The 57,671-nt window shown below is 37.8% G+C and carries 52 protein-coding genes and 3 pseudogenes (1 of these 55 running past the window's edge); 26 read left to right on the forward strand and 29 right to left on the reverse strand.

Annotated elements, in window-relative coordinates:
* Both IQ237_RS14870 and IQ237_RS14875 read left to right on the forward strand, forming a co-directional pair.
* Nucleotides 1-374, forward strand: a 374-nt coding sequence (locus IQ237_RS14870; RefSeq protein ID WP_194056452.1) for an RNA-guided endonuclease TnpB family protein, incomplete at its 5' end; no start/stop codon positions are given.
* A gap of 309 nt (nt 375-683) precedes the next feature.
* The gene (locus IQ237_RS14875) at nt 684-995 is read left to right on the forward strand and encodes a HigA family addiction module antitoxin (protein ID WP_194056454.1); all 312 of its coding nucleotides are present in this window, start codon (nt 684-686) and stop codon (nt 993-995) included.
* 24 nt (nt 996-1,019) lie between these two features.
* Here IQ237_RS14875 and rdgB read toward each other — a convergent pair whose 3' ends face one another.
* The 3 genes from rdgB to purN all read right to left on the reverse strand — a co-directional run bounded on the left by rdgB (nt 1,020) and on the right by purN (nt 4,092).
* Complete coding sequence (rdgB, locus tag IQ237_RS14880) at nt 1,020-1,598, reverse strand: RdgB/HAM1 family non-canonical purine NTP pyrophosphatase (RefSeq protein WP_194056456.1); 579 nt, start codon at nt 1,596-1,598, stop codon at nt 1,020-1,022.
* Nucleotides 1,599-1,715: 117 nt separating this feature from the next.
* Nucleotides 1,716-3,167, reverse strand: a complete 1,452-nt coding sequence (locus IQ237_RS14885) for a phosphoglucomutase/phosphomannomutase family protein (protein ID WP_194056458.1) — start codon at nt 3,165-3,167, stop codon at nt 1,716-1,718.
* Between the two features lie 277 nt (nt 3,168-3,444).
* Complete coding sequence (purN, locus tag IQ237_RS14890; protein ID WP_194056460.1) at nt 3,445-4,092, reverse strand: phosphoribosylglycinamide formyltransferase; 648 nt, start codon at nt 4,090-4,092, stop codon at nt 3,445-3,447.
* Between the two features lie 46 nt (nt 4,093-4,138).
* On the opposite strand from purN, the gene IQ237_RS14895 reads away from it, so the two are divergent.
* Nucleotides 4,139-5,026, forward strand: a complete 888-nt coding sequence (locus IQ237_RS14895) for a carbohydrate ABC transporter permease (RefSeq protein ID WP_194056462.1) — start codon at nt 4,139-4,141, stop codon at nt 5,024-5,026.
* A 62-nt stretch (nt 5,027-5,088) separates the two neighbouring features.
* Here IQ237_RS14895 and IQ237_RS14900 read toward each other — a convergent pair whose 3' ends face one another.
* The 3 genes from IQ237_RS14900 to fraC form a co-directional block, all read right to left on the reverse strand.
* Nucleotides 5,089-5,868, reverse strand: a complete 780-nt coding sequence (locus tag IQ237_RS14900) for an ABC transporter permease (protein WP_194056587.1) — start codon at nt 5,866-5,868, stop codon at nt 5,089-5,091.
* Between the two features lie 53 nt (nt 5,869-5,921).
* The gene (gene fraD / locus IQ237_RS14905) at nt 5,922-6,932 is read right to left on the reverse strand and encodes a septal junction protein FraD (RefSeq protein ID WP_194056463.1); all 1,011 of its coding nucleotides are present in this window, start codon (nt 6,930-6,932) and stop codon (nt 5,922-5,924) included.
* Between the two features lie 68 nt (nt 6,933-7,000).
* Nucleotides 7,001-7,549, reverse strand: coding sequence for a filament integrity protein FraC (gene fraC, locus IQ237_RS14910; protein ID WP_194056465.1), 549 nt, complete (start codon nt 7,547-7,549; stop codon nt 7,001-7,003).
* Between the two features lie 359 nt (nt 7,550-7,908).
* On the opposite strand from fraC, the gene IQ237_RS14915 reads away from it, so the two are divergent.
* From IQ237_RS14915 to IQ237_RS14940, 6 genes are all read left to right on the forward strand, one after another.
* The gene (locus IQ237_RS14915) at nt 7,909-9,045 is read left to right on the forward strand and encodes a cob(I)yrinic acid a,c-diamide adenosyltransferase (protein ID WP_194056467.1); all 1,137 of its coding nucleotides are present in this window, start codon (nt 7,909-7,911) and stop codon (nt 9,043-9,045) included.
* Nucleotides 9,046-9,323: 278 nt separating this feature from the next.
* On the forward strand, nt 9,324-10,073 hold the full coding sequence (locus IQ237_RS14920) for a thioesterase II family protein (protein WP_194056469.1): 750 nt from the start codon (nt 9,324-9,326) through the stop codon (nt 10,071-10,073).
* Nucleotides 10,074-10,598: 525 nt separating this feature from the next.
* Nucleotides 10,599-11,093 (forward strand): Hsp20/alpha crystallin family protein, encoded by a 495-nt coding sequence (locus tag IQ237_RS14925; RefSeq protein WP_194056471.1) that lies wholly within the window; start codon nt 10,599-10,601, stop codon nt 11,091-11,093.
* 280 nt (nt 11,094-11,373) lie between these two features.
* The gene (dnaK, locus tag IQ237_RS14930; RefSeq protein WP_194056473.1) at nt 11,374-13,278 is read left to right on the forward strand and encodes a molecular chaperone DnaK; all 1,905 of its coding nucleotides are present in this window, start codon (nt 11,374-11,376) and stop codon (nt 13,276-13,278) included.
* 428 nt (nt 13,279-13,706) lie between these two features.
* Complete coding sequence (locus IQ237_RS14935; RefSeq protein WP_194056475.1) at nt 13,707-13,952, forward strand: hypothetical protein; 246 nt, start codon at nt 13,707-13,709, stop codon at nt 13,950-13,952.
* 10 nt (nt 13,953-13,962) lie between these two features.
* Entirely contained in the window at nt 13,963-14,952 is a 990-nt protein-coding gene (locus IQ237_RS14940; protein ID WP_194056477.1) for a hypothetical protein, read from the forward strand.
* Nucleotides 14,953-15,054: 102 nt separating this feature from the next.
* On the opposite strand, the gene IQ237_RS14945 is transcribed toward IQ237_RS14940, so the two are convergent.
* The 3 genes from IQ237_RS14945 to IQ237_RS14955 all read right to left on the reverse strand — a co-directional run bounded on the left by IQ237_RS14945 (nt 15,055) and on the right by IQ237_RS14955 (nt 17,164).
* Nucleotides 15,055-16,563: a UbiD family decarboxylase gene (locus tag IQ237_RS14945; protein WP_194056479.1), complete on the reverse strand. Its 1,509-nt coding sequence runs from the start codon at nt 16,561-16,563 to the stop codon at nt 15,055-15,057.
* A gap of 149 nt (nt 16,564-16,712) precedes the next feature.
* Complete coding sequence (locus IQ237_RS14950; RefSeq protein WP_194056481.1) at nt 16,713-16,940, reverse strand: type II toxin-antitoxin system HicA family toxin; 228 nt, start codon at nt 16,938-16,940, stop codon at nt 16,713-16,715.
* Entirely contained in the window at nt 16,937-17,164 is a 228-nt protein-coding gene (locus tag IQ237_RS14955; RefSeq protein ID WP_228020305.1) for a type II toxin-antitoxin system HicB family antitoxin, read from the reverse strand. The genes IQ237_RS14950 and IQ237_RS14955 overlap by 4 nt, the downstream gene beginning before the upstream one ends.
* A gap of 368 nt (nt 17,165-17,532) precedes the next feature.
* Between IQ237_RS14955 and IQ237_RS14960 the strand changes: the two genes are divergently transcribed.
* The 3 genes from IQ237_RS14960 to IQ237_RS14970 all read left to right on the forward strand — a co-directional run bounded on the left by IQ237_RS14960 (nt 17,533) and on the right by IQ237_RS14970 (nt 21,269).
* Nucleotides 17,533-20,013, forward strand: a complete 2,481-nt coding sequence (locus tag IQ237_RS14960; RefSeq protein WP_194056485.1) for a vWA domain-containing protein — start codon at nt 17,533-17,535, stop codon at nt 20,011-20,013.
* Between the two features lie 337 nt (nt 20,014-20,350).
* Nucleotides 20,351-20,725 (forward strand): NINE protein, encoded by a 375-nt coding sequence (locus tag IQ237_RS14965; RefSeq protein ID WP_194056589.1) that lies wholly within the window; start codon nt 20,351-20,353, stop codon nt 20,723-20,725.
* 13 nt (nt 20,726-20,738) lie between these two features.
* Nucleotides 20,739-21,269 (forward strand): ComEA family DNA-binding protein, encoded by a 531-nt coding sequence (locus IQ237_RS14970; protein ID WP_194056487.1) that lies wholly within the window; start codon nt 20,739-20,741, stop codon nt 21,267-21,269.
* 110 nt (nt 21,270-21,379) lie between these two features.
* Here IQ237_RS14970 and lepB read toward each other — a convergent pair whose 3' ends face one another.
* The 3 genes from lepB to IQ237_RS14985 form a co-directional block, all read right to left on the reverse strand.
* On the reverse strand, nt 21,380-21,955 hold the full coding sequence (gene lepB, locus IQ237_RS14975) for a signal peptidase I (RefSeq protein ID WP_194056489.1): 576 nt from the start codon (nt 21,953-21,955) through the stop codon (nt 21,380-21,382).
* Between the two features lie 51 nt (nt 21,956-22,006).
* Nucleotides 22,007-22,318: a nucleotide exchange factor GrpE gene (locus IQ237_RS14980; protein WP_255512671.1), complete on the reverse strand. Its 312-nt coding sequence runs from the start codon at nt 22,316-22,318 to the stop codon at nt 22,007-22,009.
* 161 nt (nt 22,319-22,479) lie between these two features.
* A complete protein-coding gene (locus IQ237_RS14985; protein WP_194056491.1) occupies nt 22,480-23,076 on the reverse strand; it encodes a DUF3611 family protein in 597 nt (198 codons plus the stop codon).
* Nucleotides 23,077-23,335: 259 nt separating this feature from the next.
* Between IQ237_RS14985 and IQ237_RS14990 the strand changes: the two genes are divergently transcribed.
* Entirely contained in the window at nt 23,336-24,109 is a 774-nt protein-coding gene (locus tag IQ237_RS14990) for a DUF2993 domain-containing protein (RefSeq protein WP_194056493.1), read from the forward strand.
* 150 nt (nt 24,110-24,259) lie between these two features.
* On the forward strand, nt 24,260-25,963 hold the full coding sequence (gene crtO / locus IQ237_RS14995) for a beta-carotene ketolase CrtO (RefSeq protein ID WP_194056591.1): 1,704 nt from the start codon (nt 24,260-24,262) through the stop codon (nt 25,961-25,963).
* A 213-nt stretch (nt 25,964-26,176) separates the two neighbouring features.
* Here crtO and IQ237_RS15000 read toward each other — a convergent pair whose 3' ends face one another.
* Nucleotides 26,177-26,548: a DUF2237 family protein gene (locus IQ237_RS15000; protein WP_096571865.1), complete on the reverse strand. Its 372-nt coding sequence runs from the start codon at nt 26,546-26,548 to the stop codon at nt 26,177-26,179.
* A 132-nt stretch (nt 26,549-26,680) separates the two neighbouring features.
* Here IQ237_RS15000 and IQ237_RS15005 point away from each other — a divergent pair, with 132 nt between their 5' ends.
* The 4 genes from IQ237_RS15005 (at nt 26,681) to IQ237_RS15020 (ending at nt 29,889) form a co-directional block, all read left to right on the forward strand.
* Nucleotides 26,681-27,172 (forward strand): N-acetyltransferase, encoded by a 492-nt coding sequence (locus IQ237_RS15005; protein ID WP_194056495.1) that lies wholly within the window; start codon nt 26,681-26,683, stop codon nt 27,170-27,172.
* A gap of 68 nt (nt 27,173-27,240) precedes the next feature.
* Nucleotides 27,241-28,758: a GNAT family N-acetyltransferase gene (locus IQ237_RS15010; RefSeq protein WP_194056497.1), complete on the forward strand. Its 1,518-nt coding sequence runs from the start codon at nt 27,241-27,243 to the stop codon at nt 28,756-28,758.
* Nucleotides 28,748-29,242: a DUF3850 domain-containing protein gene (locus tag IQ237_RS15015; protein WP_194056499.1), complete on the forward strand. Its 495-nt coding sequence runs from the start codon at nt 28,748-28,750 to the stop codon at nt 29,240-29,242. The genes IQ237_RS15010 and IQ237_RS15015 overlap by 11 nt, the downstream gene beginning before the upstream one ends.
* A gap of 95 nt (nt 29,243-29,337) precedes the next feature.
* Nucleotides 29,338-29,889: an ATP-binding protein gene (locus IQ237_RS15020; RefSeq protein ID WP_194056501.1), complete on the forward strand. Its 552-nt coding sequence runs from the start codon at nt 29,338-29,340 to the stop codon at nt 29,887-29,889.
* A gap of 141 nt (nt 29,890-30,030) precedes the next feature.
* Here the strand turns inward: IQ237_RS15020 and hpnH are convergent.
* The 9 genes and pseudogenes from hpnH to IQ237_RS15065 all read right to left on the reverse strand — a co-directional run.
* Nucleotides 30,031-30,723: pseudogene (hpnH, locus tag IQ237_RS15025) on the reverse strand (adenosyl-hopene transferase HpnH); the annotation flags it as partial.
* Between the two features lie 559 nt (nt 30,724-31,282).
* On the reverse strand, nt 31,283-34,777 hold the full coding sequence (locus IQ237_RS15030) for a class I SAM-dependent DNA methyltransferase (protein WP_194056503.1): 3,495 nt from the start codon (nt 34,775-34,777) through the stop codon (nt 31,283-31,285).
* Between the two features lie 81 nt (nt 34,778-34,858).
* Nucleotides 34,859-35,023, reverse strand: a pseudogene (locus IQ237_RS15035) (efflux RND transporter permease subunit); the annotation flags it as partial.
* A gap of 219 nt (nt 35,024-35,242) precedes the next feature.
* Nucleotides 35,243-35,371: pseudogene (locus IQ237_RS15040) on the reverse strand (efflux RND transporter permease subunit); the annotation flags it as partial.
* An 88-nt stretch (nt 35,372-35,459) separates the two neighbouring features.
* Nucleotides 35,460-35,606, reverse strand: a complete 147-nt coding sequence (locus IQ237_RS15045; protein WP_194056505.1) for a hypothetical protein — start codon at nt 35,604-35,606, stop codon at nt 35,460-35,462.
* A 110-nt stretch (nt 35,607-35,716) separates the two neighbouring features.
* Nucleotides 35,717-36,316 carry a superoxide dismutase gene (locus tag IQ237_RS15050; RefSeq protein ID WP_194056507.1) on the reverse strand — a complete coding sequence of 200 codons (600 nt, stop codon included), beginning with the start codon at nt 36,314-36,316 and terminating at the stop codon, nt 35,717-35,719.
* Nucleotides 36,317-36,374: 58 nt separating this feature from the next.
* The gene (locus tag IQ237_RS15055) at nt 36,375-36,620 is read right to left on the reverse strand and encodes a hypothetical protein (RefSeq protein WP_194056604.1); all 246 of its coding nucleotides are present in this window, start codon (nt 36,618-36,620) and stop codon (nt 36,375-36,377) included.
* A 133-nt stretch (nt 36,621-36,753) separates the two neighbouring features.
* Nucleotides 36,754-38,373 (reverse strand): bifunctional pantoate--beta-alanine ligase/(d)CMP kinase, encoded by a 1,620-nt coding sequence (locus IQ237_RS15060; protein WP_194056509.1) that lies wholly within the window; start codon nt 38,371-38,373, stop codon nt 36,754-36,756.
* A gap of 129 nt (nt 38,374-38,502) precedes the next feature.
* Nucleotides 38,503-39,609: a septal ring lytic transglycosylase RlpA family protein gene (locus IQ237_RS15065; RefSeq protein WP_194056511.1), complete on the reverse strand. Its 1,107-nt coding sequence runs from the start codon at nt 39,607-39,609 to the stop codon at nt 38,503-38,505.
* An 827-nt stretch (nt 39,610-40,436) separates the two neighbouring features.
* Between IQ237_RS15065 and glsA the strand changes: the two genes are divergently transcribed.
* The 8 genes from glsA (at nt 40,437) to lysS (ending at nt 52,236) form a co-directional block, all read left to right on the forward strand.
* Nucleotides 40,437-41,405 carry a glutaminase A gene (gene glsA / locus IQ237_RS15070; RefSeq protein ID WP_375539907.1) on the forward strand — a complete coding sequence of 323 codons (969 nt, stop codon included), beginning with the start codon at nt 40,437-40,439 and terminating at the stop codon, nt 41,403-41,405.
* A gap of 149 nt (nt 41,406-41,554) precedes the next feature.
* Nucleotides 41,555-43,570, forward strand: coding sequence for a family 10 glycosylhydrolase (locus tag IQ237_RS15075; protein WP_194056515.1), 2,016 nt, complete (start codon nt 41,555-41,557; stop codon nt 43,568-43,570).
* A gap of 187 nt (nt 43,571-43,757) precedes the next feature.
* Entirely contained in the window at nt 43,758-44,543 is a 786-nt protein-coding gene (locus tag IQ237_RS15080) for an Rpn family recombination-promoting nuclease/putative transposase (protein WP_194056517.1), read from the forward strand.
* A 113-nt stretch (nt 44,544-44,656) separates the two neighbouring features.
* Nucleotides 44,657-44,884, forward strand: coding sequence for a hypothetical protein (locus IQ237_RS15085; RefSeq protein ID WP_194056519.1), 228 nt, complete (start codon nt 44,657-44,659; stop codon nt 44,882-44,884).
* Nucleotides 44,885-44,971: 87 nt separating this feature from the next.
* The gene (locus tag IQ237_RS15090; RefSeq protein ID WP_194056521.1) at nt 44,972-49,135 is read left to right on the forward strand and encodes a pentapeptide repeat-containing protein; all 4,164 of its coding nucleotides are present in this window, start codon (nt 44,972-44,974) and stop codon (nt 49,133-49,135) included.
* A 174-nt stretch (nt 49,136-49,309) separates the two neighbouring features.
* Nucleotides 49,310-50,134, forward strand: a complete 825-nt coding sequence (locus tag IQ237_RS15095; RefSeq protein WP_194056593.1) for a TlyA family RNA methyltransferase — start codon at nt 49,310-49,312, stop codon at nt 50,132-50,134.
* On the forward strand, nt 50,124-50,546 hold the full coding sequence (locus IQ237_RS15100) for a DUF29 domain-containing protein (protein ID WP_194056523.1): 423 nt from the start codon (nt 50,124-50,126) through the stop codon (nt 50,544-50,546). The genes IQ237_RS15095 and IQ237_RS15100 overlap by 11 nt, the downstream gene beginning before the upstream one ends.
* A gap of 112 nt (nt 50,547-50,658) precedes the next feature.
* The gene (gene lysS / locus IQ237_RS15105) at nt 50,659-52,236 is read left to right on the forward strand and encodes a lysine--tRNA ligase (RefSeq protein WP_194056525.1); all 1,578 of its coding nucleotides are present in this window, start codon (nt 50,659-50,661) and stop codon (nt 52,234-52,236) included.
* 34 nt (nt 52,237-52,270) lie between these two features.
* Here lysS and IQ237_RS15110 read toward each other — a convergent pair whose 3' ends face one another.
* From IQ237_RS15110 to IQ237_RS15140, 7 genes are all read right to left on the reverse strand, one after another.
* Complete coding sequence (locus IQ237_RS15110) at nt 52,271-52,720, reverse strand: DUF29 domain-containing protein (protein WP_194056527.1); 450 nt, start codon at nt 52,718-52,720, stop codon at nt 52,271-52,273.
* A 205-nt stretch (nt 52,721-52,925) separates the two neighbouring features.
* Complete coding sequence (locus tag IQ237_RS15115; protein ID WP_194056529.1) at nt 52,926-53,510, reverse strand: Uma2 family endonuclease; 585 nt, start codon at nt 53,508-53,510, stop codon at nt 52,926-52,928.
* A 93-nt stretch (nt 53,511-53,603) separates the two neighbouring features.
* Nucleotides 53,604-54,713, reverse strand: coding sequence for a glutamate 5-kinase (gene proB, locus IQ237_RS15120; RefSeq protein WP_194056531.1), 1,110 nt, complete (start codon nt 54,711-54,713; stop codon nt 53,604-53,606).
* A 235-nt stretch (nt 54,714-54,948) separates the two neighbouring features.
* The gene (locus tag IQ237_RS15125) at nt 54,949-55,491 is read right to left on the reverse strand and encodes a YqeG family HAD IIIA-type phosphatase (RefSeq protein ID WP_194056533.1); all 543 of its coding nucleotides are present in this window, start codon (nt 55,489-55,491) and stop codon (nt 54,949-54,951) included.
* Between the two features lie 368 nt (nt 55,492-55,859).
* The gene (locus IQ237_RS15130; protein ID WP_194056535.1) at nt 55,860-56,432 is read right to left on the reverse strand and encodes a DUF3727 domain-containing protein; all 573 of its coding nucleotides are present in this window, start codon (nt 56,430-56,432) and stop codon (nt 55,860-55,862) included.
* 131 nt (nt 56,433-56,563) lie between these two features.
* Nucleotides 56,564-57,040 (reverse strand): Holliday junction resolvase RuvX, encoded by a 477-nt coding sequence (gene ruvX / locus IQ237_RS15135; protein WP_194056537.1) that lies wholly within the window; start codon nt 57,038-57,040, stop codon nt 56,564-56,566.
* A gap of 1 nt (nt 57,041) precedes the next feature.
* Nucleotides 57,042-57,671, reverse strand: partial view of a GNAT family N-acetyltransferase gene (locus IQ237_RS15140; protein WP_194056539.1) — the 3' portion only. Its footprint extends 612 nt past the window's final position; only the last 630 of its 1,242 coding nucleotides appear in the window; its start codon lies beyond the right edge, outside the window; it ends in the stop codon at nt 57,042-57,044.

Here is a 57,671-nt window from a genome sequence, read left to right on the forward strand (position 1 = left end):
ATGCAAGAATAGCAAACCTGAGAAAAGATACTCTTCATAAACTTACTACTTACTTATGCAAAAACCACGCCAAGATAGTAGTAGAAGATTTAAACGTCTCAGGGATGCTATCAAACCATAAATTAGCTCAAGCAATAGCTGATTGTGGGTTTCATGAGTTTAAGCGTCAGCTAGAATATAAAGCTAAAAAGTTTGGTTGTGAAATTATAATTGCTGATAGATTTTATCCATCAAGCAAAACCTGTTCTCACTGTGGACATAGAAAAGATAGTCTTTCTTTATCTGAAAGAATTTATCACTGCGAGAACTGTGGTTTGCAAATAGATAGGGATCTAAATGCAGCAATCATGTTATCGCGTCTGGCTAAGGCGTGAAAGTCTACAGAGGGATAACCGCTCCCATGCTCCCGTTGAAGTAGAAAGTAAAGTCTAGCTTTGTCTAGGTTTTATATAGCAGTTATTTACAATATGTCTCCATTGATCCCACATTCCGCACTTCAAAATGTCATACGTTAATACTTCAATTATTTTTACAAAAAATGTTTACATAATTCAGTATTTAAACGTATGAACTACAGACCTTTGGCGATCGCCATTCAACAACCATTAACCCCAATTTTTGTAGTTTTTATATATTACAAAATGAAGTGCGTAATGTGGGATTGATCACTGAAGGATAATAATATGGCGCGTCCACCTATTCATCCTGGAGAAATTTTAGCTGATGAACTGCATGAATTAGGAATAAGTGCAAGTGAATTAGCTCGTTTACTTCATGTACCCAAAAATCGCATTACCGAAATAATTAATGGTAAAAGATCAATTACTGCTGATACCGCTTTACGCTTAGGACAATTTTTTGGGATGAGTGCTGAATTTTGGATGAATTTGCAGAAAAATTATGAACTCAGACTAGCTGAACAAAAAATTGGTCAGGAAATTAAAGCAACTATTTCTCTTTGGATTTTAACAGGAAATATGCAAGTTACGGCATAATTTTTTGCTAGTAAAACTTGATGATTAAATTTTAAACTTCACCAACTGCGGAACTAAATTTTTCAAAGCATTACCGCGATGACTAATTGACTTTTTCAATTCTGGTGACATTTCGGCAAAAGTCAACTGCTTTTCTGGGACATAAAAAATCGGATCATAACCAAAACCACCTTCTCCACGAATTTCATAGAGAATTTCACCTTTACAAATACCCTCAGATTGTAAAACTATTTCTCCTTGAGGATTCGCAACTGCTACGGCACAGATAAACTGAGCTTGACGATTTTTAGTATCTCCTAATTCCCGTAATAATCGCCCAATTCTGTCTGCGTCAGTGTTGCCATAACGGGCAGAATATACACCAGGTGCGCCATTGAGTGCATCTACAGCTAAACCGGAATCATCGGCGATCGCCCATTTTCCTGTAGCTTTGGCAATTTCTGAAGCTTTTAAACAAGCATTGGCTTCAAAAGTTTCTCCAGTTTCATCAACATCTAAATCTGCTGGTTTTAAGATTAATTCCCAACCAGAATCAGCTAAATAAGCTTGCATTTCCCGCAATTTACCGGGATTTCCTGTGGCTACTACGAGTGTTTTGGTCATTAGTTATTAGTCATTAGTTATTAGTTATTAGTTATTGGGCATGGGGCATTGGGCATGGGGCATTGGGTTATTAATTAATATTAAACTCTTGCCTTTTGCCTTTTGCCTTTTGCCTTTCTAATTTCCTTCTGCCCAAGTTTTAGCCCAATTTAGGGTTTGATGGACTTGTTCTAAAGTTGGTGCTTCGCAATAAAGGCGTAATACTGGTTCAGTGCCACTAAACCTAATCATTAACCAACTTTGATCAGCGAGACGGAATTTATAACCGTCAATTGTATTACAATCAATGACTTTTTTACCTGCTATTTCTGTTAAAGGTTGGGTTTGTAATTGTTGTAATAATTTTCCTCTCACTTCCATACTCGCTAAGGGTAAATCTATCCGATCATAGGCTGAGGAAAAATTGGTTTTTTGCTGCAATTTTTGATAATATTCCCCTAAATCTAAACCCGATTCTACTACTGCTTCTAATACATACAATGCTGATAATAAAGCATCTCTTTCAGGAATATGACTACCATAACCAATTCCTCCCGATTCTTCACCTCCTAATAATACTTCTGTATCTAACATTCTATCAGCGATGTATTTATAACCAACGGCGGTTTCAAATACAGGTAAATTCAATGATTCGGCAACACGAGGAATTAAATCAGAACCGCTGACAGTTTTAACGATTTCCCCTGTAAAGTTGCGTCTGGTTTTGAGGTGATCTATTAAGATGGGAATTAAGATTTGAGAACTGAGGAAATTAGCATTTTTGTCTACTGCGGCGATGCGATCGCAATCTCCATCAAATACTAACCCTACTGTTAAATATGAGTTATTATTGTTATTAATTTCCCCATGATTTTTGATTTCTGTAAATAATCGGGAAAGATATTTTGGTAAAGGTTCGGGCGCTCCTCCTTCAAATAAAGGATCACGGTTACTATTAATTTCTTTAACTTTTTCGCCTAATAATCTAACCAAACCACTAGCAGCAGCACCGTGCATAACATCAGCAAATAATGTTAATTTACCTGATGATATTGCTTGGCGAATTTCGTGAATATTTACTTTCTTTTCTAATGCTTGACAATAACTAGGCCAGGGATCAAATGTCTCTTCTTTTCCTGGAGTCGTTGCGGTTGGTACTGCTTCTGTTAATAGTGCTTCTATTTCTTTGGTAACTTCTGGAGGCACAGAACCACCAAAAGCACTCTTGACTTTTAAACCTAAATATGCACCAGGATTATGACTAGCGGTGATGACTAACGCGCCTAAAGCATTGAGGTCTTTTGCAGCCCAACTAAAAGCGGGAGTGGGTGCGTAGGTTTCGCTAAACAGGACATCAAAACCCACTGCTTTGACAGCATCAGCGACAGCACGGGCAAAATTTTCTGCCATAAACCGGCGATCGTAACCGACAATGATGGTACGGCTACCGACCGTAGAATAATAGGTATTATATAATACTTTAGCGGCGACTGGGGCAACTATAGCTAGGCGTTCAAAGGTAAATTCATCACCGATAACACCCCGCCAGCCATCAGTACCAAACTTTATGGGGTTAGTTAAAACTGACATGGAGATATCCTAAAATTTTCTAACTGAGGATTGTAGCATTTATACTGGTGATTGGTGATTGGTGATTGGTAATTGGTAATTGGTAATTGGTAATTGGTAATTGGTAAAATATAATTCCCCCTGTCACCTGTCAACTGTCAACTGTCACCTGTCACCTGTCACCTGTCACCTGTCACCTGTCACCTGTCACCTGTCACCTGTCACCTGTCACCTGTCAACTGTCAACTGTCAACTGTCAACTGTCAACTGTCACCTGTCACCTGTCACCAGTCAACTGTCAACTGTCAGCGAGGGAAGCAATGGCCAATGGTAAAATGCGGTGTTCCTGAATTTGGATTCTTGCGTGTAGGGTTTCTGCTGTGTCATCTGGTAATACTGGGACTGCGGCCTGCATGATAATTGGTCCGCTGTCCATTTCTAAACGTAACAGATGTACAGTACAACCAGTTATTTTCACTCCGGTTTCTAATGCTTGTTCTACAGCCCGCACACCTTTGAAACTCGGTAATAAGCTGGGATGAATATTAATAATTTTATCAGGAAAAGCGTCAATTAATTCCTGTGTTACCAAACGCATCCAGCCAGCCATAATCACTAATTCTACATCATGTTGATTAAAAGTTTTGACAATTTCTCTGTCTAAATATTCGCGCTTTTTATAGTCACGATGATTTAATAATACAGCCTTTACTCCGTGATTTGCTGCCCTTTCTGCGGCTTTTGCTGTGGGATTATTGTAAATTAAAACTTGAATTTGGGCGTTGAGTTTCCCTGCTTGGATAGCTTGGGCAACTACTTCAAAATTACTACCGTTTCCTGAAGCCATTACTCCCAGTTTCAAAACGTTGCTAGGTTGTGAATTTTCCAGAGAAATATCAGGAGAAACTAGACTAGGTGTGCCATCAATGGGGTAATATTGACTCATAAACTCTCATAAAATTATGAATATACTGTGAATGTCTAAGATTATCATGAAACCATCCCGTTTTTCTCCTTCGGAACTACTAGATAATGATACTGCTGCGGCTTGGGTTTTTCTCACACCAGCACTGATTTTGTTAGGTTTATTTATAATTTGGCCTATTGCCTATTTGTTTTATCTCAGTTTTACTGCTGGTAGTTTTACTTCATCGGGTATTTATTGGGTAGGTTTGAAAAATTATTGGCGTTTGTTGCTTAACTCTGATTTTTGGCAAGTTCTGTTTAACACTGTTTATTTTACTTTTGGTAGTCTTGTTCCCAGTTTGGTGATTCCTTTGGGACTAGCGGTATTATTAGATCGTTCTTTAGCTTTGCGGGGACTTTTGCGAAGTGCCTATTTTCTCCCTTCTATTATCTCACTGGTTGCGGCTGGTTTAGGTTTTCGTTGGTTGTTTCAAAATACTGGTCCTGTGAATGGATTTTTAGATTTTTTTGGTGTTGCACCCATATCTTGGTTAGGTGATACTTTTTGGGCAATGCCTGTGATAATTTTATTTAGTATTTGGAAACAAATAGGTTTTAATATGGTGGTTTTTTTGGCTGGGTTGCAAGCTATTCCTCTCAGTCTTTATGAAGCAGCAGAATTAGATGGTGCAAATAGTTGGCAGCAATTTTGGCATATTACTTTACCAGGATTAAGACCTACTTTAATTTTTGCGACTGTCACCACGGGAATTTTTACATTACGAAGTTTTGAACCTGTTTATGTGATTACAGGGGGTGGTCCTTTAAATTCTACTAATTTGTTAGTTTATTACACTTATCAAGAAGCTTTTGGTCAATTTGATTTTGGTTACGCCGCCGCAGTTGCTACTGTGTTATTAGTGGTGACTTTGGTGTTAGTTTATTTGCAGTTACAAACATGGGGAGAAAATTGATAATTGATAATTGATAATTGATGATTATCAATTACTACCCAATCACCAATCACCAATCACCTTTAAAACTCTTTTTTCAAGAAGATGAAAATAGCGATCGCTAACAACATGAAACTGTAAAGTAAGCCATAACCAGCATTACTTAATAGTGTCATGGTGTCAGGTATTGCTTGTAGTCCATAAACAGCATCATTTTTTAAATCTAAGCGAGATAAATCTGGAAGTATGAGATATAAACCTTGGGTGATTCTTTCTACCGCAGGGTTTTCACTGAGGCGACCTAATGCGACTAAATCTTTGGTAATATAGCCCATTAAATAGACGGCAAATGTTAAAGCTGTGGCTATTAAGGAACTGGTAAAAACTCCTAATGTGACAGCCACAGCAGTAATTAAAGTTAATTGTAAAAATAAGAAAAGTACGGCTAAAAGAATGCTGGGTAGGGGATATGACATTTTACCAAGTTGCAAAAACACCAAATAAATAAATGTCATGGATGCTATAAGTAAACCCAACACACCTGATAAACCTAAGTATTTACTGGTGATAAATTCACTACGGCTGATAGGTTTAGCAATTAACATGAAAATAGTCCGTTTTTCAATTTCTTTGTTGACAAGTCCTGTGCCAATAAAGACTGCAACAATTAAACCGATGACATTCATTACTGCTAAACCCACATCTAAAAAGATTTTGTCTTGGGTTGTAGCTGCAAATTCAAAAATTGCCCGGTTAGCAACAGCAAGGATAATTGCATAAAAACCGATAATGTAGAGGATGCGATCGCGTATCACTTCCTGAAATACGTTTTTTGCCATTACAAATGTTCTGACTGCGTTCATATTTTTTGGTAATGGGTAATTGGTAATGGTTAATTGGTAATTGGTAAATAAATCTACTGTTGTGGTGGTGGTGAACCAAGGAAAAATCTGCTGTTGCGTTCGCATTTAATTGCTGCTACCGCATTTTTATTTTCTGGAATTTTAACAGTTGATACTGGCTGAATTTGACAAGATTTTTGCAGATAAAATCCCCTACCATTAGCAGTTGGTCCTTGCCAAATACTGAGGATATCTAATCTATAACCAGATTTGATATTGACTACACGTGGTTCTATTTTCCATAGTCCTTTTTCTTCGTATTCGCTGAGGTTTTGGTTAATCATTCTTTTACCCAAATTTCCTACTTGTTGGTTAGCTTCTAGTAACCATCTTTCTACTTCTGACCAAGATCGGTTAGATATTTCATCTTGTATTAATGGTTGAATTTTATTTAAAATCATATTACCGTTTTCTGGTCTTTTCGCTTTTGGTTCTAGTTTAATTACAAAGGTGCTGCGTTGAAAATTATCTGCGGATAAACTGGGATATTCTTTTAACCATTTATCTATGACAAAGTAAAATTGAATCCAGCAACTTATCAACATCGACCAAGCAAGTAAAATAATGATTTTTTGGCGTGATTCTAATTTGGGAAGGGCAGCTTTTGTTGATGTACCTGTTCCTGAGAAAAATTCTGGGATTGCTGTAATTATAGCTGCAATTGTTGGCCAAAGAACTATGGTTCTAGGTGTAACTACATTTTCTTGATGTCCAAAAGCAAATACACTGACTAAAAACCCAGTTAATAATGCACCTACTGGCATAAAAGTTCCAGGAACTCTTGCAGGATCATCGGTGGTATACCAAGCTGTACCTGCAATTAAAAATCCCCAACCTGTTAAGGCAATGATATCTTTGATTGGTCCTGTGGCAAAATATGAATTTCCCCACGCGAAAAGGCTTAAATATATAAATGTATGCCAGGAAAAAGCTTTGGGAGGCATGATCAGTTTTTGAATGCCCAAAAATAAATCTTGAACAAATTTAAATAGCTGTATTACTTCTTTAAACAATGATGAATTCATATTTGCACCTATTTTTAGCTATTTTTATCTATTTTTATCTGGCTGATGTTTTCACTTGGGTTCTCAATTTAATTCCTAATAACAAAACCACGAATGACTAAAATTAATGAAATAGCGGTGTAACTCAAGGAATTGGCGATTAAAGTAGTAGTAATTAAGCTGGTATTTTGTAATTTAAGTCTTTCGTTAATGAGGATTTTTTGGCTCTGAGATGTGTCTGTGCTTTCTTGTTTTTTACCACCTTCATATAAGGTAATAATCAAGAGTTTTAACAATGCAAACTTGACCAAAAATGTACCAAAGAAAACCAGAAAGCCCATGAGAATTAGAGAATTCTGTATGCTGGCGCTTTTAAAGGTATTAAAAAATATATAACTAATCAATTCTGACTTGATACCTACAGCTAATATTGGTTCGACCATAAAAAATACATTCCAGCCAATGACACTGGAAAAAACGTTCATAGCTATGGCGTAAAAAATGCTGGTTTTTTTGTCAAATTTGAGTGATCTATTGAGAATATACCCTTCTAGGGGAATGGCAATTAATAAAAATAAAGTTTCAAACAAAATTGCCCCAAGGGGTAAAATTCTCGGTAATGTTAATTCGTCTGACATAAAGCATCAATAAATGATAAAGTTTGAGATTTGAGATTGAACCCAGGCAGGAAAGGATGGTAATTGAGGATTTTAGATACAGTGTATTGCAGGATGCAGGAGGTATAACATTGAATCAATTTCTTGATGTACCATGAAAGTATAACTGAGATTATACGGATGATGGGGTAAATTATCTCATTTTTCTGATCATTTTTTCTCTAATTGTTCCAGCGACTGGAAGTCGTGGCTATACAGACAAAAACCACCTACGTGGGTTTTAGGTTTTGACTACTGACTGCTGACTGTTGGTGAATTAGTCCAGAGGTTCGGTAAGATCAGAAACAGCCACGTTACAGCTTTTCTACAGTTTTCCAAAAATGACAAGAAATGGCATCGGTATTCGCACAGCGCAAGTACGTTCTGAACGCCTCACGGGTCAAATTCATGTTTATGATGGTGTGGGTAAAGGTAAGTCTCAAGCGGCTTTAGGGGTGGTTCTGCGCTCTATCGGACTGGGTATTAATGCTGAGAGTAATTTTCATCGTGTGTTACTGTTAAGGTTTTTGAAGGGTCCAGAACGTGATTATGATGAGGATGGAGCGATCGCCGCTTTGCAGCGTGGTTTTCCCCATTTAATTGATCAGGTTCGCACTGGTAGAGCGGAATATTTCGGACATGATAAAATTACCCCTTTTGATCGCGCAGAAGCAGCACGGGGTTGGGATGTGGCCAAGGGTGCGATCGCCTCTGGTTTATATTCTGTTGTGGTTTTAGATGAAATTAACCCGGTTTTAGATTTGGGTTTGCTTCCTGTGGATGAGGTGGTAAACACTTTAAAATCTAAACCCCAGGAATTAGAAATTATTACCACAGGTCGGGCAGCACCGCAACAATTATTAGATATTGCCGATCTGCATTCGGAAATGAAACCCCAACACCATCCCACAGCAAAAGCATTATTAATTGAAGGTATAGAAATTTATACTGGTGCGGGTAAAGGTAAATCTACGAGTGCCTTGGGTAAAGCTTTACAGGCAATAGGTAGAGGGATTAATCATCCTGGTTCTACTCGTGTATTAATTATGCAGTGGTTAAAAGGTGGCAGTGGATATACTGAAGATGCAGCGATCGCCGCTTTGCAGCAGTCTTATCCTGAAGTAGTGGATCATTTACGCTGTGGAAGGGATGCGATCGTGTGGCGTAATTCTCGCCAAGAATTAGATTATGTAGAAGCGGAAAGAGGCTGGGAAATTGCCAAAACAGCGATCGCTTCTGGTGTGTATAAAACTATCATCCTCGATGAACTTAATCCCACTGTTGATTTAGAATTACTCCCTGTTGAACCAATTGTACAGGCTTTGCTGCGTAAACCAAAAGACACAGAAGTAATTATTACTGGGCGTTGTCAAAATCAACCTGCATACTTTGATTTAGCCAGTATTCATTCTGAAGTTTATTGTCATAAACATTACGCTAATCAAGGTGTGGAATTGAAGCGGGGGGTTGATTTTTAAGAGGTTTTATTCATGTAGGGATAATTCATGAATTACCCCTGCATGAAATTATACAGCAGATTTCATTTATAAGAGTTACAAATCATAATAATGAAACTCTTGTGGTGCGGGCATACTTCAACATAGTTCGACTGCGCTCACTAACCGTTCAGTACGAGTCTTGCCCGCTAAATATGTACCTCATATTTTCGGAAACTAAAAACCTCTTGTCTCTTGCATGAGTGCCTCTTGCCTTGTCATAACGACAATTTTTAACGCCTACTTACTTAGACCCTATTATGAACACCAAAACCACCTTTAACGCCTGGCTAACTTGCCCCAAACCCAACCCCCAAGCAAAAATGCGCCTATTCTGCTTACCCTACGCAGGAGGTAGCGCAATGGTATTTCGCACCTGGCCTAGTCATTTACCCCCAAGCATTGAAGTCTGTCCTATAGAAATTCCTGGTAGGGGAAAACAAATGAAATTTCCTCCCTACACAAAAATGCAGCCTTTAGTTGAAGAAATAGCGAAAAATCTCATCCCATTTTTAGATAAACCCTTTGCTATTTTTGGTCATAGTATGGGTGGACTCGTTGGTTTTGAATTAGCTCGTTTACTGCGTTCAGATTATAATTTAACACCATTGCATTTATTTATATCTGCTCGCAATGCTCCCCAAGTTACACCCACAAAAAGAAAAATTTATAACTTACCAGATGATGAATTTTGGCAAGCAATTTGCAACTTTAATGGTACTCCTGATGGTGTCATAGAAAATGAAGAACTGATCCAAATTTTTCTGCCTATTCTCCGGGCTGATTTTACAGTTTTAGAAACTTATGTTTACACCCATCAACCACCTTTTGATTTTCCCATTAGTGTTTTTGGTGGGTTACAAGATACCACATTTACTGATTATGAATTAGAAGCATGGCAAGAACAGACGACAGCAGCTTTTTCTTTATATAAGTTTCCTGGTGATCACTTTTTTATTCGTGAACATGAAAAAGTTTTACTACAATATATATCTCATAAGTTAGAATGAATATATTTTTTTTACTTAATAACTCTACCTAAGAGGGATTTTTATTTTCTGTTTTTTTGATAAAAAATTGACTGCTGCATAGCCTTCAATCATGAACAATTGACAACGAACAATTGACAACTACCTCCCCCTTAAAAGAAGAAGATTGAAAAAGCGGCATTTTTAGCTTTTTCCCTGGAGATAGGAGGTTTTAAAGCTGGAATTAAACAATTAATTATCAATTATCAATTGTCCATTGATAACTGAGGGTAATATTGAGATATTTACAACTAACATAAGGTGTATTTTTTAGAGAGATTTTGTAACAAATTGTGAAACATAAGAGCAGGTACGGCTATTGCGATTTTTATAGCTATAAAACCGAACCTACTAAATTTAAATCTTGGTGTTATGGTTTATTTAGGAAGCAAAAGATCAAGCTTCACGCAATAAAAGATTTAAAAAATATACGAGTATAGTTTACCATCTGTGAAGCTGAAAATTAAGCCTCCGCAAGCCAAATACAGCATTGTATAGGAGATAGTTATGGCATTAGTTCGTTGGGACCCTATCCGCGATCTTGAACGTTTAGAACCTTTCCGCGAACTTGAACGTTGGGACCCTTTCCGCGAAATTGATACTTTACAAAGGCGGATGAATCGTTTGTTTGAAAGAATGATACCAGGTGATGGAGGTGAAAGAGGAGGGTTAACTTTTATCCCTGCTGCTGAACTCGAAGAAACTGATGATGCTTATAAATTGAAACTAGAACTACCTGGTTTAGAAGCTAAAGATGTGAATGTTGAAGTCACTCCTGAAGCTGTTTCTATTACTGGTGAAAGGAAGTCTGAAACAACAACTGAAAGAGAAGGTTACACTCGTTCCGAATTTCGTTATGGTAAATTCCAACGGGTAATTCCATTGCCTTCGACAGTAAAACATGAAGAAGTTAACGCAGAATATAAAGATGGTATTTTGCGGTTGAACTTGCCGAAAGCAGAACCAGAAAAACAAAAAGCTTTCAAAGTTAATCTCGGTTAATTTTTAAGCTATTAGCTATCAGCAGTCAGCTATAGCATTTCCATTTGAGATATGAACACCTGTGGCACAGGTTTCTAGCCTGTGACGGGCAAGATGCCCATCCCACATTCAGTTTACATTTCATTTTCTCGTTCCCATACTCTGTATGGGAATGAATTATTGAAGGTTCTGCCTTTAGTGATAGCAGAGTCAGAGACTCTGTAATAGCATTCCCAGTCTGAGACTGGGAACGAGAGAATAGCACTTCTGAAAAACTTCTACTCAAGTCCAGGGGGAAGATATGGCAAAGGTAGTAGGAATTGATTTAGGAACTACTAATTCTTGTGTTGCTGTGATGGAAGGTGGGCAACCTTTAGTAATAGCTAATTCTGAAGGACAACGCATCACTCCTTCTGTGGTAGCTTACACTAAAACTGGTGAACGTTTGGTAGGTCAAATTGCTAGACGACAAGCGGTAATGAACCCAGAAAATACTTTTTATTCTGTGAAAAGGTTCATTGGGCGCAAACATGAAGAAATTACCCATGAAGCAACGGAAGTTTCCTATAAAACTTTACGTGATAGTAATGGTAATGTAAAACTCAGTTGTCCCGCAGTTAATAAACAATTTGCACCAGAAGAAATTTCCGCCCAAGTTCTGAGAAAGTTAGTTGATGATGCTAGTAAATATTTAGGAGAAAAAGTTACTCAAGCAGTAATTACTGTTCCTGCTTATTTTAATGATTCCCAAAGACAAGCTACTAAAGATGCAGGTAAAATTGCTGGTTTAGAAGTTCTCCGCATTATCAATGAACCAACAGCAGCAGCATTAGCTTATGGTTTGGATAAAAAACAAAATGAAACTATTTTAGTATTTGACCTTGGTGGCGGTACTTTTGATGTTTCTATTTTGGAAGTTGGTGATGGTGTGTTTGAAGTTAAATCTACCAGTGGGGATACTCATTTAGGTGGTGATGACTTTGATAAAAAGATTGTTGATTGGTTAGCACATGAATTTCAAACTAATGAAGGTATTGATTTAAGGAAAGATAAACAGGCATTACAAAGATTAACGGAAGCGTCAGAAAAGGCAAAGATTGAACTTTCTAGCGCCACTCAAACTAATATCAATTTGCCCTTTATTACTGCTACCCAAGCAGGTCCAAAACATTTGGATATGACATTAACAAGGGCTAAGTTTGAGGAGATGACGGCGGATCTTTTAGATCGTTGTCGTAAACCAGTCCAACAAGCACTGCAAGACGCAAAACTGACAAATGCCCAACTTGATGAAATTGTTTTAGTTGGTGGTTCTACTCGTATTCCTGCTGTGCAAGAATTAGTGAGAAGAATGACAGGTAAAGATCCCTGTCAAGGTGTGAATCCTGATGAAGTTGTAGCGGTAGGTGCTGCTATTCAAGCGGGTGTTTTATCAGGTGAAGTTAAAGATATTTTACTGCTTGATGTCACTCCTTTATCTTTAGGTGTGGAAACTCTGGGCGGTGTGATGACTAAAATCATTGGCCGTAATACAACTATTCCTGTGAAGAAATCAGAGATTTTTTCTACTGCGGCTGATGGTCAAAGTAATGTAGAAATTCATGTTTTACAAGGTGAAAGAGAGTTAGCAAAAGATAATAAAAGTTTGGGTACTTTTCGTTTAGATGGTATTCCTCCAGCGCCCAGAGGTGTACCGCAAATTGAAGTGACTTTTGACATTGATGCTAATGGTATTCTTTCCGTGACTGCTAAGGATAAAGCCACTAATAAACAGCAGTCAATTTCTATTACTGGTGCTTCTACTCTTGATAAACGAGATGTAGAAAAAATGGTGCGGGATGCGGAAGCTCATGCACAGGAAGATAGAAAAAGACGGGAACAAATTGATACTAAGAATTTAGCTGATTCTTTAGTTTATCAAGCAGAAAAAGAACTCAGAGACTTGGGTGATAAAGTCAGTGCTGCTGATATAAGTCGAGTTGATGAGTTAGTCAAAGATTTGCGGGAAGCTATCAATCAAGATAATTTTGATCGGATTAAGTCTCTTAGCAGTGAATTACAGCAAACCTTGATGCAAATTGGTAGTGCGGTTTATGCCCAAGCGGGAAGACCGGATGTAAGTCCAGATGGAAGTAGTCGAGAACCTCAACCGCACACAAATCGGGGTGAAGATGTGATTGATGCTGATTTTGTGGAGTCCCAATAATAGGATATCAAGGAGTCAGGAGATCAAGGATATCCCTGACCACAAGTCAGGGATCTATTTCTCAAACAAAATAAATAATAAATCATAAATTACAACATATCAACAACTTGATCGGGCAATTTACTCCATAAGGAGGATGGTTTGACTATCAAATTTATGCAAAGTTATCCAGATGATCAGTAGATAGAGATGAACAAGTAGAAAGACTTAAATTAAATATCAAATGTCATCTTCAGGAAAGGGGAAATTAGCGGCAAAATCTCAGAAGTGGAGATGGCTTTGCTGTTTATTCTTAACCATACAAATGTTTATCCTATTTGACTTTATTTTAAGGATTTGAAGAAAACTTGCAGTAAAACACACACTGAAATTGTTTTGTTTGCTTGAATAGCTATATTAAGATTACAGAACTGGGCAATTCTTAAATTATGGCTACCAAGATCATTGATGTGAGAGAATATACTGTTAGAGCGCATAAAAGACAGATTCACACTCGTGTTTTTCATTTTGTTTGTAAAGAATGTAATCAAGCGACAAAACGGGAAACCTTTGGACCTAGACCTTTATATTGTGAAAGTTGCCGTCCTCCTCAACCTCCGAAAAAATCTGTTCATGATGCGAGAAAACTCAAGCCTCATGCGATGAATTACAAAAGTGACATTGAATTAGAATAATTGAAGTAATATGAACACCCAAGAACAATTACAACCTCCTTCAGAGGTATTTATTAGACCATTGTTGAAATTACGAGACTATTATGCTGGTCTTGCACAAGAGTACCAACGGCTATTTATTGAAGCGCGATCGCAATTGGATCATGTGGAAGCTTTGTTGTCTCCTTGGTCCTATACTGATGAACATGAAGTTTCAGAATTAGAATCTGGTGATCAACAAGGTTCTCGTTTGTTTTTGGCATCAGATCATCAGTCTGATTTAGACTTGTTGGAGTCTGTAGAGTCAGAACCTTCTCACTCTCAAGAATGGAAAACAAATGGTGCAAGTGCTGCGGCTACAAAAACAGCAGTTTCTCATCCGAGAAATACTTCTTTGGATAGTTATGAACATTTTACGAAGGGGGCGGAAATTCCCATGCTTCCTGAATATAAATCCTTGAGTCGGATGGAAGCTTTAAGGATTTTATTGCATGAATATGCTGGGACTGTTTGCCATATAGATTTTATTGTGCGATCGCTCTATGGTGAGTTAGAATCTACTATCTTTAAAATCGTCAAAGGTAGGGTTCAATCTTCTCTGACTCAAGGTAGAGAAAGGGGTTATTGGTCGGCTATTCCTAACGAACCTGGTTGTTATACTCTGGCTTTAAGTTTGTTAGATCCTAATCATCAAAATGGCTCATCTACTCGTAGTAAAAGTAGAAGAAAAAAGCCTGTGGCTGTAACACACTCTAATGATATTCCCATGCTCAAACAGTATGAGGGTCAATTTTTAATTGATGCTTTGACATCTTTTTTAGGTGAACATCGGGGACGAGTTTTTGGTGTGAATGAAGTCATTAATGGTATCTATGGCGAACTTGATGATCGGGAAATCAGAGAGGTGAAAAATAAGGTTCTCAATGAATTATCTAGAGGTCATCGCACAGGTAGATTTTCTAGAGTTCCTAACCAAATTGGTTTCTATACTTGGGATGCAAGGATGATATCCAGAAGATAGGAAGATGGGGAGGTGGGGAGATAGGGAGATGGGGAGAAAAATTTGCTTTCTGCCTTCTATCTCCTGCCTATTCCCTATTCTCTATTCACTGTCACCTGTCACCTATCTCATATCGTAACCAAATAAATTAGGATCAACTTCTCCTAACTTTAAATCTGCTAAACCATATTCTGCCCAACGTCTTTCTACCATTGCAGCAATATCAGGATCAGATTCTAAAGGTGCGCCCCATTCGTGTTCTGTTTCTGGGGGTATTTTGGTGGTTGCATCTATGCCCATTCTCCCCCCTAAACCGAGTTTTTCACTAGCAAAGTCTAAGGTGTCAAAGGGGGTATTTGGTAATATAAATACATCCCTGGTTGGGTCAACTTTGGAACTAATTGCCCAGACAACTTGACGCGGATCACGAATGTTGATATCTTTATCAACAACTATCACAAATTTTGTATAGGTGAATTGGGGTAAGGCACTCCAAAAAGCTAAAGCTGCTCGTCTTGCTTGTCCGGGGTATGCTTTATCAATAGAAATAATTGCTGCTTTGTAACTTAATGCTTCCATTGGCAGGAAGAAGTCAACTATTTCTGATACTTGTTGCCGTAAAATTGGGGTATAGATGCGGTTAAGGGCGATCGCCATCATTGCTTCTTCTTTGGGTGGACGACCGCTAAAGGTGGTAAGATAAATCGGGTCTTTGCGGTGAGTCATGCACTGAAACCGCACCAAAGGCGAATCTTCCACACCGCCATAATATCCCATGTGATCGCCAAAAGGACCATCAGGTAAAACTTCCCCTGGGGTGATAGTTCCTTCTAAAACAAATTCTGAATCTGCGGGTACTTCTAAATCTACTGTTTTACATTTGGCTAATTGTACTCCAGAACCGCCATAAAGTCCCGCAAATAACCATTCTGATAAATCTACGGGAATGGGTGTGGCTGCTGCCATAATGATTAAAGGATCGACTCCAAGGGCGATCGCCACTTCTAATTTTTTACCACGTTCTGCCGCTTTACGTAAATGTCTCGCACCACCCCGCACTGATAACCAGTGTACGGTCATGGTATTTTTAGATTGCAGTTGTAGACGATACACACCCACATTTGGCGTACCTGTTTCACAATCCTTGGTAATTACCAATCCCAGTGTAATTATCTTTCCGGCATCTCCCGGATAAGGACGTATTAAAGGCAACTTATTTAAGTCTAAATCATCACCTTCCACAACCACCTGTTGACAAGCGGGGAAAAAATCCCTTCCCGGTTTCGCTTTGACAACATCAAACAGCACCTTACCAAAGTCTATCGCTTGAGAAATCTTTTTCGGGGGTTTGGGTTGCTGAAGCATACTTAACTTCTTACCCAAAGTTTCCAACTCCTCTGGTTTTTCCATGTTCATTGCCCAGCATATCCTTTCTACCGTCCCCATTAAATTGACAGCAACGGGGAAAGATGCACCTTTGACATTTTCAAAGATTAAACCTGGACCACCTTGTTGTAGCATCCGGTTGGAAATTTCCGCAATTTCTAGCTCAGAGTCTACTAAAGCCGAAATTCGCTTTAATTGTCCTCTTTCTTCCAGAATTTTAATAAATCCCCGTAAATCTCGCGCCATATCCCTAACAGTTAAGAAGTGTAAAGTCTTCTTGATCTTAACTTGATCTTTGGGTAGTATTTTTGTACTTCACAAATTAAGATTTTCAGAATTAAACGCAGATAAACGCAGATAAACGCAGATGATAATTTAATAGAGTAAATAAAGTATCAGTCTAACAGTTCGATTAGTTCATCTTTTGTTAAATCTGCATCTCGCATTATTTTTAATAATAGACCTTTACCAATGGTTTTACCACTATGACAAGGAATAGAAACAACTCGATCATCTTGATGTTTCATTCTCACATGACTACCTTTTTGTCGTACTATATAAAAACCTATTTTTTGTAATGCGGCAATTAATTCTTCTCCTGTAATTGCTGGTAATTTAGTCATGATAAAACTACTTTTTGTACTCCTATAAATTCTGTTATTGATTCTTCTTCTAATTCCTCTAAACACATTTCAATTACTTCTTTAATATTAGTGATTAATTCATCAATGGTTTCTCCTTGACTATAACAGGCTTTCAGTTGAGGAACTTCACCAATATACATACCATCTTCATCTCTTTCAATTACTACATAAAATTCTTTGTTTTTCATGGTTTTGGTTGTCATTGCTATAGTTTTATCGCAGGTTAATTATGTTAGATTTTTATTATAACACAAAGGAAAGATCCCCGACTTCTTAATTTAATCTTTGGTAAATAATGTTAATTTATCAAAGAAGTTGGGGATCTAAATGCAGTTTTAGCATCATTACATTTGAGATATTTAGTAAAATATTTCTCACTCTGCTGACAAGCAAAAATTAAGAAATATAAAGATTTTTACCCTGACCTTGACATTTTTATAGTATTTGTGTACTATATAAATCAGTATAGATTTTATAACATATTACAACATCATCCCAATCAGGTATAAATTAATTTATCCTGTGATTTATCCTGGACAATATTCCTTGTAAAATTACCATCGGCAAAATTATGACAAGTCAAAAAACCAAGTTTGCTGTTTATAATCTCGCAGGTAAGGAAAAAGCTTTCTATTTAACTGAAAAGGTAAAACTGGAAATTAAGCCAGATACTACTCCTAAAAAAATGATCGCTCATAGTATCATAATCATTGATCGTTCTGGTTCAATGTATTATGATATTGAGGCTTTAAAAGAAACTTTAATCAAGCTTTTGACGCTGGATGAATACAGCAACTCAGAATTAGTTGTCACGTTGATTTCCTATTCTTCCAAAGGTGATTTAACTTGTCATTTTCAGCGTGTACCTATTCAAGAGGTAATGCAGCCAGATTCCGATTACATTGCTGATATTAAAGCTATTCGCGCTACTTATTTAACTTGTATTTCTCAATCTTTGAAATTAGCTAATGAATTGATTCGTCCTGATGAATTAACTGCAATTACTTTACACAGTGACGGCTATGCTAATGATAGCAGTTTTAATTCTGAATCTAAGGCAATAGAGGAAATTTGTAATGATTTGAAAAACAAGGAAGTTTTTGTTAACACTATTGCTTATTCTTCCTCTTCTGATTTTAAATTCCTCGCTAAAATCGCTAATTCTGTTTCTGGTGTTTGTATCCAAGCTGGGAATATTAAGGAAGTTTATGATGCTCTTTATAATACTGGAAATGTGTTAAAAGAAGCGACAGGAATAGTCATAGAAGAAACCTTAGCTAGTGACTACAGTTATCAAGTTTTCTTTTCTCCCACAGCTAATAAAATTAATGGCACAAATCAAACTTTAAAAGTTTTTGGTTTGAAACCAGAAGATGAATCTTACATCTATAAATATAAGCAAATTACCAAAACAGCTTATGAACAATTAACAGATGTTCCGGTGGCACAAAATGATCCATCTGTTTATATTTTTGCCAAAGCTAATTTAGCAGATGGAAATTTGAATACTGCGAAATATGCACTTGCTAGTACCTTTAATGCAACCTTAACCGCAAGACACGCAAAAGCTTTAACTAATGAAGATATTGCTGATTTTACCAAAGATTTAGAAATTGCCATCTTTTATCCTCATGTTTTAGCTGAACATGAAATTTTAGATCATGTCAAAGTTAATGATAAAATCTCAGTTTTGGCATTGATTGATATTTTATCAAAACATCGCCAACATATCATTATTAACCTCAAACATCTGAAAGAAACTTATCAAAGAAAGGGTATCAAGCGGGTTAATGGTACAAGGGGAGAAAATGGGGAATTAATCAAACCTTGGTTAGAAATAGAATATATTGAACCAGGTGATTATGTACAGATGGGTAGTTTTGATATTAACCGCAATACCGCGACTATTAATATGCTGCTTACCCAAAAAGTCAAGCTGGTAAAAGCGGAAGATAAAACCCCTATTACTGAAGTTGCAGGTGTGTTATTAAATGATTTAACGACTTTTAATAATTATACCATTGTCAGTGATGGAGAAATCAATGTTAAGGCTTTAAAAATGAAAATTAGCAGTAAAAAAACCTTTGATGACTTACAAGCAGTGGGGGTTATTGATGGGGAAGAATTTGATTTTCAAAAAGAATATACTTTGCAATTAGCAGATTTACCTTTGGTGAGTTTTGAAGGTAATTATAGCAGCGTGGAAGGTTTGTTTACTCAACTGGCAGAAATTAAAGCTTTAACGAGTATTTTATCTGCTCATTTACGGGAAGAATCAGATGTATTTATTCCTGCACAAATTGAAGAATTGAAGAAACATTATCTTTCTAAAAATCTGTATCTGAATTTTCCCACCACTAACGAATATACAGATTTGAAAGTTGCTTTGTCTGATGGTACTGTAGATTCAAGAGTGAGTTATAAAATTGATATTGGCAGTTTAGAAATTGTGAATTTTAATAAATTGTCTTCTGCTAATCAATTTCTTGATAAAAGATATGAAGTTTTCGATTCGGAAACTGGGGAAATTTTCAAAAAACCGACTTTTGAATTAGCTTTTCAGGAAAATATTGCTTTTCGTAGTAAAGCTGTTTCTTCTAGGAGCAAATTTACAAAAGCAGATGATTTAATGAAAGCGGTTTTTGATGATTTTTTGGGAATAGAAACAACGGGTAAATTTGCAGAAATTTTAAACTTGGTTGGTGCTGGAATTTTGGCTTTATTACTACAAGCAAAACACGCAGGTACACCTGTGGATAAACAGGAAATTATCGACGCGATGACAACAGCAAAACAGAAGTTAGAAGCTTATACAGAAAATGTTTATCGAGAGAAAATTTCACCTTTAGTATTTTATATTGGTGCGACGGGTTTGTTACCTGATGAAATGAATGCTCCAGCGATGACTGCGGATGAAATTAGTAGTAAATATCCTGATTTGCAGTTTTCTAAATCTGAACAGGAAGGGACATTTTTCGTAGTTGGTGATACTGTAATTAGTGTGTATGCAGAAAATGAATATTACAGTAAAAAACCTGTGGGTGTGAGTTAGGTAATTTCGGGAGCAATGCGATTTTGTGGGATGACTCCAACGGGAGAGCGATCGCTAATTAGGGGTTGCTGAATAAATCTGAAAAAAATCAAGGGATTGAGGATGATTAAAATTAAAATTGTGCAAGGTTTTAGGTCCTATGAGCCTAAAAAAGCTTGCACTTTGTGAGTGTTGGCACAATTTCCAAATCAAAAAAACTCCTTGTTCGCGCAGCGTGGCGTAACCATACTCCTGGCCCCTCACAGATAACTTGATCAATTGATTCCAGGAATTTAGTAATTTACTATTATAGATGTCTGTTTTTTATAATTTTAGTAGTTGGAGCTTGAGAAGGATGATATTAACGAAACGGAAGAGTAGAAGCATTGCTGCTATTTTAGCCTTTTCTGGCACACTAACAATTTCAGGTTTACATAAATTTTACTTGGGACAGCCATTATGGGGAATTTTGTATGTATTGTTATCTTGGACACCAATTCCCAAAGTAGCTAGTGCTATAGAAGGGGTTTGGTATTTGGCGCAAGATGAAGAAGCTTTTGACCGAAACTTTAATTTTGGGAAGTCCGCAGTGAAGGCTTCACCACAGGTCAGTAATCAAGTAGAATCGGTAGCTAATGCCTTACGTGAGTTAGATGCTTTGCGTCAAGATGGCTTGATTTCTGAGTATGAATTTGAGCAAAAGCGCCGTCAGATGTTAGACCAGATTTCTTGATGTAATTAATACCATGATAAACTGGCTACCTTTAAATCTCAAATTGCAAAAACTCCGAGCTAAACTGCTGAATGATCCCTATTATCGTCTACAATCTGGGGCAGAAATTCAGATGGCCGCACAACTAGGGATGCGTATTGATGCTAATCAAGCGACTGTAGATGATTGGCTACGTTTGCCAGGGTTATCTATTCATCAAGGGCGATCGCTCGTAGAACTATCACGTTCAGGTGTTAAATTTTATTGTATTGAAGATATAGCAGCGGCTTTGAGTGTTCCTGTACAAAGGCTAGAACCACTGAAACCACTGTTAAATTTTAGCTACTATGATGATGAATCTCTCGCTAATACTACGCAAGTAAATCCCAATACCGCAACGGTAGAGAGTCTGGCGAAAATTCCATTGATAGATTTGTCTCTAGCTGAAACAGTGGTGCAAAATCGCCTCACTGCTGGTTATTACCGTAATTTGGCTGATTTTCAGCAACGGTTAGGACTGTCAGGTGAGGCGATCGCTCAATTAATGTATTATCTGCGGTTTTAGGCAGGAGGCAGGAGAATTTTAGATTTTAGATTTTAGATTTTAGATTGGATTCATGAAATACAATCCAAAATCCAAAATCCAAAATCCAAAATAGAATCCCCAGTCCCCAATCACAAAATTAAGCCGATGCGGTCTAAAGGCCAGAAGCGAAAGGTAGCACGGCCAATGAGATTTTGCTGAGGTAAAAAGCCCCAGTATCGGGAGTCATTACTATCGTTGCGGTTGTCTCCCATCACGAAAAATTCATCTTCTGGGATTTTTACGGTTGGAAATGGCTGATTTGGTGGTTCGGCAATGTAATCTTCTTGTAAAGGCTGACCGTTGAGGTAAACTTTACCATTCGCTACACTAATTACCTCTCCTGGCCTACCAATAATACGCTTAATAAAGGCTTGGTTTTTGTCATATCCACGACGTTGTAATTCTGGTGGTGTTTGAAAAACGACAATATCGCCGGTTTCGGGAGGATGAAAACGGTAAGATACTTTTTCCACTACTAAGCGATCGCCTATGTGTAAGGTGGGGTACATTGATTCTGATGGTATTAATCGGGGTTCGGCGATAAATGTCCTGATCAATAATGCTAAAGTTAGTGCGATCGCTATTAAAGTCAGGTTTTCTTGCCAACCACGCCATGTTTTTGCAGATGTGGATGTTTCTTTAATATTACTTTCCTGCGGCTTCATAGTATTTTGATGATTGTGACTCCTGTATTCTGACTCCTGACTCCTAAATTCTCAAGTTTCATCAATATTACCATCTAAATTATCATCTAAGGTTGATTTTGCTTTAGCAGTAATTACTTCTGTAGGACGGAGAATTTTCTCACCCCAACGAAAACCACGACGGACTATTTTAGTAATTGTTTGGTCTGGGACATCAGTTCTTTCTTCCTGATCTACTACACGACATAGGTTAAAATCTGGTTCTTGACTTTCTAATTCTATAGGTACAAGTTGACGTTTTCCTAATACGCTGAGAAATTTACGATTAACTGCGGAAACTTTGTTAGCCCAGGTTTTCACTTGGGGATGATGATGATTAGTCAAGGACTGACAAAGAGCTTTAAACCAATTGAAAATTTGAAAATCAAACTTACTAAAAATCAAACTTACACATTAAAAACATTATTTTCTCATACTGCCGTTGTTGAAACAACTGATATTCCTAACTAGCAGCTTGGGTTAATATGCAAGTTAAATTCCTAAAATTAATGCTGATGGACTTTTTCCAACAACCACAGAGAAGCCACAGTACCAACAAAATGAGCGAAAATACCATTAATATTAGCCACTGCCACAAAAACATCCATAGCCCGAATAATTCTGAAAGGATCAGTAATAGCCACTCCTGGGGGTTGGGATACAGATTTAGCTACCAGCACACCTACCGTTGCACCTGCACCTAAAATACTAATTAAAATCCCCACCAAACCCGCCATTATTCCCAGTCGAATAGCTCTGATAGTATCAGCCTTGCTAGGATGTAGAGTAGCATTAGGATTGAGCAACCGTTTACCAAGGCGTGTATAATTATAATTCCAATAAACACTAAACAACAGTGCTAAAATCCCGCAAAATCCCCAAAATATGCCAATTCCTAGACCAGCATTTGGTTGCTGTGCAAAATCACGACCAGTAGAAGCAAATAACAATGCTAACCCGGAAACGATCGCCAATCCCAATTGCAGCCATAAAGTCATCCAACCTGTGAGACGAATAGTTTTGCCAATATCTATTAACTTAGGTGCAAGGGATGACTGCTGGTGGTGATGCGATCGCACCTCAGATTCATGTTCCGTGTGCATAATAATTACTGCTACTTATTTGTGGTTACTTGTGGTTAGTTGGCATATTTCCCATTCATTAAATTTAGTTCCATTGACTAACCCTATATCCCCACCTCAAGACATAATTATTATCCTGACTCCTAGAACTCCTGACTCCTAGAACTCCTGACTCCTTGATTAAATCTACTAATGAGTTTATGTCTGACTATAGATACTGTTTTGATGATTCAGAGGCTAGATTAGCCAGTAATAACACATTGTGAGAATAAAAATTTTTATGCCTGAACAGCCGTTTGTACAAAAAAAGTTTGAAGAAAAATTATTAGCTCAGGCAGCCCAAAGAAGATTAACTGAAGAGTTAGATGAATCAGAAAAAATAGATGTAGACATACAAACAGATATTGGTAAAATAATTCAGGGAAAAGTAGACGGGGTTGCTCTAGCTGGTCAAGGATTAGTGATTAAAGAAAAAATCCGTGTTCAAGAAATTAAACTGCAAACAGATAGCATTGCTGTCAATCCTTTTAGTGCCATATTTGGGCAGATTAAACTTAATGAACCAGTAAATGCGATCGCCCATGTTGTCATCGAAGAAACTGATATTAACTTAGCTTTAACTTCAGAAATAATTCGCAGGTTAGTGCAAAAAATCCAGCTAGATGTAGATGGAAAAATTGTCAAATTTGAACCCCAAGAAATGCAGATTTTTCTACCTGCTGATGAGACCTTAGAATTTCAAGGTAAAATTTGGCTCAAAGAACAGGGAAACAGTCACATTTTAGGATATCATGCTATAGCTCATCCCCGTACCCAAACAAAACCTGCCATGTTGGAGAGTTTTCGTTGTACCCAAGGTGAAGGAATTAGAATAGAATTAATTACCGCAGCCATGCAAAAAGTTAAAGAAATTCTCAATTTACCATACTTTGAATGGGAAGATATGATATTTTATATTAAAGATATGCAAGTCAAAAAGGGTCAATTAATACTAATGCTCGCAGCCCATGTTAAACAACTTCCTTCAGAAGAAACCTTACAAAATCTTAATTAAGTTGCACAGCAATCTTATATTCCCAGTGAGGATTCAGAATACAGAATCCTACAGAATGAATTAAAATTTTCGAGTCATTCTTAATACTTGATATAATTAAGAAAACTCCTGACTCCTGACTCCTGACTCCTTATAGAAGTTTATGATCAAATAAAAAACATGAAAGAATATGATGTTGTAATTATTGGCGCAGGACACAATGGTTTAGTGTGTGCTGCTTATTTACTCAAAGCAGGTTATAGCGTCCTGCTACTAGAAAAACGTTCTGTTCCCGGTGGTGCGGCCACAACAGAAGAATGTATCCCAGACAAAGCACCAGGGTTTAAATTTAACCTCTGTGCTATTGACCATGAATTTATTCATCTCGGTCCAGTTGTTCAGGAATTAGAACTAGAAAAATATGGATTAGAATATCTAGAATGTGACCCAGTTGTTTTTTGTCCCCATCCCGATGGGAAATATTTTTTAGCCCATAAATCATTAGAAAAAACCTGTGCAGAAATAGCCAGGTATAATGAAAGAGACGCTAAAAAATATGCCGAGTTTACACATTATTGGCAACGGGCAATTAACGCCATGATGCCCATGTTCAACGCTCCACCCAAATCAATTATAGATATATTCGGTAACTACAACCTGGAAAAATTCAAAGATTTATTTTCTGTCATTGGTTCTACCCAAAAAAGTTTAGATTTTGTGCGAACAATGCTCACCAGTGCCGAAGATATTTTAAATGAATGGTTTGATGAAGAATTTCTCAAAGCACCTCTTTCTCGATTAGCATCAGAATTAGGAGCGCCACCATCACAAAAAAACCTGGCCATAGGTGTAATGATGATGTCAATGCGTCATCATCCGGGAATGACTAGACCCCGTGGAGGAACAGGTGCATTAGTCAAAGCATTAGTGAATTTGGTAACAGCAAAAGGCGGCGAAATTCTCACAGATCAGCAAGTAGAAAAAGTCTTAATTGATGATGGTAAAGCCGTAGGTGTGCGAGTTGCTAATGGTGAAGAATATCGGGCAAAATATGGAGTAATTTCTAATATTGATGCCAAAAGATTATTTTTACAATTGATAGATGCTCAAGAAGTAGATGATGCTGATCCAGAATTACGAGACAGATTAGAAAGGCGCATAGTTAATAATAATGAAACTATCTTAAAGATAGATTTAGCATTAGATGAACCCTTGCGTTTTCCGTACCATGAACATAAAGACGAATATCTCATTGGTTCAATTTTAATTGCAGATTCTATGAATCATGTAGAACAGGCGCATAGTAAATGTACAATCGGAGAAATTCCTGATAGTGATCCCTCAATGTATTTAGTGATGCCTAGCTTTCTTGATCCGACTTTAGCACCACCAGGAAAACATACAGTTTGGATTGAATTTTTTGCCCCTTATCAAATAGCTGGAGCAGAAGGTACAGGTTTAAAAGGTACAGGTTGGACTGATGAATTGAAAAATCAAGTTGCAGATAAAGTAGTTGATAAACTAGCAACTTACGCTCCCAATGTGAAAAATGCAACTATCGCTAGAAGGGTAGAAAGTCCAGCAGAATTAGGAGAAAGATTAGGGGCTTATAAAGGCAATTATTACCATATTGATATGACATTAGATCAAATGGTATTTTTTAGACCTTTACCAGAATTAGCAAATTATAAAACCCCCATTGATAACCTGTTTTTAACAGGAGCAGGTACTCATCCCGGTGGTTCAATTTCAGGAATGCCAGGACGTAATTGTGCGAGAGTATTTTTGCAGTCCAAACACCCAATTACTCAGACTTTAAAGGATGCTGGAAATTCAATTAAGTCTACCGTTGGTTCTGTATTTGGTATTAGTTAAGTAGGGTTTGCTGAAAAAGTTATCTGTGAGGGGCCAGGAGTATGGCTAACGCCACGCTTCGCTATCAAGGAGTTTTTTTGATTTGGAAATTGTGCAAACACTAACAAAGTGCAAGCTTTTTTAAGCTCACAGTACCTAAAACCTTGCACAATTTTAATTTTAATCATCCTCAATCCCTTGATTTATCTAGGTTTTACATTTATTCAGCATCCCCTAATTCCGAATTACCCGATGCTTTTGTAAATCTTCTAAATTACAAACTTCCAAAGCTCTAGAGTGGGTAGCTTCCAAAACTACTGGAGGTGCAACACCCGCTTCTAAAGCTTCTTGCCATCTCGCTGCACATAAACACCAACAATCTCCAGGTTTTAAACCAGGAAAATTAAAATAAGGTACAGGTGTGCTTAAATCATTGCCTTGGGATTTTGTATATTCTAAAAATTCTGCTGTTACTTGAGCGCAAACAACGTGCATCCCAAAATCTTGCCCTCCTGTGTTACAAAAACCATCGCGGTAATACCCAGTCATGGGAGATGTGCAGCAAAGTTCTAGTTTTGTACCGAGTACGTTTTTAGCTTCTGTCATGTTTTTAGATTGTTTTGCTTCTCAGATATATATGTACATAAAATTAATGGAATTCTTTTATGATACCATGTATTATTACTATAGTCTAGGTTGTAAATTTGAATTTCCTCAATATCCAATCACATTGAAAAAATGAAACCGTCAAATATTACCATCAGAAAAGCAACAATAGATGATCATCAATGCGTGACAAAGTACGCCATTAAATTAGTTCATCAACATCAAAATTTCAATCCATTTAGGTTTGGTGAATTTGAAAATCATGAACAACAGCTTTTTGATTTTTTTGAGGAACAAATTAGCAACCCAAAAGCAGTTGTGTTAGTTGTGGAAGTAGAAAATGAAATTGTTGGTTATTCATTTATAAGGTTAGAAGAAAGCAGTTTTGTTGATATTGCACCTGAATCAGTATGGCTTCATGATATATACATTGATGAATCAGCGCGGGGAATGGGAGCAGGAAAATTATTGTTAGATGCTTCCATAGATGCAGCAAAAAAGTTAGGTTCACAGGTATTGATGCTGCAAGTGGCGGCACAAAATGAATTTGCGAAGAAGTTATTTGCAGCTAATGGATTTAAGGTAGCAACTTACGAGATGATGATGAATTTAAAGGAAGGGTAAAAAGGTTAGAGATTCTATGATATCATTTATTAGCTGTATAATTAGTAATATTTTTTTTGGTCTAAGCTATGGAAAATCAGATAGTTCTTTACATTTATTCATTTCCTTCTTATCTGCGCGAACAGCCAAGAGTAAAAATTGGCAGAACCTCTGGAAGTATTGATACTGATCCTACAGAATTAGCATGGCAGCGCATACGTTCGCAAGTTAAAACTTCACATCCAGAAGAACCTAAATTGTTGGGTGCAGTTAAAGTTCCAGGTGAATGGATAGAAACAACAATTCATTCCCAATTGAAAAATAAGGGATATCACATTGCAGAAGCACCAGGGATAGAGTGGTTTAAATTTCCCAATCAAAAAGAATTACAGACTTTCCTAGATATGCTTTATCGCTCTGTAATTATTGATGATTTCTCAGAATTAGGTGGGGGAAGAAGAGATGTTGAAGGAGACTCCTTTGATTCTATTATTTCTGCATTTGGGGTAAAAAAGCTGAGTGGGAACGAATTTAGACGTGAGATTGAGTTAATCAAAGTCCTGAATAATGAGCTATCTCCACTTTATCCAGGCTTCCCTCAATGGTTCGAGAAAACCATGAAAAGTTCAGACAGTGTTTTTAACGTAGCGTATAGAGATAAACAAGCTATTGGAGTTGCTATTTGGAAGCCGAAAGTAAATGGAATAGTTAAATTATCAACTCTTTTTGTTATTGAAGATTATAGACGTAGTGGTATTGGTAGGAACTTAATCTTAACTTGTTTTGAGCAATGGAAATCAGAAAGAATTAGAAGAGCTTTCGTAACAACAGCTAGAGTTGAACTTGTTCCATTCTTTGAACGTTACGGCTTTTGGGTAGAAGGTATAGGAAGGGAAATATACGAACGTGAAGCTCATCAACCGGAATGGTTCTTAACGAAACTATTTTTTTATGAATCTGATCAGAATAATCTAGACGCAATCAATAAAGCAAAAATTTTATTTCCATCCATAATTTCAACATTTCATAATCCTATCGGTAGAGAAGAGGTTGAACAAATTCGATTGGAAAATGCCAGAGTTCAGCTAAGTGATGCTAATGGTAGTCTTATTCATCAATTCTCTCTTCATTCTTGGCTTAACTTGACCTATCCAGCAGAGTCTGTATACACCCCAGCAACAGCTTATATTATACCAATTCGTCCTCAATTCTTGATTCAGATATTTCAAGCGGGTAAAACAGTTTATTATGGTAGGTGCATTCGTTCCCAAGATGATATGAGAGGAGCATTAATATTGTTCTATGCCAGTAGTCCTATATCTGGTGTTGTAGCAGTCGCTAGAATTGTGAATCGCTACATTGGAACGCCCAATAAACTCTATAATGATTTAGGTATGAAGGGTGTTCTCACCTTGGAAGAAATTGGTAGTGAAGAACAAGAACGACACGCAATTGAGTTCGATTTCTTAATGCCACTTCGTCAAGCAGTTAATCTCAATGACTTACGCATTAATGATATTCTGAAAGGACCACCACAAACAATGCACCGCCTTTCTTTAGAGCGTTATAAAAAAGCTGTTGAATTTGGAGGTATTTATGCAGGCTAAATATATCAAAGCATTAAGTATTAAGCGGATTTATGCTGAACGTATTATTGACGGGATTAAAAAAATCGAGTTACGAAAACGTTCAATTGGTCTTGAATTAGGTGATCTAATTCTTTTATACGAAACTACACCTGATTCTATGATAAAGGGAGGTTTTATTGCTGATAAAACTATATCTTTACCTGTTGCTCAAATGTGGAGTAAATATCACCACATTCTAGGAGTAGACAAAGATTTTTATGATATATATTTTGACAACTGTGAATTGGCTTATGGTACTTTTATATATCAGAGTTTTTCTTTCCCCTCAATTTCTCTGAAAGAAATAAACGAACTTTGCCCTAATTTTATTCCACCACAAGCCACAATCAATTGGCGTAATAATTGGTATGTTCATTCAGAATGGATTGATGCACTTAATAAGGGAAGGCATCAGTTAATGGAGCAAGGCAGACTAGGTGAACAATTGAGTTTATTTGCTTAGTAGATAGATTTGATTAATATTATTAAATTCTTGGTGGTAAATAGAATAAACTCAATGAAAAACAACCTTAGTTGTAAAAAAATGAGATAAACAATATGGACAACCGTAAAATCATTTTTGTCGGTGGAATTCATGGTGTTGGTAAAACAACTCTTTGTAAAAAGATAGAATCAAGATATAATATCGAACATTTTTCTGCAAGCAATTTAATTGCCAGAGAAAAAGCGGAGGAACATCTTCGTAATAAACAAGTTGAAAATGTTGCTGAAAATCAGGATTATCTAGTCACAGCAATCAATAAATATTTTCAGATTAAAAAATGGTATTTGCTTGATGGACATTTTTGTTTATTAAATACGAAAAATGAAATAACTAAAATTCCCTACTCAACATATCAAGGTATTTTCCCAAGTGCTATTCTTCTGTTGATTGATGAACCTGAAAATATTTATAATCGTTTAAACTTAAGAGATAGCATTACACATGATTTAGCTTTGCTGCGCTCTTTTCAGGAACAGGAAATTTATTACTCCCAGTACATCAGAGATAAATTAAACATTCCCTATTTAATGTGCAATGTTAGTGAAAGTGAAGAAAACATATACAGTTTTGTTGAAGGTTTAGTTACTCAAGATGTATATGAATAAATTTGTTGTTATTCTTAGCTATTATTTATAGATAGCAGATGAATCAAAATCAGGATTTCCCAGATTTGAAAATTAACAAGATTCAGTATTAATAAATAATTCCTTCATCCTGTAAATCCTGATTCTGACATTCTTAACTTATCATCTACCAAAAACAGTAGTCAAAGAACGAGCTATATTTTGCGGTTGCATAGCATCCATCGCTGCGGTTGGTTCATAACCACAATGCACCATACAATCAGCACATTTAGGATTACCACTAGCGCGTCCGTACTTACTCCAATCGGTCTTATCTAACAATTCTTGGAAAGTTTGATAATAACCTTCATTCAATAAATAACAGGGTTTTTGCCAACCTAAAACACTATAACTAGGACTACCCCAAGGAGTACATTCATAGTCTTTCTCACCAATGAGAAAATCTAAAAATAAGGGGTTGTGATTAAAGTTCCAGTTCTTTTTCCCAGAAGTGTAAGGTGCAAGAATTTCTCTAAATAAAGCGCGGGTTTGTTCTCTTTGCAGAAAATGATCTTGATCTGGTGCCCATTCATAACTGTAACCAGGAGAAATCATCATTCCATCAACTTTTAAAGTATCGAGAAAATCAAAAAACTCCTGCATTTCTTTGACATCACAACCTTCAAAAATAGTCGAGTTAGTAGTGACACGAAAACCTTTGGCTTTAGCAGCACGAATCGCTTGGACAGCAATATTGTCAGAATCAGGATTTTCAGGGGAGCATCCCAAATGTGTAAATTTGTTTTTATCTAAGGAAATAAAATGATCCAAGGATTGATATGATTGAACCGCAAAGGCGAGCCAGTGCGTTGGGCGGCTCTGCCGACTTGTAGCAACTGGCGTGCAAAGGACACAAAGGTAAGAGGGTTTCAGAAAGTTTTTGGTGTGGCTGCGTTTCTTTATGCAAAATTGGAATCTCCCAAATTTACAGGATTTATCCTCAAAAAATACAGGCACTTTCTATATTTAATAAGTTTAGTTTATTGATTCTTGATTTTTGATAAGAAAAATTGAAAAAAATTTTGTTTTTTCAGGGTTCGGGGCGGGGCAGATGTGGTAAGATAGTCTTATTAATATAATGGAGTGTAAGCAAAATTTTTTTGAAGGCACGCATTCCCATCATCAGAATATCAGGTCTAGGCGAAAAAGTCAACGGGGTGAACCCCAAAAAAACGAATTTTTTTTTAATTTTTTAATTTTTTTTTAATCTTTAGATGTCCTGAGAAATTGCAGCGACTAAAATCCTGTAAATCCTTAAATCCTGGACATCCTGATTCTAACAATAAAATCATACCACAAACCAACCAGCCTGTAAATCCTTAAATCCTGGAAATCCTGATATGGCTAACGCCACGCTACGCTATCAGACATTTTCCTATATTTCCACATATTGCCAGCGTTTGGTTGCTCCGGTTTCTCTACAGATTAAAATCCCAAACCATTCTAATCTTTCCACATTTTCAGCGATCGCATTTTTGTATTTTCCACCATTTTTAAATTGAGCAGCAATTTGTTCAATTGTCCATTCATTGTTATTTGTGCGGAGTAAGTCGCGGATAGTTGCAAGTTGTTCTTTTGGTTCTTTGGGAAAGGTTTTTTGTTCGCTGGGAATAATCACAGTTTCTTCTGTTTCCATAACTTCCGTTAGCACCTGTTGAGTAACTTCCTTTGGTGCTTGATATTCAGGACGCAACCAGCGAATTATACCATGACGTTCTTCTTCTGCACGTTCAGCATTGAGCGCAACTAACCTTTCTAAAATTATTTCTTCAATTTCGGCTTTTGTTTTTTGATTATCTTTTAAATCTTGCCATCCATAAGTATCAAGAACAGCGTTATCTAATTCATCATGAATTTGTTTGAGGGTGGAAACTAAGGCTTTATTGTTATATGCTTTATCTGCTGCGGTAAATGTTTCACCTTTGCGGAGTTTTTCTAGCAGGTTATACATTCCGGTAATTGTGATTTCGGGATGTTGTGTTTGTACTCGTTTACGGTGGGAGTCTAATCTTTCTCCTAATTCTCGGATTTTCTGTTTTTGTTCTGGTGTAGGATTTGGGAAAGGGAATTTATCAAAGCAGGTAGTCTTTACATAAACAGGGGTGGGTCCAAGTTGTCCCCCACAAGATAATGCCCAAGCAACATGAATATTACTAGACAGAACTGCCAAAAAATAGGCATCATCAAGAGCTATTACAATTAATTTATTATCAGGTAGAATTTCACAATCTAAGAAAATAAACACACGATGTTTAGATGTTTCTACTGTCGCAATATAACGATATAAACTAGTTAAAGATTGACGAAGTTGCCTATTTGATCTACCAAAACGCCACCAGTAATCACGTCTTTGTTTATCCCGATTAATTTCTCTTTCGGGTTTGACTGTTTCTAAAACTCTCTGAAAAGGTTTAAGATATCTAGAAGCTTCTTTTTCAGATAAATCGTCAAAGTCAATTACAAAAACATTACGAGTATTTCCCATTAAATCACGACCATGAATGTATTTTTTTACAACATCATTATTTATTGATAATTCCCCATCTGTTTGACCATAACCCATTAATACAGCCTCATCTTTTGTCAGAATAAAACCTGCACCATGTAATTTTACCCCTGTAGAACTTAATTTTAAATTAGATTTTAATAAAGATGCTAAAGAAAGATTTGTAGTAGATTTTAGATCACTAAATATATGAGTAATATTTTGCCATTGAATTTCAATTAGTTCGGCTGAATTTTCTGTAATTTCTCCTTTTATCTCAGAAATTATATTGCCAAGTTTAGCCATTCTTGGAGGAGATTGAGAGTTATCTAATTCAGCCGCAGTGATCGCGATTCTTACTAATGCACCTTCATCTGTCCAAGGATGATCAGGAATAGCAAAAAATAAACGAATTGGATTTTTTTGATTTTGATGAAATTCAATTACCTTTCTTTGTCTAACTTGACTAATGCTATTAGTAGTAATAAACCCAAATGTCTTAAATTTACTATTTGTTCTGATTAAATCAGCCGCTTTATGCCACCAATACATAACAAAATCTACAGTATCAGGTACATCTGGATAAACTTGACGCAATGTTTCTGTATATCCATCACCTAATCTATCCCTCATTCTTGCATTACCAATAAAAGGAGGATTAGAAACAATATAATCTGCATCTGGCCATGTAGCAGGACGAGGATTAAGATAACGATAAATAGGAACTTGATCACTCGCATCTGGAACATCCTCACCCGTCACAGGATGCTTGATCATTTTTCCACCCCAACGAGTTTTTACCTTACCCGTTTTCGGATCAATATCTAATTCCTTACCATCATAATCTAACACCGCATCCCGAAATTCAATATTATGAAAATCCTGTAAAATCGGTTCTGGTGGTGGTGTACTTCCATAGCGTTTAAAATGCCATTGTAAATAACCAATCCAAATTACTAACTCAGCAATAGCGGCCGCTCTAGGATTAATTTCAATCCCTAAAAATTGTGAGGGGTTTACCTGTTTTCTTCCTGCTAAACGCGGATCAAATTCCTCTAATAAATTCGTTGTCACCTTTCCCAAAACATCCAGCAACCGCATCTGTACTTCTTGTTCCAATGTTTTCAGCAAGTCTAACGTCACATACAAAAAGTTACCCGAACCACAAGCAGGATCAAGAATGCGAATTTGTTGTAATTTCTCTAAAAATGACCTAATCTCTTTTTCAGCTTTTTCTATTTGTGCTTTTGTCGGTTTTTGCTGTTTTTCTTTGAGAGTTAAAAACCGATCAACCTCAGATTCAACTAATAACCATTCTGACCGCAAAGGTTCTATTATCACCGGACGCACTAACCGTTCAACATAGGATCGGGGTGTATAATGCGCTCCTAAACTTTTACGTTCTTTACTATCTAAAGCTCTTTCTAATAATGTCCCAAAAATCGCCGGTTCTACCTCTGTCCAATCTTTATTTGCAGCTTCATATAAAACCTCTAATTGCTCTTTTGGTAAATCAAAAGCTGTCGCATCAGCAAAAAAGCTACCATTAAATTGGGGGATTTCATCAAAGTTAAATTCTCCCCCAGTATTCATGACTTTCCAAAGTTTTTCAATCTGGGTTTTAAATGTCTTGGGTTCAACTAACCAACGTTCTTTTAAAGCTTTAGTGAAAACTTCTCCTTTCAATAATTTCACATCTTCTGCAAACATGGTAAAAATGCAGCGCATCAGGAAATTTGCGACTTCTTGCGGTTGGTGTCCTTGTTGTTCTAACCATTTCGCTAATTTAGCTAAGGTATCCGCAACTTCTCTTGTTACCCGCGCTCGATATTTTTCCGGGTTTAAACTTTGCGGATCATTAAATATAGCAACAAAACGATTAAATACTTTCTCATCTAAAAGCTGATCAAGATTAATTTTTTCCCGCGCACCATAACCACCATAATTACCACTAAAACTTACCCACATTTCAAAATGTGAACCAATATCACAGGTAATTAAAAAAGGAGGTTTACTTGGTAAAAAAGGTGTATAACTTTGAGCTTGATAAAAAGCTTTTTCCATCGCTCTATCATAGCTTTTTGTCCCACGTTTAGCTGTACCCCGTTTATTTGCATTTCCCCCTTGTTTGGCTTCAATTAAAAAATGTCCTTCTTTGTAGAAGTCTGCAAAGTTGGTAGTTTCTCCATCTTTGTTAAATATCTTGATGTCTTTGTCAAAACAATAGCGATCGCCTGGTATACTTCCTTTAGGTGCTGGACGTTCTACCGCCAAAGCATCACAAAGTTCTAAAAAGAAACCCTGATAATTTGCTCTCTCGTTACCCTGTGAACCTTTCCACTTGTTGAGGAATATTTCTACTCGTTGACGATCTTCATTTTTCATGGCAAAATGGCATATTAATTGTTATGAAAATCAATATTTTACAAGATTTTTGTCTGCATCAGAATGTCCTTCGTGGTTCAATTCTTTGTTATTGGAATTTTTCTTAACAGGTTGAAGCCAATAAATAGATAAAACCGGCGATAAAGTCCGCGCCACCAATGTAGAAGCAATATAAGCAGCAGAAACCGTAATTCCAAAAGGCTTGAAAAACTGTCCAACTACTCCACCCATTAAACCAATAGGTAGGGCTTGCTGAATAAATGTAAAACCCAGATATATAAAGGGTTACAGGTTGATAAAGAGGAAAAAAGTGCAAGGGTTTTGAAGGTCATACCTGAAAAACCGTGCATTTTGGGGATCGCAAACCCAAAAATTTGGGGATGACAGATAGCTGAAACTGTTCCCTGTTCCCTGTTAAGAGTTCCCTGTCTTCACGGAAAGACTTTCTCAGCAACCCCTAGGTAAGAAAACCGCCACAGCAGTAGCAGTAGTAGCAACAACCGTTAAACTAATTTCATCGGTAGCTGAGTGTGCAGCTTCACGGGGACTTTGCCCTTCTTCGATGTGCCGTAAGATGTTTTCCACATCAATAATAAGTTAATAACCCAATCACCAGTCCCCAATCCCCAAATGTGGACAGTTTCTCAACACGGCTTCCAGTTTCCTAGCAACATCCAGAGAATCACTTGAAAGGATTAGGAATAGGAAGTGAAGATGGTAAAACAGCTACAGCAGCAGCAAAAGAGGAATTTTTTTGCCCTCTTATGTTCGTTCCTCCTTGTCCCGGTAGCTTTCCTCGTTCTGGTAGTTGTCCTGGTTCTGCTTGCACCAATAGTTAGAGATCAGGAACACGAGGAACAGGTATAAACAAATTAAATTAAAAATCCCCTGCTGTTTAAGCATGGGGATTGTACCTTAAATCTTTATATCAACGCTTGATTAAGCAGATAAATTTGCCGCAGCAAATTCCCAGTTAACCAAGTTATCCAAGAAATTCTTGATGAATGCTGGACGAGCATTTCTGAAGTCGATGTAATAGGCGTGTTCCCAAACGTCCAGGGTGAGCAGTGCCTTTTTACCATGTGCGAGGGGGTTTTCTGCGTTGGGTGTTTTCATGACTTTGAGTGTACCACCGTCATCAACTAACCAAGCCCAACCGCTACCAAACTGGGTTGCAGCCGCAGTAGAAAATTCTTCTTTGAATTTGTCGAAGCTACCAAAATCTTTATTAATTCTCTCAGCTAGTTCACCTGTGGGAGCGCCACCACCTGCGGGTTTGAGTGAGTTCCAAAAGAAGGTGTGGTTCCAAACTTGAGCCGCGTTGTTAAAAATGCCAGCTTTAGCAGGATCTTTGAAGGAAATTTGGATTACTTCTTCGAGGGACTTATCAGCAAGTTCTGTACCATCGGTGAGCTTGTTGAGGTTGTCTACATAAGCTTTGTGATGCTTACCATAGTGATACTCAAAGGTTTCACCTTTCATGCCATATTGCTCTAGAGCATTAAAGTCGTAGGGTAGGGAAAGCTGTGTAAATGCCATGTTTTCAAGTCCTCTCTTTATTGTTTTCCAGTTGAAGCTATTGCCAAAAACCAGAAAATTACAGGTTTTGTATTGATATTGATTTAGTTTTATATCCTTGATATTGGGACACAAAACTTAACATGGCTATTCTACTACCAAAGTGAACCTTAAACCACTGCACTTTAGTCATAACCGAGATTACTATTTCTCTAGTTGGGGCTGGTAATTGGTAATTGGTAATTGGTAATTGGTAATTGGTAATTGGTAATTGGTAATTGGTAATTGGTAATTGGTAATTGGTAATTGGTGATTGGGAAATCAAAAATTATTGTGAACTCCTGATAGCGAAGCGTGGCGAAGCCATACTCCTGAACTCCTGTAACTCCTGTAACTCCTGATAGCGAAGCGTGGCGAAGCCATACTCCTGAACTCCTGACTCCTAAATTCTGCTGTAATTACCGTTGAGACAAACGATCTTGGTAATAATTAACAATCTGCGCTGCCACCTCACTAGGGGTAAGTCCATCGGTTTGCACTTCCACTGCATCGGCGGCTTTTCGCAATGGGGAAATTTTGCGAGTGCTATCTTTATAATCTCGTTCAGCAATATCCCGTTCCAGTTGTTCTAAACTAACTTGTGGTTGACCTTGTTTTGTAAAGTCTTGCTGACGACGACGGGCGCGTTCACTTACAGAAGCAGTTAAGAAGATTTTCACTTCTGCATCTGGGAAAACATGAGTACCAATGTCCCGGCCTTCAGCTACTAAACCACCCTTTTGACCCCAGCTTTGCTGTTGTTGAACCAGGGCTTTGCGGACTGCATTTTGCGCGGCGATCGCTGATACTTTTGATGTCACCTCAATGCTCCGAATTTCTTGAGTGATATCAAGACCATTAATCCATACTTGTACGGCAAATTGTATATTTTGACTAGGAGTAAGTTCAATTTTACACTGGTTCGCTAATTCAGCAATACTGCATTCATCATCAATATCAATGCCGTTTTCCAGCACTAACCAAGTGATAGCACGGTACATTGCACCAGTATCTAAATAGACTAACCCTAACTGTGTTGCCACTTGGCGAGCCACGGTAGACTTACCCGCACCAGCAGGACCATCAATGGCGATAATCGGTTGGCGTAGCCCGTTGTAAACATCGCGCAAGATGGTATTATCAATCAACCGTGTAGAACCTAGACGGGCTGCGATCGCCAGCATTCCTTCCTCCTCAATTTTTCCTAAAAACATCAATGTAGTCGGTTCAACCAATTCAATATATTCCACATAGATAGTGCTGACTTTGGCAATTTCTTCCCACACCAATGCTATCAGCTGGCTGCTGTTGCGAACGCCAGCACGAAACGCCGCTTCAGCTTGCTGTAAGCCTTTAAATAACACTGTTGCTTGCTCTTTTTCCGTTGGAGTCAAATATTGATTACGAGAACTCAAAGCCAAGCCAGATGCTTCCCGCACCGTTGGACAAGCAACAATTTCTACTGGCAAATTTAAATCAGCCACCAGACGTTTAATAACTGCTAGTTGCTGGCCATCTTTTTGACCAAAGTAGGCTCGGTCAGGCTGTACCAAATTGAAAAGCTTGGTGACAATTGTCGCCACACCTTGAAAATGACCCGGCCGATATCTACCACACAAGCTACTTATCATACCAGATGGAGGGATTACTTGTGTCACTTGATTTTCTTGTATATTCTTCTGAGCAATTCCCATTTCTTCCGGAGTAGGGGCAAAAATCGCATCAACTCCCGCTTGTTCACACAATTTTCGATCTTGCTCTAAAGTCCGAGGATAGCGTTGATAATCCTCATTTGGTCCAAATTGTAGGGGATTGACAAAAATACTAACAATCACAGTAGAATTTTCTTGCCTAGCTCGTTGCATTAGGCTTAAATGACCTTGATGCAGTCCGCCCATAGTGGGGACTAAACCAATTTTTGTAGGATACCAAGTAGTCTGATCATCAAATAATAGCTCGTCTGAAAGCTGGAGATTGTTTTCCCAGCGACGTTGATTTAAATAGCAGCGTAAAGCTGCAACTGTTGTCAGCAAGCGCACAAAATACCCCTAGTTCTTCTCTATCCTCTCCCCCGTTAGTTTATATCTAAAATTGGGGTGAGAGATGAATGAACTAGGGGTATGAAACAATAGTGAAGAGCGAAAAAGAGTTTTTACTGTGGAAGGGTGTTATCTTCCCAACACCTCAATACGAACGGGAGCAAGTCCACTGCTCATCATTCCTAATATCCGGGCTGCACCCAGAGAAAGGTCAATAACTCGACCACCGATGTATGGACCACGATCATTAATTCGCACAATTACAGACTTACCATTCCGGGTGTTAGTCACACGAACTTTTGTTCCCATAGGTAAACTACGATGGGCTGCTGTCATTCCTTCGGGATTATATCTCTCACCATTGGCAGTTTTCCTACCTGCCCAATCATAACCGTACCAAGAAGCTATACCCTGGAAGTTGAGTTTGATGCGACCTGCTACTTGTTGCGGTAGCTTGGGCATGGAAATGGTGGTACGTGGTGGTAAGTTGGCAATTTCGCTGATGGGAGATGCTTGGCCTATGAGTCTCCGCAGGCGATTGGTTGCTTGTAAGGCATCTTGTGCTAGATTATTTGTAGTATCTGCTAGTTGGGTGGATTCATTGATTTCCACCAATTCTTTACCGTTGATTTTGATGGTGTAGCTATCAGGTTGCTGTTGAACAGACGAGCTTTTGTCTTGGGCTTTGTTATTATTGACTGGAGATTTTTCCCCTGTTTTCCAGCTGACGATAATTTTGCTTGCGTCTGCATCCTCCCGCATCAACTGGTTGATTTTGGAGGCTACTAAACTGGCTCTGTGTACTGGGTCATCGGCAATAATGGAGCTAGGAGATTTGCTCACATCCATCACACTTCCTACACTGGCTACCTTAGCTGAGTTACTGGCGGCGGGGATATAAGATTTAACGCCTTGGCTATTTCCAATTGTTCCCACTTTTGTTTCCGCACTCTTGACTGGGTTAGAACCCAGAAAGGTAAGAACGGGAATATTTCGGATGTAAAGGGTTGCCGCTTGACGACCTTCAACGCTGTGAGGATGAATTTGTGTGTTCACAGCATCTAAGGTATTTTCCTGTGTCGGGGATTGGTACTCTCCCACTTTCACTGCATCAGCTACGGCAGATGCTTGGGTAGTTGGAGAGTTTCCCGTGGTGGTTTGAGTACGCCCCACTGCGGGTACACCCAAAACAGAGAGAAACACAGCGACAGTAGTCCACAAATGTCTTTGATTCATGCGTCCGATTTTAAAGCGACTCTAGAACTTAAGTTTTTTAATTCGTGGGTTTTTTACCTGTGTTGGTAATAGACCCGAAAACTCAAACTCGTTCCGCTTTCACTTTTTGTTTATAACTGCAACAGAGTAACATGAACTTTTGGGCTTGGGGATCAGGGTTTTAGCGTAAGTCTTGCGCTGGTTCTCCCAATTCTTCTTGGGTTTTATCGGTCAAAACCTTTTGTAAATCAGGTTTTTGGATTTGTAACATTTTTTTTCGGGATATGAATAATTTTTTAGGAGAACAAAATATTAGGCTGATGTTAAACGATGGTGCTAATACCTTGATTGCTTGATTTCTAATATTGAGGGTTGAGTAATATATTTAACTCAAAATAAATTTTATTTTTAGTAAATATTTATTTAATTTTATTTAATATGATTTTCTTTTTACGTATTTACACTTAAATAAGTCTTTTATGAATTTGAGGTAATTTCCCAGAGAATAGTAATTAATTAACGGATTTTTTAGAAAACAAATAATATGAGCATTTCTAAATAAAACAAAATTTTGATTAAATTTGTATTTAAAAATACAAAAAGTTTAAATTTATTTGCCCAAAACAAATCTATTTAAAATTTATTTATCTAAGTTATTTATCTAAGTAAATATACTCTTGCCAAAATGCAGTTAATAGCAGTAAGTATTTTTCAACATCAAAAAAAAGTAATGATGACAGAATAAAAGAAGGGTTGTCCGCTTGTCAGTTGAATTTTTAAAGTATAAATAATTACTTTTATTACTGACAACAACTTTAGCCATCAACTATAATAGTCATTAGCAAGTTATCAGCCTTATGGCAAACTCACAAGATCAAGAAACAGGTTCATCACCATTTTTAGAAGTTCTCAAAGATTTGCATTCCCAGTACAAATCACTGCAAGAGGGTACAGTAGCAAACTACATTCCCGAACTAGCAAAAGTAAACCCCAACTTATTTAGCATCTGTATTGCTACTGTAGATGGTCAGATTTATGAAGTTGGTGATTATCAACAGCTATTTACTATCCAGTCGATTTCCAAGGTGTTTATTTATGGACAAGCTTTAGAAGATCATGGACGGGATTATGTGTTAACTAGGGTAGGAGTAGAACCGACTGGAGACGCATTTAACGCGATTATTCTTGATGAACAATCAAAGCGACCCTATAACCCGATGGTAAACGCAGGAGCTATAGCCACTACCAGTTTAATTAAAGGTAATGGAGCGACAGAACGCCTTAATCGCTTATTAGAAATGTATAGGCGTTATATTGGACGAGATGTATTTGTAGATATTTCGGTATTTACTTCCGAACGCAGTACAGGACACCGCAACCGAGCTACTGCCCATCTTATGCTAAATTTTGGCATGATTGACCAAAATATTGAAGAAGCACTAGATTTATATTTTCAACAATGTTCTGTGATGGTAAATTGTCGGGATTTAGCTGTGATGGCTGCTACTCTTGCTAATAAAGGAATTAACCCGATTACTAAAGAAAAAGCGGTAGATAGTTGTTACATCAAAGATATATTGAGTGTGATGTATACCTGTGGGATGTATAACTTTGCAGGTGAATGGGCGTATAAAGTAGGAATCCCGGCGAAAAGCGGCGTTTCTGGGGGAATTCTCGCCGTTGTTCCTGGGCAGATGGGAATTGGAGTGTTTTCACCTCTCCTAGATGGGCTGGCTAACAGTGTGCGGGGGGTGAAGGTGTGTGAGGAACTGTCTCAACGCTTGGGGTTACATCTATTTGAGTGTAAAGGAATGTGATTGGGGATGCAATTTTGGATTTTGGATTTTGGATTTTGGATTGTTTTTGTTATCTCCAATCTAAAATCTAAAATCTAAAATTCTCCTGACTACTGCTCCTGACTTCTGTTGCTAAATTAACAGTGGATGTTATCTACAAAAAATCAACAATGATATCTAATACTGCATCATTTCCCGATATTCAAAATCATTGGGCGCGGTTATTTATTCAGGCTTTAGCCCAACGGCGAATTTTAAATGGCTATCCTGACGGTAGTTTTCGCCCGAATAGCCCTGTTACTCGTGCTGAGTTTGCAGCGATTATAGCTTCTGTACTGACAACAACCAAAAAACGGGATTATGTACCTTTTGGAGATGTACCTGTTACACTTTGGGCTAATAGTGCAATTAGAAAAGTTTACGAAACTGGATTTTTGGTTGGCTACCCTGATCGGACTTTTCGCCCTAATGATAGTATTTCCAGGGGTGATGTTTTAGTTGCGATGGTGAATGGTTTGGGAATTGCTAGTCAAGTCCAACCTGATTTGGTGAGTAAATTAGGAGAAATCTATGAAGATGCGGCGACAATTCCTAACTATGCTATCAATCAGGTGGCGATCGCCTCTAGTGTTGGTTGGGTAGTGAGTTATCCAAATATCAAATTACTCAATCCCAGGATGGCTGCGACTCGTGCTGATGTGGCTGTGATGGTATATCAGGCTTTGGTATATCTGGGAAGGGCGGAAAAAATTGCTTCTGAATATATAGTAGTACCACCATTGTCTGGAAACCAACCCAGGACTGTGAGGGTAAGTCATAACCGGGAGTTTCGGGGTGCTTGGATCACAACTGTGTGGAATAGTGACTGGCCTTCTAAACCAGGGTTGAGTGTTGAACAGCAGAAAACGGAATTACTGCAAATTATTCAACAATTACAATCTTTAAATTTTAACGCCTTAATTTTACAGGTGCGTCCAGAAGGAGATGCTTTATATGCTTCTAGTTTAGAACCTTGGAGTGCTTGGATTACGGGAACTCAGGGAAAAGCACCAGAACCATTTTATGATCCTTTAGAATTTGCGATCGCTGAATGTCGTAAACGCAATATTGAAGTTCATGCTTGGTTCAATCCTTACCGTGCCAAAACTACTACCCGCAGTGGTTCTAATGTCCGTCCCCATATAGCTATAACTAATCCCGAAGTTGTGTATCAATGGGGTAATCAATTATGGATGGACCCTGGTGCAAAAATAGTTCAAGATCGAGCTTACAATGTCATTATTGATGTTCTCAACCGTTACGATGTAGATGGCATTCATCTTGATGATTACTTTTACCCCTATCCTATATCTGGTCAATCTTTCCCTGATCATAAAACTTATGCAGCTTATCAAGCAAATGGGGGTAAACTCAGCTTAGGAGATTGGCGAAGGGAAAACGTTAATCAAATGGTATTGCGTTTATCGGAAGGAATTAAAAAAACTAAATCTCATGTTAAATTTGGGATTAGTCCTTTTGGGATTTATCGCCCTGGACAACCACCAGGAATTGTGGGTTTAGATCCCTATAATGCCCTTTATGCTGATTCTAGAAAATGGTTGCAGGAAGGTTGGATAGATTATTTAGCACCGCAACTTTATTGGCGGACTGATCAAACACAACAAAGTTATGAAGTCTTGTTGAAATGGTGGACTCAAGTCAATACTAAACAGCGACATATTTACGCCGGAAACAACATTTCCAAACTAGATGGTAAAGCTTGGAAAAATTCAGAAATTGAAAAACAAATTCTCATTTCTCGGAACTTAGCTAAAAATTTGTCCTTGGGAAATATATTTTTTAGTATGAATGCTATCAAAGAAAATCTCCAAGGTATTGCTGATCAATTTAAACAGGTTTATTATTCTCGTCCGTCCATAATTCCTACTATGTCATGGCAAAGTCAAAATCCCCCTTCTCCTCCCAAAGAAATTAAATTTCAAAATGGTAGATTAAATTGGCAAAGAGGTGATGATAAACCGGTGCGTTCTTGGACTCTTTACCGTCAAAGTGGAGATAATTGGATAATTCAGAGAATTTTGTCTGCTGGTACTACTTTTGCCACTGTACAACCAGGAACTTATGCAGTGTGTGCGGTGGATAGGTTGGGTAATGAAAGTGTGGGTGTGATAATTACTGTAACTTAATCTGAGGAAGGCAGATGATTATGGCGATCGCACTTTGGCAATTTTGTCCAGGTGCGTTTTTTAACTTCTGTCTGAATCAGGATGTCCAGGATTTGAGGATTTACAGGATGTTTATTCAGTATAGTTAGTCATGATAAAATGAGAAAAGGGCGGTAAAATACCGCCCAAAAATATTAATATCAAATTAATGAAAACAGATACCATATTTTACCGCTTATTTCAAGAAATACCAAGTATTTTTTTTGAACTCATAGGTGAATCTCCCGAACTAGCTGAAAATTATGAGTTTTCCTCCATTGAAGTCAAACAAACAGCTTTTAGAATAGATGGAGTCTTCTTACCTCAAGAAACTACAGAAAATCCCATCTATTTCCTAGAAGTGCAATTTCAGCCAGATGAAGACCTTTATAGCAGACTATTTTCGGAAATATTCTTATATTTACGCCAAAATAAACCCAAATGTGGATGGAAAGGAGTAGTAATATATCCTAGTCGTGCTGTAGATGAAGGTAATATTCAGGACTATGAAGAATTTTTTCTGAGTCAACGAGTGAGAGTAATTTATTTAGATGAAATTGAAGAAACAACATCATTACCCATTGGGATTGCTACAATTAAATTAATCATTACTAATGAAACACAAGCCGTCACTCAAGCTAGGGAATTAATTAATCGTACCAAACAAGAGGTTAAGTCTCAACCCAAACAACAACAAATATTAGAAATCATCGAGACAATTTTAATTTACAAATTTCCAAGAATGAAGAGGGAGGAAATAGAATCAATGTTTGGACTAAGTGATTTAAAACAAACTAGATTTTATCAAGAAGCTAAAGAAGAAGGAGAACTCAAAGCTAAATTAGAAGCTGTTCCTGGGTTGGTAGGATTAGGTTTGAGTCAAGAACAAATTGCTCAAGTTTTGAATTTAAGTATTGAGGAAGTGAAGAACATTGTCGAGAAAATGTCAAGGTGATAGGTGATAGTTAATTGATGGAATTTTAGATCGCACTTTGGCAATTTTGGCAAGGTGCGTTTTTTAACTTCTGTCTGAATCAGGATGTCCAGGATTTAAGGATTTACAGGATTTTGATGTTTATGGTGATGGCGATCGCACTTTGGCAATTTTGGCAAGGTGCATTTTTTAACTTCTGTCTGAATCAGGATGTCCAGGATTTAAGGATTTACAGGATTTTGATGTTTATGGTGATGGCGATCGCACTTTGGCAATTTTGTCCAGGTGCGTTTTTTAACTTCTGTCTGAATCAGGATGTCCAGGATTTGAGGATTTACAGGATTTTGAACTTTCCTATGTAACAGATAGTAAATTGACAAACCAATATACTTGGTGGTATAAAAGTAATAACACACAAATAGTTTTATACATTTTACACAAAATTATCTATGTTTATCATTGATGATGTTATTGGGGCGTTAGTTGAAGAAGCAGTAGGAAAAGCATTAGAGAAATTAGACCAAAGTGAAACTCGATTACGACTGTTAAATAAATTCGGCTTAAAACAGGATGTTCCACCCAATGACTTTGATGGCGTTTATGTTTACACCTTGATTGAATATGGGGTAGGTAAACCAAAGGTTATTTTACAGTTATTGAAAGAAACAGAAATTAAACAAGAATTTCAACAAGCTTTTAGCCAAAATAAAAATTTTAATTTCCAAAAGTTAGAAGCTTATATTAATAGTTTTGCTATTGGTGATAAAATTAAACAACAAAATATTGATTATCAGCGAGAAATAGCAGAATTTGCCAGATTATTTATTGAAATTGCCAAACGAGCCAGAACAGCAACAGAAATTTTACAAGATCATAAATTCGATAATTTACAACGTAGTTTAAATCAAATTCGGGAACAAGTAAACCAACTCAGTTTACCATCAATTCAAGATCAAATTCAAAACCTTACACAAAGTTATCAACAATTATTGCCACCTGCGGAAACAATAAGAGAAACAGAATTATGTAAACAATTAAAAACCTGGTTTGAAACACTGGGTTATAAATTTGAAAAACACGAAGTTTTAGAACCAGAACATTTTGAATTGATTATTAATATTCCCAAACGACGAGGATATGATAGGATTTTTATTCGCGGAGTGGAAGCAGAAGCAAGTATTCATGATGTCAATGCAATTAAAGAAGCTGTAGAAACTCACAAAACAGATGAAGGTTGGGTTGTTGCACCGCGCAGAGTTAGTAAATTAGCCAGAACTGAAGTTAAAGAAAATCAACAAATTTTCTGTTATACCTTTGATGAATTAATCGAAGCTGATGCGGATTTTAGTGGTTATTTCGATTGGTTAGAGAATGAAGTTAAAAGCAGAGGAATTGATAAATATTATGTTCCCTTAGCTTGTAGAAAAGAAGAAATTAACCCTAGAAATAAACAGCGAATAGGTGTGAGTCACTATGGTAAAGAAGATGGATGGATTGAACGTTATATTAATGAATGGTTATCTGATCCTGCTAAACAACATTTATCAATTTTAGGGGAATTTGGCACAGGTAAAACTTGGTTTGCTTTCCATTATGCTTGGGTAGCATTACAAAAATATCGCCAAGCAAAACAAGAAGGTGCAACTATTCCCCGGATTCCTTTATTAATTCCATTAAGAGATTATGCTAAAGCAGTAAGTATTGAATCTCTTTTTTCAGAGTTCTTTTTCCGTAAACATGAAATTGGTTTACCTGGATATTCTGCATTTGAACAGCTAAACCGCATGGGGAAATTATTATTAATTTTTGATGGTTTTGATGAAATGGCCGCACGGGTAGACCGTCAAGCGATGATTAATAATTTCTGGCAATTAGCACAAGTTGTAGGAACAGAAGGAACAAAAGCAATTTTAACTTGTCGCACTGAACATTTCCCAGAAGCATTAGAAGGAAGGAGACTTTTAAGCGCGGAATTACAAGCATCTACTAAAAAATTAACTGGTGAAACACCCCAATTTGAAGTTTTAGAATTAGAGAAATTTGATGATGAACAAATCCAACAAGTTCTCAGTTTTAAAGCTCAACCTGAAACCGTTGAAGCTGTAATTAATAATAAAAAATTATTAGACTTAGCACGTCGTCCGGTGATGATTGATTTAATTATGGAAGCATTACCGGATATTGAAGCTGGTAAACCTGTGGATATTTCCCGTGTTTATCTCTATGCAGTGCGGCAAAAAATGGCACGGGATATTAAAGCTGACCGCACTTTTACCTCAATGGCAGATAAATTATATTTCCTGTGTGAATTATCTTGGGAAATGCTGTCAAATGATAAAATGACTCTGAATTATAAAGAATTTCCCGATTTAATTCGGAATTATTTTGGCGAAAAAGTCCAAGAACAAAAAGATTTAGATCATTGGCATTATGACATGATGGGGCAAACCATGTTAATTAGAAATGCTGATGGTGACTATTATCCTGCCCATCGGTCATTATTAGAGTTTTTTGTTGCTTATAAATTGGGACGAGAATTAGGAATTTTAGCAGAGGATTTTCAGGAAGTTGTAGAGGTTCTTCCTTACGACCAGGAGAAAATAGATTTAAGTCAAACTTTCGGGAAAACACTGTTAGCCAAAGCTGTCTTAGATTTAATGTTTCCCATGTTGTCAACAACAGCAAATCAACGTTTATTAGCAGAGGTCAAAGCCACCAAGGGTAAAACTGAAACAATCGCAGGTTACTCTGGTAGTAATGCGGTGCAGTTGCTACTCAAAGGGAGTCGCTTTGCTTTAGAAAAACAGGATTTGAGTGAGACAGTTCTACCAGGTGTAAATTTTGGTTTGGCTAGTTTGGATAATGTCAACCTGACTGGAGCAAATTTAACAGATGCTGTTTTTGCTAAGGCATTAGGATCAGTTGATTCCCTTGCTTATAGTCCAGATGGGGAATACCTTGCTACAGGAGACAGTGATGGTAGAGTCCAAATTTGGAATGCTTTAACAGGACGGGAATTATTGACATTGGTAGGTCATAGCAGTGCAGTTGCATCAGTAGCCTGGTGTGGAGATGGTCTAACCTTGGCTAGTGGTAGTGGTGATAATACGGTGAAACTGTGGGATGTCCAGTCTGGGGACTGTGTGCGAACCCTAGAGGGTCATCGTAGAGGGGTTTCGTCAGTAGCCTGGAGTGGTCTGACCTTAGCTAGTGGTAGTGATGATAATACGGTGAAACTGTGGGATGTCCAGTCTGGGGACTGTGTGCGAACCCTAGAGGGTCATCGCAGTAGGGTGAGGTCAGTAGCCTGGAGTGGAGATGGTCTGACCTTGGCTAGTGGTAGTGTTGATAACACGGTGAAACTGTGGGATGTCCAATCTGGGGACTGTGTGCGAACCCTAGAGGGTCATCGCTATTGGGTGAAGTCAGTAGCCTGGAGTGCAGATGGTCTGACCTTAGCTAGTAGTGATGATGATACGGTGAAACTGTGGGATGTGCAGACAGGGGACTGTGTGCGAACCCTAGAGGGTCATAGCAATGGGGTTAAGTCAGTAGCCTGGAGTAGTCTGACCTTGGCTAGTAGTAGTGATGATAATACGGTGAAACTGTGGGATGTGCAGACTGGAGACTGTGTGCGGACGCTACAGGGTCATCGCAATTGGGTTAACTCAGTAGCCTGGAGTGGGCTGACCTTGGCTAGTGGTAGTGAAAATAATACGCTGAAACTGTGGGATGTCCAGACTGGGGACTGTGTGCGAACCCTAGAGGGTCATCGCTATTGGGTGAGGTCAGTAGCCTGGAGTGCAGATGGTCTGACCTTAGCTAGTGGTAGTGGTGATCAAACGGTGAAACTCTGGGATGTCCAGTCTGGGGACTGTGTGCGGACGCTACAGGGTCATCGCAGTTGGGTTTGGTCAGTAGCCTGGAGTGGAGATGGTCTGACCTTGGCTAGTGGTAGTGGTGATCAAACGGTGAAACTGTGGGATGTTCAGTCTGGGGACTGTGTGCGAACCCTAGAGGGTCATCGCAGTAGGGTGAGGTCAGTAGCCTGGAGTGGAGATGGTCTGACCTTGGCTAGTGGTAGTGATGATAATACGGTGAAACTGTGGGATGTGCAGACAGGGGATTGTGTGCGGACTCTAGAGGGTCATCGCAATGGGGTTAATTCAGTGGACTGGAGTGGAGATGGTCTGACCTTGGCTAGTGGTAGTGATCATACTGTGAAACTGTGGAATGTGCAGACAGGGGACTGTGTGCGAACCCTAGAAGGTCATAGCAATTGGGTGAGGTCAGTAGCATGGAGTGGTGATGCCCAGACCTTGGCTAGTAGTAGTGATGATAATACGGTGAAACTGTGGGATGTACAGTCTGGGGACTGTGTGCGAACCCTAGAAGGTCATAGCAGTGCGGTTTGGTCAGTAGCCTGGAGTGGAGATGGTCTGACCTTGGCTAGTGGTAGTGTTGATAATACGGTGAAACTGTGGGATGTCCAGTCTGGGAAATGTATCGCTACCTTTGACCATAGGTTATATGCAGGGTTGAAAATCAAGGGGGTGAAGGGGTTAAGCCGGGCGGAAATATTAACTTTGAAAGCATTGGGCGCGGTAGAGTAGGATGACAGTACACAAAGGTGAAAACTCATTAAATATCCCCAACTACTTTTATTACCCTTTTCATTTACTACCAACATTATCTTACAAATCAGGGATCTGAATATCATCCTGTAAATCCTTAAATCCTGGTTATCCTGATTCTGACAAATAAAATTCCTAAATTTTTAGTAATTGATAATGAAACAAAGACTAGATACACTATTAGTAGATTTGGGTTTATGTCCTTCCCGTCAACAAGCACAAAGATTAATTCAAGCTGGGGAAGTAATGGTAAATCAAACAGTAATTGATAAACCAGGAACAGAAGTAGATACAACCGCAGAAATTCAAGTTAAAGAACGTCCACCTTTTGTTTCTCGCGGTGGTGAAAAACTTGCAAAAGCATTAAAAATATTTGGTATTTCTGCAAATCAAAGAATCTGTTTAGATGGGGGAATTTCCACTGGTGGTTTTACAGATTGTTTATTACAAAATGGTGCAGAAAAGGTTTATGGAATTGATGTAGGATATGGACAAGTTGACTGGAAAATTAGAAATGATGAACGAGTAATTTTAAAAGAACGTACCAATTTACGGGAATTACAACCAGAACAATTATATATAGATAATGCCCCATTTCCAGATTTATCTGTTGTAGATGTTTCCTTTATTTCTTTAACCAAAGTTTTACCAGCAATTTGGCGTTTAACCCAAGCACCAAGGGAAGCAGTTTTATTAGTTAAACCACAGTTTGAAGTTGGTAAAAATCGTGTGGGTAAAAAAGGTGTAGTTCGTGATCCAAAAGATCATGCAGATGCGATTTTTCAAGTTTTACAAACAGCGTTAGAATTAGGATGGCAATATCAGGGTTTGACTTTTTCTCCCATTACTGGACCTGCGGGAAATATTGAATATTTGTTATGGTTAGGAATGGAAAGTGAAACATCAGCACTGGAGTTAACAACTATTCAAGAAATTACTAGAAACGCTGTACAGGAGTTAACAAAAAATGAACAGTAATTATCAATTGTGGTTAGATGCAACCATTGAAAATTTAAAACATCGTGATTTTGATAACTTAGATATTGATTTATTAATAGAAGAAATTGAAGAAATGGGTGGCAGTTTAAAAGATGCTTTAGAAAATAATCTCATTGTGATTTTAGCCCATCTTTTAAAATGGAAATATCAACCGGAAAAACGTTCTGGAAGTTGGCGAGGAAGTATCAAAGAACATCGCCGCCGGATTAATAAATCTATACAAAAACATCCCAGCTTAAAAAATTATTATGAGAGTATTTTTTTAGAATGTTACTCTCCTGCGGTAGATTGGGCAATAGAAGAAACAGGATTATCACCGGATATTTTCCCAGAGAAATGTCCTTTTACTTCTGAAGAAGTCTTAGACAATGACTTCTTACCAAATCCTTAATCATGCTCGTAATGGCGCTTCAGCGCAAAAATACCAACAACATCACCAAAAAATCATCCATAACCAACCCATAGAGTTAAAATAGGGAAATTGTCAAAATATAGAAAATCAAATGTTTTGGGCTGATAAAATCGCTGCTGATGCACAAGGTTTCCAGGTAGTTAATGATTCTAAAACTCCTTCAGGACGGGTCCACGTCGGATCATTGCGGGGTGTGGTTATCCATGATGTTATTTACCGTGCCTTGAAACACGCAGGTAAGCCCGTAAAATTCATGTACGGTGTGGATGACTACGATGCACTAGATACCGTTCCCAAATATTTAGACAAGGCAAAATTTAAGCCTTATTTGGGTTTTCCTCTGTGTAATGTACCTTCTCCTGGTGAGGGTGCGAGTGATTATGCTAAATATTTCATTGGCGAATTTTTTGAAATTTTCGAGTATTTAGGAATTAAACCAGAAACTTATTTTTTACGTGATTTATATCGTTCTGGTAAACTTAATTCCCACATTGACACTTTCTTAAAAAATGCTCACTTGGTAAGAGAAGCATATAAAGAAGTGAGTAAAGGCGATCGCCCAAATAACTGGTATCCTTTTCAAGTTATTTGTGAAAATTGCGGGAAAATCGCCACAACTGTAACCACAGATTATAACGGTTCAGAAGTTTTTTACACTTGTAAAGAAGATGCAACTAATTATGTCAAAGGTTGTGGTCATTCTGGTTGGGTTTCTCCTTTTAATGGTAATGGTAAATTACCCTGGAAAGTAGAATGGGTTGCTAAGTGGGATGTTTTAGGTGTAACTATTGAAATGGCAGGAAAAGACCACTCTCAAAAAGGTGGTTCTAGAGATGTTGCTAATGCTATTTCTCGCAAAGTTTTAGATAAACAACCGCCTTTTCATTCACCCTATGAATTTATTCTTGTCAATGGTACAAAAATGAGTTCATCTAAAGGCGTGGGTTCGAGTGCGCGGGAAATTGCGGATTTATTACCACCTGAGTTATTACGGTTTTTAATGTTAAGAACTCAGCCAAAAACTGTAATTAATTTCTCTCCCAACTATGAAACAGTTACTCGGTTATTTAGAGATTACGATACTTTAATTAGTAAGTATCAAGATAATTCTGAATTGACTGAGGAATTAATGTCTTTATTTTATGCCCAATTGGGTGAGGAAATTAAACCTTTCCAACCTTTTGATTACAGTACCTTAATTTCTCTTTTGCAAGTTCCCCGTTTAAATATTCAGGATGAGGTTGTACAAAGAACTGCAAATCCTTTAACTGAATATGATCAATTTATTGTCAATCAAAGAATTAATTCTGCTCAAAAGTGGTTGCAAGACTACGCGGATGAGGAAGAAAAGTTAGTTTTGTATTTGGAACAAGTTCCCGAAAAAGCTAATACTTTAACCCCAGAACAGGTTAGTTATGTACAGAAATTAGCAGAGAATTTAGAGAATGCTGCTAACTGGGAAGCGGAAGCATTGCAAACTGTGATTTTTACAACTACTAAGGAATTACAAATTCCTCCTGCGAATGCTTTTAAAGCTTTATATTTGGCGTTTTTAAATAAAGAACGTGGTCCAAAAGCTGGTGGTTTGTTCTCTTATTTAGAGAAGTCTTTTGTGATTTCTAGGTTGCAAGAAGTTGTGAATTTGAATCAGTCAAAATCTGAAGTTTAATTTCTTGTTCCCTGTCTCTGACAGGGAATACAGTTTATGGTAAAAATTCCATATCCAGAATTTGAGTCATAGTGTAAGGTAAATCTGCTGGAAAGGTATTTTGAGAAATTCCTGTTTCGTTACTTGCTAGTTTTTTGCCTCTGCGGTAACACTCAGCTAATACTTCTTCTAAATAAGGATTAAGACTAGGACTATCTTGCAATAAATCTTCAATGCGGTTGCGTTGTTCTGTTATTGTATTTTGCCAAGATCCACTTCGCAAACTAGGCTGATATTGCCATTTTAGCAACTGCTGTAACAATACCTCCAATCGGCTTTTCAACTCTCGTTTATCTGACCTTCCCAAACTTTCAATCTCCTCAACAACCGCTTCCCAATCTACTCTATCCCATTTTCCAGCGCGGATTAATTCAGCCGTTTGTTGTGTCCATGCTAGAAAATCAGTATCATACAAACGGGTTGCTGTTTTGGGAATAGAAACCATGATGTTTTTCTCCTAGTCTCTTTTAATGTTAGCAGAAGGCAGAGCCTTCTTGATTGCATTCCCAGGTAGAACCTGGGAACGAGGAATGAACGAGGATAAATATTTTTTCCTCTGTGTACTCTGTGTCTCTGCGGTATGCCTGACGGCACGCTACGCAAACTTTCTTAAAAATTGGCGGTAATTTAGCAGTGGAATAGGAGTAAATTCAAATTCCTTGACGAAATTCTCTAATCGCTTCCAAGGGTGAAGATAATAAAATACAACGATTCAATAAAGATAAATCTAACTCTGGTAACAACTCACTATTATTAACTTTCTCATATTCTTGTTCTCGCAAACAATAAACCTCAAGTGTGCCATCTTCCCAAAACCAAACTTCGGGAACTTGCATTAATTTGTATTTCTGTAATTTGATGGGACTACCGCTAGTAATCACTACTTCTATACACAAATCTGGTCTATCTTTATCTGTCCCCAAACAATAAGATAAGTCGGCTTGATAATCAACTATACCAGGAATAATTTGGTTAAAACTTCCACTAGGGAAAAATTCAATTTCTTTTTCTAGAAAATACTGTCCTAGCAACAAACCTATTAAAGAGGTTATAAATTCATGTGCTTTACCTATACCCACAATTTCTAAAACTCCCTCACAATAAAATAAACGCACCCCTGGCACATTTTCAAAACCCTTTTGAATTGCTTGAAATCTTTCCCAACTCACTCCCCGACGATAAAAACGTTGTTCCTCTTCTGGTAAACCAATAGAATTTTCTAAAGCTTGAGTCATAATTTTTTTCACTTTCCCTAGTGACAATTTTAATTATATCAAATTTAGATCCCCCCAACCCCCCTTTTTAAGGGGGGCTAAGATTTATTGATATTACGTTAAAACCAAATTATCTCGATGAATGACTGTTTCTGCACCTGCATAACCTAAAATTCCTTCGATGTCTCTTGAATGACAACCACGAATTTTTAGTAATTCTGCGCTGTTATAATTCACTAATCCTCTGGCAATTTCGTTACCGTTAATATCACATAACTGTACTGCTTCTTGGTTATCAAATTCCCCTTCTACTATTTTAATTCCTGCTGGTAATAAGGATTTTCCCGCTTGAGAAATAGCTGTAATTGCGCCATCATCTAAATATAATTTTCCTGTGGGAACTAAACCATAAGCTATCCAGCGTTTTCTGGCTGATGTTGGTTCTGGTTGGGGTGCAAAGTGTGTTCCTATGGGTTCTCCGGTGATGATTTTTTCAATGTTGTGGGGAAAACGCCCTTGGGTTATTACTGTTCTCACTCCCGCAGCGATCGCAATTCTCGCTGCTGATATTTTTGTTACCATTCCCCCAGTTCCCCACTGTGAACCCTGTCCCCCAGTTTTTATCTGTAATTCTGCCAATTCCTTCATATTACTAATTAAAGAAATGGGTTTAGCATCGGGGACTGTACGGGGATCTGCTGAATATAATCTATCAACGTCTGTCAGTAAAAATAACCAATCTGCCTCAACTAAGCTGGCTACTAAGGCGGAAAGGGTGTCATTATCACCAAATTTTAATTCTTCTATGGCTACGGTATCATTTTCATTGACTATGGGAATTACTCCCAGTCCTAGCAATTCCTGAAAAGTATTATAAACGTTAAGATAGCGGCTACGTTGTACTAAGTCTGCTCTCGTTAATAATACTTGGGCTATTGGTTGTTGTAATGTAGTAAACAAATCGTCATAAATACGCATTAAGCGACCTTGCCCAACTGCTGCTACTGCTTGTTTAAGGGCGATCGCCTTGGGACGTTCTGTTAAACCCAGACGCGCACAACCAACACCTACCGCACCAGAGGACACTAAAATCACATTATGCCCCTGCTGTCTTAAATTACACAGGGTTTCCGTTAAGGTGGCAATGGTGGAAAGTGCTAACTGTCCTGTTTCTGGTTGTGTCAGGCTAGAAGTACCGATTTTAACAACAATTGTTTTAGGCATGGGGCATTAGTCATTTATTTTTCCACTATCAACTATCAACTATCAACACCTAAAAAATTGTACAGCGCCAATCCCTCTATCGTGAAAGCTGACGCTGTACGGATTTAAAGTTATTTGTAATCGGCTAGGGTCTTTATTTGCTTGACCCCATGTTATTAATACCTATAATCTCCGATTTTTTGGAAAATTAAGTATTTCTTTAGTATTTCTTTAGATTTACTTTTTTATTGATTTATCAATCTTTGTTAATTTTTGTGTACTTGGGAGAAATAGAAGCGCCAAGTATTTCTGATACCCAAACTTCAAAGTTGCGAATGGGATGGGAACGGAGAACAGTATCAGCGTGAACAATAGGTTCAACTAAAATCGTAAACATTCCTAAGCGATTACCTGCTATGACATCAGTAAATAGGCGATCGCCTACCATACCTACTTGATGTACAGGTAAATTCATTCCTTGTAATGCGGCTCTAATTTTACGACGTGAGGGTTTAGCCGCACCCAGGTAATAGGGTATATTCAGAGAACGGGCAATACTACCAATTCGGGATTCACTGAGATTATTGCTCACTAACCAAAGAGCCGCATAATCACGCATTTCTGCTACCCATTGTTCTAGTTCCGGGGAAGCGGCGCTGGCAGTAATGGGTACTAGAGTATCATCAACATCCAAAACCAGCCCTTTGAGTCCATATTGTTGGATGATATCTGGCGTGAGTGTCAAAACTGAACCTTCTAAAATCAAATCTGGTTGTAAAATATTGTTCCAAGTCTTCATAATTCGTAATTCATACATGAGGTGACAGGTGACAGGTGCTACGCCACGGTGACAGGTGACTGGGCATTATACAGCAGATTTCATTATTATGAGGTACAAACCCTAATTATGAAACTCTTGTGGGGTGGGCATACTTCGACAAGCTCAGTACAAGTCTTGCCCGCCAATCGTGTACCTCATTACAAAGGAAAGTGCTGTATTTTGGATTATGGATTATGGATGATTTGTCTTAACTTCAATCTAAAATCTAAAATCTAAAATCTAAAATCTAAAATTTCCCTGCCTCCTCAACTCCTGACTCCAGTAATAAAATTCCATTGCCAATCAAAATTAGACTAGCAATGGAAACATTAAATTTCAGTTGTCAATTATTCAACCTGATCAAACAGATGTTCTTCTAAAAGCGGTTGAACTTTACGAAATTCTTCAGGAGAGAGTAATTCCGGCTTACCTGACTTGGTGATGCGGGCAAAAAATAGCAGGGGATCAAGGGGCGTATAAACAGCATACTCCTGATCTTGATGATAGAAACTAGCCAGTAGCTGTAGTTGTTCCGGTTCTAAATCTGTTCCTTCATCTTCGATTTCTAAGGTGAAGATTTCTGATTCTTCTACTGGTGGTAATTCACCCAATACAGTCAAAGCATAAGCAGTATTTTTAATAGTCAGATTTTGCTCAGAAAGAACTGCTTGAGCGGTACTAAAAATCTCATCAATTAAATCGTCATCTTCTACCAAAATGGCTTCTTCTTCCTCACCATCACCTTGCCAAGCAAAAATTTCTATGGGTGAGTCAACAGGTAGAAGTAAAACATATTCTTGTCCATCGACTGACAGGGAATGCTCAACATAACATTCGAGCGATCGCCCTTTTTCGTCAGTCAAAGTGATAGCAGCAGCGTCAGCACGATCATTTTCTTCAGAAAATTCAGATGAATACATAGTCACATTATCTAAACTTATCAATACTCAAATCTATGAAATTCATTTAACTGTTTTATGACAGCCAATGTCAACCAAAAAGCTGAATATACAGTTGAGTAATATTTTTTAGAATATCATGTTCAAAGGTATTAATCATCAACAAATGCTACCGATCTGTTGGAGTTACTGCGTCTAGCATCCAGCCACTGTTGTAAAATTAAAGCTGCGGCTTTCCGGTCAATCAAACCCTTATGACGTGATGGCGAGCGATTTTCTGCAATCAGCATTTGTTCCGCTTGAAAAGAAGTTAATCGCTCATCCACATATTCCACAGGTAGTTGCACAGCTTTAGCCAACCTCTTAGCAAATTTCTGGACTTGTCGAGCTTGAAAACCTAAAGAGCCATCCATTGAATAAGGTAAACCAACTACCATAACTTGTACTTGGCGATCATTCAATATCTGTTGTATTTGCTCCACATCATGTTGAAAGGATCGGCGCTCAATCGTAGTGATACCTGTGGCAATCAAACCAGTACCATCACATCCTGCTAAACCGATGCGTTTGCTACCGACATCCAGCCCCAAAGCGGATATAAAAGATTTTGATTGCGGCTGAAGTATCACTCTAATTATTCTCCTGTTGTGCCTCTGATGATTCAGATTGGCGAGATGTATCCATATTATGAAAATTATGAAATTGTTGACTACCAAAAGCAACAGTTTCTGACTTATTTGCTGCTGTTCGCTCTGAGGTAGGTTGTGGTTTAGGAACCCATGACATACCACCGGGTATGGGTTTACGTGCTGGTTGTAGTCCTTGCAGCACTTCTGTCCACTGAATCCCTTCTAAGGAAACGAATTTGGATTCGCGGATTTTATGCCAAACTGAACGCGACATAATCAAAGTATGTTCAATGCGTTTAGCACCAATTCTTTCTAAATATTCTTCCCGTTCTGGCTGATAATCAGAGGAAGCTAGTTGTAAACCTTTTTGGGGAAAATCCTGAGCAATGCGAGCTAATTGAGACAACAATTCTGGATACAACCAAGTATAAGCCGGGTGAACTGTCAAACTCGCTACATGAGGATTTTCGCTTTTCCGGTCAAGTTGTACCTGAAAATAGCCAATAGCTGCTTTGCGTTGGGGTTCAAACACATAACCACTGACAACTTCGGTTTTTGTCACCCATTGCTTCACTGCATCTGAGAGAACACCAAATAAACTGGTTTTAAAATCATGGGTATGGCGATCAAA

The organism is Sphaerospermopsis sp. LEGE 08334, assembly GCF_015207205.1.
Lineage (GTDB): Bacteria > Cyanobacteriota > Cyanobacteriia > Cyanobacteriales > Nostocaceae > Sphaerospermopsis.

Excerpts from the sequence above, each read along its gene's own strand:
- IQ237_RS14875 (WP_194056454.1), top strand. The coding sequence starts at position 684 with ATGGCGCGTCCACCTATTCATCCTGGAGAAATTTTAGCTGATGAACTG.
- rdgB (WP_194056456.1), bottom strand. The coding sequence starts at position 1,598 with ATGACCAAAACACTCGTAGTAGCCACAGGAAATCCCGGTAAATTGCGG.
- IQ237_RS14885 (WP_194056458.1), bottom strand. The coding sequence starts at position 3,167 with ATGTCAGTTTTAACTAACCCCATAAAGTTTGGTACTGATGGCTGGCGG.
- purN (WP_194056460.1), bottom strand. The coding sequence starts at position 4,092 with ATGAGTCAATATTACCCCATTGATGGCACACCTAGTCTAGTTTCTCCT.
- IQ237_RS14895 (WP_194056462.1), top strand. The coding sequence starts at position 4,139 with ATGAAACCATCCCGTTTTTCTCCTTCGGAACTACTAGATAATGATACT.
- IQ237_RS14900 (WP_194056587.1), bottom strand. The coding sequence starts at position 5,868 with ATGAACGCAGTCAGAACATTTGTAATGGCAAAAAACGTATTTCAGGAA.
- fraD (WP_194056463.1), bottom strand. The coding sequence starts at position 6,932 with ATGAATTCATCATTGTTTAAAGAAGTAATACAGCTATTTAAATTTGTT.
- fraC (WP_194056465.1), bottom strand. The coding sequence starts at position 7,549 with ATGTCAGACGAATTAACATTACCGAGAATTTTACCCCTTGGGGCAATT.
- IQ237_RS14915 (WP_194056467.1), top strand. The coding sequence starts at position 7,909 with ATGACAAGAAATGGCATCGGTATTCGCACAGCGCAAGTACGTTCTGAA.
- IQ237_RS14920 (WP_194056469.1), top strand. The coding sequence starts at position 9,324 with ATGAACACCAAAACCACCTTTAACGCCTGGCTAACTTGCCCCAAACCC.
- IQ237_RS14925 (WP_194056471.1), top strand. The coding sequence starts at position 10,599 with ATGGCATTAGTTCGTTGGGACCCTATCCGCGATCTTGAACGTTTAGAA.
- dnaK (WP_194056473.1), top strand. The coding sequence starts at position 11,374 with ATGGCAAAGGTAGTAGGAATTGATTTAGGAACTACTAATTCTTGTGTT.
- IQ237_RS14935 (WP_194056475.1), top strand. The coding sequence starts at position 13,707 with ATGGCTACCAAGATCATTGATGTGAGAGAATATACTGTTAGAGCGCAT.
- IQ237_RS14940 (WP_194056477.1), top strand. The coding sequence starts at position 13,963 with ATGAACACCCAAGAACAATTACAACCTCCTTCAGAGGTATTTATTAGA.
- IQ237_RS14945 (WP_194056479.1), bottom strand. The coding sequence starts at position 16,563 with ATGGCGCGAGATTTACGGGGATTTATTAAAATTCTGGAAGAAAGAGGA.
- IQ237_RS14950 (WP_194056481.1), bottom strand. The coding sequence starts at position 16,940 with ATGACTAAATTACCAGCAATTACAGGAGAAGAATTAATTGCCGCATTA.
- IQ237_RS14955 (WP_228020305.1), bottom strand. The coding sequence starts at position 17,164 with ATGACAACCAAAACCATGAAAAACAAAGAATTTTATGTAGTAATTGAA.
- IQ237_RS14960 (WP_194056485.1), top strand. The coding sequence starts at position 17,533 with ATGACAAGTCAAAAAACCAAGTTTGCTGTTTATAATCTCGCAGGTAAG.
- IQ237_RS14970 (WP_194056487.1), top strand. The coding sequence starts at position 20,739 with ATGATAAACTGGCTACCTTTAAATCTCAAATTGCAAAAACTCCGAGCT.
- lepB (WP_194056489.1), bottom strand. The coding sequence starts at position 21,955 with ATGAAGCCGCAGGAAAGTAATATTAAAGAAACATCCACATCTGCAAAA.
- IQ237_RS14985 (WP_194056491.1), bottom strand. The coding sequence starts at position 23,076 with ATGCACACGGAACATGAATCTGAGGTGCGATCGCATCACCACCAGCAG.
- IQ237_RS14990 (WP_194056493.1), top strand. The coding sequence starts at position 23,336 with ATGCCTGAACAGCCGTTTGTACAAAAAAAGTTTGAAGAAAAATTATTA.
- IQ237_RS15000 (WP_096571865.1), bottom strand. The coding sequence starts at position 26,548 with ATGACAGAAGCTAAAAACGTACTCGGTACAAAACTAGAACTTTGCTGC.
- IQ237_RS15005 (WP_194056495.1), top strand. The coding sequence starts at position 26,681 with ATGAAACCGTCAAATATTACCATCAGAAAAGCAACAATAGATGATCAT.
- IQ237_RS15010 (WP_194056497.1), top strand. The coding sequence starts at position 27,241 with ATGGAAAATCAGATAGTTCTTTACATTTATTCATTTCCTTCTTATCTG.
- IQ237_RS15015 (WP_194056499.1), top strand. The coding sequence starts at position 28,748 with ATGCAGGCTAAATATATCAAAGCATTAAGTATTAAGCGGATTTATGCT.
- IQ237_RS15020 (WP_194056501.1), top strand. The coding sequence starts at position 29,338 with ATGGACAACCGTAAAATCATTTTTGTCGGTGGAATTCATGGTGTTGGT.
- IQ237_RS15030 (WP_194056503.1), bottom strand. The coding sequence starts at position 34,777 with ATGAAAAATGAAGATCGTCAACGAGTAGAAATATTCCTCAACAAGTGG.
- IQ237_RS15050 (WP_194056507.1), bottom strand. The coding sequence starts at position 36,316 with ATGGCATTTACACAGCTTTCCCTACCCTACGACTTTAATGCTCTAGAG.
- IQ237_RS15065 (WP_194056511.1), bottom strand. The coding sequence starts at position 39,609 with ATGAATCAAAGACATTTGTGGACTACTGTCGCTGTGTTTCTCTCTGTT.
- IQ237_RS15075 (WP_194056515.1), top strand. The coding sequence starts at position 41,555 with ATGATATCTAATACTGCATCATTTCCCGATATTCAAAATCATTGGGCG.
- IQ237_RS15080 (WP_194056517.1), top strand. The coding sequence starts at position 43,758 with ATGAAAACAGATACCATATTTTACCGCTTATTTCAAGAAATACCAAGT.
- IQ237_RS15090 (WP_194056521.1), top strand. The coding sequence starts at position 44,972 with ATGTTTATCATTGATGATGTTATTGGGGCGTTAGTTGAAGAAGCAGTA.
- IQ237_RS15100 (WP_194056523.1), top strand. The coding sequence starts at position 50,124 with ATGAACAGTAATTATCAATTGTGGTTAGATGCAACCATTGAAAATTTA.
- lysS (WP_194056525.1), top strand. The coding sequence starts at position 50,659 with ATGTTTTGGGCTGATAAAATCGCTGCTGATGCACAAGGTTTCCAGGTA.
- IQ237_RS15110 (WP_194056527.1), bottom strand. The coding sequence starts at position 52,720 with ATGGTTTCTATTCCCAAAACAGCAACCCGTTTGTATGATACTGATTTT.
- IQ237_RS15115 (WP_194056529.1), bottom strand. The coding sequence starts at position 53,510 with ATGACTCAAGCTTTAGAAAATTCTATTGGTTTACCAGAAGAGGAACAA.
- proB (WP_194056531.1), bottom strand. The coding sequence starts at position 54,713 with ATGCCTAAAACAATTGTTGTTAAAATCGGTACTTCTAGCCTGACACAA.
- IQ237_RS15125 (WP_194056533.1), bottom strand. The coding sequence starts at position 55,491 with ATGAAGACTTGGAACAATATTTTACAACCAGATTTGATTTTAGAAGGT.
- IQ237_RS15130 (WP_194056535.1), bottom strand. The coding sequence starts at position 56,432 with ATGTATTCATCTGAATTTTCTGAAGAAAATGATCGTGCTGACGCTGCT.